This is a genomic window from Actinacidiphila acidipaludis (genome assembly GCF_019890725.1).
GTDB classification, from domain to species: domain Bacteria; phylum Actinomycetota; class Actinomycetes; order Streptomycetales; family Streptomycetaceae; genus Actinacidiphila; species Actinacidiphila acidipaludis.
On record NZ_JAINZZ010000033.1, the window covers coordinates 1 to 55,747 of the forward strand.

57 protein-coding genes (1 of these 57 cut by a window edge) are annotated in these 55,747 nt (G+C 72.0%); 29 read left to right on the forward strand and 28 right to left on the reverse strand.

What is annotated here, in order from left to right; all coding sequences use genetic code 11:
• Both K7862_RS23265 and K7862_RS23270 read left to right on the forward strand, forming a co-directional pair.
• Window positions 1-547, forward strand: a 547-nt coding sequence (locus tag K7862_RS23265; RefSeq protein ID WP_222965657.1) for a response regulator transcription factor, incomplete at its 5' end; no start/stop codon positions are given.
• 3 nt (window positions 548-550) lie between these two features.
• Window positions 551-2,113 (forward strand): sensor histidine kinase, encoded by a 1,563-nt coding sequence (locus tag K7862_RS23270; RefSeq protein ID WP_308012133.1) that lies wholly within the window; start codon window positions 551-553, stop codon window positions 2,111-2,113.
• 40 nt (window positions 2,114-2,153) lie between these two features.
• Here the strand turns inward: K7862_RS23270 and K7862_RS23275 are convergent, their stop codons facing one another.
• Window positions 2,154-2,936: an SDR family oxidoreductase gene (locus tag K7862_RS23275; protein ID WP_222965659.1), complete on the reverse strand. Its 783-nt coding sequence runs from the start codon at window positions 2,934-2,936 to the stop codon at window positions 2,154-2,156.
• A 223-nt stretch (window positions 2,937-3,159) separates the two neighbouring features.
• On the opposite strand from K7862_RS23275, the gene K7862_RS23280 reads away from it, so the two are divergent.
• Entirely contained in the window at window positions 3,160-3,810 is a 651-nt protein-coding gene (locus tag K7862_RS23280; RefSeq protein ID WP_222965661.1) for a hypothetical protein, read from the forward strand.
• Between the two features lie 26 nt (window positions 3,811-3,836).
• On the opposite strand, the gene K7862_RS23285 is transcribed toward K7862_RS23280, so the two are convergent.
• On the reverse strand, window positions 3,837-4,595 hold the full coding sequence (locus tag K7862_RS23285) for an SDR family NAD(P)-dependent oxidoreductase (protein WP_222965663.1): 759 nt from the start codon (window positions 4,593-4,595) through the stop codon (window positions 3,837-3,839).
• Window positions 4,596-4,736: 141 nt separating this feature from the next.
• Between K7862_RS23285 and K7862_RS23290 the strand changes: the two genes are divergently transcribed.
• From K7862_RS23290 to K7862_RS23315, 6 genes are all read left to right on the forward strand, one after another.
• Window positions 4,737-5,057: a hypothetical protein gene (locus K7862_RS23290; protein ID WP_222965665.1), complete on the forward strand. Its 321-nt coding sequence runs from the start codon at window positions 4,737-4,739 to the stop codon at window positions 5,055-5,057.
• Complete coding sequence (locus tag K7862_RS23295) at window positions 5,054-6,466, forward strand: hypothetical protein (RefSeq protein WP_222965667.1); 1,413 nt, start codon at window positions 5,054-5,056, stop codon at window positions 6,464-6,466. The genes K7862_RS23290 and K7862_RS23295 overlap by 4 nt, the downstream gene beginning before the upstream one ends.
• Window positions 6,467-6,473: 7 nt before the next feature.
• On the forward strand, window positions 6,474-7,415 hold the full coding sequence (locus tag K7862_RS23300) for a DUF6086 family protein (RefSeq protein ID WP_222965669.1): 942 nt from the start codon (window positions 6,474-6,476) through the stop codon (window positions 7,413-7,415).
• A gap of 127 nt (window positions 7,416-7,542) precedes the next feature.
• Window positions 7,543-8,103 (forward strand): hypothetical protein, encoded by a 561-nt coding sequence (locus K7862_RS23305; protein ID WP_222965671.1) that lies wholly within the window; start codon window positions 7,543-7,545, stop codon window positions 8,101-8,103.
• A 180-nt stretch (window positions 8,104-8,283) separates the two neighbouring features.
• Entirely contained in the window at window positions 8,284-9,117 is an 834-nt protein-coding gene (locus K7862_RS23310; RefSeq protein ID WP_262413664.1) for a helix-turn-helix domain-containing protein, read from the forward strand.
• A 7-nt stretch (window positions 9,118-9,124) separates the two neighbouring features.
• Window positions 9,125-9,394 (forward strand): DUF397 domain-containing protein, encoded by a 270-nt coding sequence (locus K7862_RS23315; protein ID WP_222965673.1) that lies wholly within the window; start codon window positions 9,125-9,127, stop codon window positions 9,392-9,394.
• Here the strand turns inward: K7862_RS23315 and K7862_RS23320 are convergent.
• Window positions 9,381-9,746, reverse strand: coding sequence for a hypothetical protein (locus K7862_RS23320; RefSeq protein ID WP_222965675.1), 366 nt, complete (start codon window positions 9,744-9,746; stop codon window positions 9,381-9,383). The genes K7862_RS23315 and K7862_RS23320 overlap by 14 nt on opposite strands.
• A 136-nt stretch (window positions 9,747-9,882) precedes the next feature.
• Window positions 9,883-10,743, reverse strand: coding sequence for a chitosanase (locus K7862_RS23325; protein WP_222965785.1), 861 nt, complete (start codon window positions 10,741-10,743; stop codon window positions 9,883-9,885).
• A gap of 172 nt (window positions 10,744-10,915) precedes the next feature.
• Between K7862_RS23325 and K7862_RS23330 the strand changes: the two genes are divergently transcribed.
• From K7862_RS23330 to K7862_RS23340, 3 genes are all read left to right on the forward strand, one after another.
• The gene (locus K7862_RS23330) at window positions 10,916-11,134 is read left to right on the forward strand and encodes a DUF2277 domain-containing protein (protein ID WP_222965678.1); all 219 of its coding nucleotides are present in this window, start codon (window positions 10,916-10,918) and stop codon (window positions 11,132-11,134) included.
• 202 nt (window positions 11,135-11,336) lie between these two features.
• Complete coding sequence (locus tag K7862_RS23335) at window positions 11,337-11,939, forward strand: HD domain-containing protein (RefSeq protein WP_222965680.1); 603 nt, start codon at window positions 11,337-11,339, stop codon at window positions 11,937-11,939.
• A gap of 170 nt (window positions 11,940-12,109) precedes the next feature.
• Window positions 12,110-12,550, forward strand: a complete 441-nt coding sequence (locus tag K7862_RS23340; RefSeq protein ID WP_262413665.1) for a PPOX class F420-dependent oxidoreductase — start codon at window positions 12,110-12,112, stop codon at window positions 12,548-12,550.
• Between the two features lie 63 nt (window positions 12,551-12,613).
• Here K7862_RS23340 and K7862_RS23345 read toward each other — a convergent pair whose 3' ends face one another.
• The 3 genes from K7862_RS23345 to K7862_RS23355 form a co-directional block, all read right to left on the reverse strand.
• Window positions 12,614-14,068 (reverse strand): LCP family protein, encoded by a 1,455-nt coding sequence (locus tag K7862_RS23345; protein ID WP_222965683.1) that lies wholly within the window; start codon window positions 14,066-14,068, stop codon window positions 12,614-12,616.
• Between the two features lie 226 nt (window positions 14,069-14,294).
• Entirely contained in the window at window positions 14,295-14,711 is a 417-nt protein-coding gene (locus tag K7862_RS23350; RefSeq protein WP_222965685.1) for an anti-sigma factor antagonist, read from the reverse strand.
• Between the two features lie 168 nt (window positions 14,712-14,879).
• Complete coding sequence (locus K7862_RS23355; RefSeq protein WP_222965687.1) at window positions 14,880-15,746, reverse strand: Sco1979 family transcriptional regulator; 867 nt, start codon at window positions 15,744-15,746, stop codon at window positions 14,880-14,882.
• A 202-nt stretch (window positions 15,747-15,948) separates the two neighbouring features.
• Between K7862_RS23355 and K7862_RS23360 the strand changes: the two genes are divergently transcribed.
• A complete protein-coding gene (locus K7862_RS23360) occupies window positions 15,949-16,401 on the forward strand; it encodes an ATP-binding protein (protein ID WP_308012134.1) in 453 nt (150 codons plus the stop codon).
• A gap of 33 nt (window positions 16,402-16,434) precedes the next feature.
• Here K7862_RS23360 and K7862_RS23365 read toward each other — a convergent pair whose 3' ends face one another.
• Entirely contained in the window at window positions 16,435-16,674 is a 240-nt protein-coding gene (locus K7862_RS23365; RefSeq protein WP_222965691.1) for a DUF397 domain-containing protein, read from the reverse strand.
• 233 nt (window positions 16,675-16,907) lie between these two features.
• On the opposite strand from K7862_RS23365, the gene metG reads away from it, so the two are divergent.
• Window positions 16,908-18,647, forward strand: a complete 1,740-nt coding sequence (metG, locus tag K7862_RS23370) for a methionine--tRNA ligase (protein ID WP_222965694.1) — start codon at window positions 16,908-16,910, stop codon at window positions 18,645-18,647.
• 78 nt (window positions 18,648-18,725) lie between these two features.
• Here metG and K7862_RS23375 read toward each other — a convergent pair whose 3' ends face one another.
• The 4 genes from K7862_RS23375 to aspS all read right to left on the reverse strand — a co-directional run bounded on the left by K7862_RS23375 (window position 18,726) and on the right by aspS (window position 22,860).
• The gene (locus K7862_RS23375; RefSeq protein ID WP_222965696.1) at window positions 18,726-19,502 is read right to left on the reverse strand and encodes a L,D-transpeptidase family protein; all 777 of its coding nucleotides are present in this window, start codon (window positions 19,500-19,502) and stop codon (window positions 18,726-18,728) included.
• 14 nt (window positions 19,503-19,516) lie between these two features.
• A complete protein-coding gene (locus tag K7862_RS23380) occupies window positions 19,517-20,338 on the reverse strand; it encodes a hypothetical protein (protein WP_222965698.1) in 822 nt (273 codons plus the stop codon).
• Window positions 20,331-20,972 (reverse strand): SigE family RNA polymerase sigma factor, encoded by a 642-nt coding sequence (locus K7862_RS23385; protein ID WP_222965700.1) that lies wholly within the window; start codon window positions 20,970-20,972, stop codon window positions 20,331-20,333. Before K7862_RS23385 ends, K7862_RS23380 begins: the two co-directional genes overlap by 8 nt.
• Before the next feature lie 124 nt (window positions 20,973-21,096).
• Complete coding sequence (aspS, locus tag K7862_RS23390; RefSeq protein ID WP_222965702.1) at window positions 21,097-22,860, reverse strand: aspartate--tRNA ligase; 1,764 nt, start codon at window positions 22,858-22,860, stop codon at window positions 21,097-21,099.
• Window positions 22,861-22,984: 124 nt separating this feature from the next.
• Here aspS and K7862_RS23395 point away from each other — a divergent pair, with 124 nt between their 5' ends.
• Complete coding sequence (locus K7862_RS23395) at window positions 22,985-25,090, forward strand: ATP-binding SpoIIE family protein phosphatase (protein ID WP_222965704.1); 2,106 nt, start codon at window positions 22,985-22,987, stop codon at window positions 25,088-25,090.
• Between the two features lie 285 nt (window positions 25,091-25,375).
• On the forward strand, window positions 25,376-26,266 hold the full coding sequence (locus tag K7862_RS23400) for a hypothetical protein (protein ID WP_222965706.1): 891 nt from the start codon (window positions 25,376-25,378) through the stop codon (window positions 26,264-26,266).
• A gap of 208 nt (window positions 26,267-26,474) precedes the next feature.
• Here K7862_RS23400 and K7862_RS23405 read toward each other — a convergent pair whose 3' ends face one another.
• Window positions 26,475-27,494: an ABC transporter permease gene (locus tag K7862_RS23405; RefSeq protein WP_222965708.1), complete on the reverse strand. Its 1,020-nt coding sequence runs from the start codon at window positions 27,492-27,494 to the stop codon at window positions 26,475-26,477.
• A 100-nt stretch (window positions 27,495-27,594) separates the two neighbouring features.
• Between K7862_RS23405 and K7862_RS38300 the strand changes: the two genes are divergently transcribed.
• Window positions 27,595-28,188: a TetR/AcrR family transcriptional regulator gene (locus tag K7862_RS38300; RefSeq protein ID WP_222965710.1), complete on the forward strand. Its 594-nt coding sequence runs from the start codon at window positions 27,595-27,597 to the stop codon at window positions 28,186-28,188.
• Window positions 28,189-28,200: 12 nt separating this feature from the next.
• Window positions 28,201-28,635, forward strand: coding sequence for a VOC family protein (locus tag K7862_RS23415; protein WP_308012135.1), 435 nt, complete (start codon window positions 28,201-28,203; stop codon window positions 28,633-28,635).
• Between the two features lie 68 nt (window positions 28,636-28,703).
• Here the strand turns inward: K7862_RS23415 and K7862_RS23420 are convergent, their stop codons facing one another.
• Together K7862_RS23420 and K7862_RS23425 are read right to left on the reverse strand one after the other, a co-directional pair.
• Window positions 28,704-29,666 carry a pirin family protein gene (locus K7862_RS23420; protein WP_222965712.1) on the reverse strand — a complete coding sequence of 321 codons (963 nt, stop codon included), beginning with the start codon at window positions 29,664-29,666 and terminating at the stop codon, window positions 28,704-28,706.
• 167 nt (window positions 29,667-29,833) lie between these two features.
• Window positions 29,834-30,325: an SseB family protein gene (locus K7862_RS23425; RefSeq protein ID WP_372461639.1), complete on the reverse strand. Its 492-nt coding sequence runs from the start codon at window positions 30,323-30,325 to the stop codon at window positions 29,834-29,836.
• Between the two features lie 213 nt (window positions 30,326-30,538).
• Here K7862_RS23425 and K7862_RS23430 point away from each other — a divergent pair, with 213 nt between their 5' ends.
• The 3 genes from K7862_RS23430 (at window position 30,539) to K7862_RS23440 (ending at window position 34,198) form a co-directional block, all read left to right on the forward strand.
• A complete protein-coding gene (locus K7862_RS23430) occupies window positions 30,539-32,365 on the forward strand; it encodes an acyl-CoA dehydrogenase (RefSeq protein ID WP_222965714.1) in 1,827 nt (608 codons plus the stop codon).
• A gap of 144 nt (window positions 32,366-32,509) precedes the next feature.
• Window positions 32,510-33,805 (forward strand): M18 family aminopeptidase, encoded by a 1,296-nt coding sequence (locus tag K7862_RS23435; protein WP_222965716.1) that lies wholly within the window; start codon window positions 32,510-32,512, stop codon window positions 33,803-33,805.
• A gap of 156 nt (window positions 33,806-33,961) precedes the next feature.
• A complete protein-coding gene (locus K7862_RS23440; RefSeq protein WP_222965718.1) occupies window positions 33,962-34,198 on the forward strand; it encodes a DUF6458 family protein in 237 nt (78 codons plus the stop codon).
• A 106-nt stretch (window positions 34,199-34,304) separates the two neighbouring features.
• Here K7862_RS23440 and K7862_RS23445 read toward each other — a convergent pair whose 3' ends face one another.
• Window positions 34,305-36,167: an NHL domain-containing thioredoxin family protein gene (locus tag K7862_RS23445; RefSeq protein ID WP_222965720.1), complete on the reverse strand. Its 1,863-nt coding sequence runs from the start codon at window positions 36,165-36,167 to the stop codon at window positions 34,305-34,307.
• Between K7862_RS23445 and K7862_RS23450 the strand changes: the two genes are divergently transcribed.
• Window positions 36,166-36,339, forward strand: a complete 174-nt coding sequence (locus K7862_RS23450) for a hypothetical protein (RefSeq protein WP_222965722.1) — start codon at window positions 36,166-36,168, stop codon at window positions 36,337-36,339. The two genes, K7862_RS23445 and K7862_RS23450, sit on opposite strands and share 2 nt — an antisense overlap.
• Before the next feature lie 74 nt (window positions 36,340-36,413).
• Here the strand turns inward: K7862_RS23450 and K7862_RS37770 are convergent, their stop codons facing one another.
• A complete protein-coding gene (locus K7862_RS37770) occupies window positions 36,414-38,294 on the reverse strand; it encodes a putative Ig domain-containing protein (RefSeq protein WP_308012136.1) in 1,881 nt (626 codons plus the stop codon).
• 575 nt (window positions 38,295-38,869) lie between these two features.
• Here K7862_RS37770 and K7862_RS23460 point away from each other — a divergent pair.
• Complete coding sequence (locus K7862_RS23460) at window positions 38,870-39,361, forward strand: LURP-one-related/scramblase family protein (RefSeq protein ID WP_222965724.1); 492 nt, start codon at window positions 38,870-38,872, stop codon at window positions 39,359-39,361.
• A gap of 133 nt (window positions 39,362-39,494) precedes the next feature.
• On the opposite strand, the gene K7862_RS23465 is transcribed toward K7862_RS23460, so the two are convergent.
• Window positions 39,495-40,292: a carbon-nitrogen family hydrolase gene (locus tag K7862_RS23465; protein ID WP_222965726.1), complete on the reverse strand. Its 798-nt coding sequence runs from the start codon at window positions 40,290-40,292 to the stop codon at window positions 39,495-39,497.
• A 132-nt stretch (window positions 40,293-40,424) separates the two neighbouring features.
• Between K7862_RS23465 and K7862_RS23470 the strand changes: the two genes are divergently transcribed.
• Complete coding sequence (locus K7862_RS23470; RefSeq protein ID WP_222965728.1) at window positions 40,425-41,249, forward strand: maleylpyruvate isomerase family mycothiol-dependent enzyme; 825 nt, start codon at window positions 40,425-40,427, stop codon at window positions 41,247-41,249.
• Window positions 41,250-41,434: 185 nt separating this feature from the next.
• Here the strand turns inward: K7862_RS23470 and K7862_RS23475 are convergent, their stop codons facing one another.
• The gene (locus K7862_RS23475; RefSeq protein WP_222965730.1) at window positions 41,435-42,763 is read right to left on the reverse strand and encodes an MFS transporter; all 1,329 of its coding nucleotides are present in this window, start codon (window positions 42,761-42,763) and stop codon (window positions 41,435-41,437) included.
• Window positions 42,760-43,431, reverse strand: a complete 672-nt coding sequence (locus K7862_RS23480; protein ID WP_222965732.1) for a GntR family transcriptional regulator — start codon at window positions 43,429-43,431, stop codon at window positions 42,760-42,762. Before K7862_RS23480 ends, K7862_RS23475 begins: the two co-directional genes overlap by 4 nt.
• 134 nt (window positions 43,432-43,565) lie before the next feature.
• Here K7862_RS23480 and K7862_RS23485 point away from each other — a divergent pair, with 134 nt between their 5' ends.
• Complete coding sequence (locus K7862_RS23485; RefSeq protein ID WP_222965734.1) at window positions 43,566-44,006, forward strand: DUF7144 family membrane protein; 441 nt, start codon at window positions 43,566-43,568, stop codon at window positions 44,004-44,006.
• A 25-nt stretch (window positions 44,007-44,031) separates the two neighbouring features.
• Window positions 44,032-45,459 (forward strand): DUF2252 domain-containing protein, encoded by a 1,428-nt coding sequence (locus K7862_RS23490; protein ID WP_222965736.1) that lies wholly within the window; start codon window positions 44,032-44,034, stop codon window positions 45,457-45,459.
• 93 nt (window positions 45,460-45,552) lie between these two features.
• On the opposite strand, the gene K7862_RS23495 is transcribed toward K7862_RS23490, so the two are convergent.
• From K7862_RS23495 to K7862_RS23505, 3 genes are all read right to left on the reverse strand, one after another.
• Window positions 45,553-46,119 (reverse strand): hypothetical protein, encoded by a 567-nt coding sequence (locus K7862_RS23495; protein ID WP_222965738.1) that lies wholly within the window; start codon window positions 46,117-46,119, stop codon window positions 45,553-45,555.
• A gap of 95 nt (window positions 46,120-46,214) precedes the next feature.
• The gene (locus K7862_RS23500; RefSeq protein ID WP_222965740.1) at window positions 46,215-46,520 is read right to left on the reverse strand and encodes an SHOCT domain-containing protein; all 306 of its coding nucleotides are present in this window, start codon (window positions 46,518-46,520) and stop codon (window positions 46,215-46,217) included.
• A 137-nt stretch (window positions 46,521-46,657) separates the two neighbouring features.
• Window positions 46,658-47,104 carry a DUF6325 family protein gene (locus K7862_RS23505; protein ID WP_308012137.1) on the reverse strand — a complete coding sequence of 149 codons (447 nt, stop codon included), beginning with the start codon at window positions 47,102-47,104 and terminating at the stop codon, window positions 46,658-46,660.
• Between the two features lie 291 nt (window positions 47,105-47,395).
• On the opposite strand from K7862_RS23505, the gene K7862_RS23510 reads away from it, so the two are divergent.
• On the forward strand, window positions 47,396-48,967 hold the full coding sequence (locus K7862_RS23510; RefSeq protein WP_222965742.1) for a hypothetical protein: 1,572 nt from the start codon (window positions 47,396-47,398) through the stop codon (window positions 48,965-48,967).
• A 10-nt stretch (window positions 48,968-48,977) separates the two neighbouring features.
• Here K7862_RS23510 and K7862_RS23515 read toward each other — a convergent pair whose 3' ends face one another.
• From K7862_RS23515 to pdhA, 4 genes are all read right to left on the reverse strand, one after another.
• Window positions 48,978-49,172: a hypothetical protein gene (locus K7862_RS23515; protein ID WP_222965744.1), complete on the reverse strand. Its 195-nt coding sequence runs from the start codon at window positions 49,170-49,172 to the stop codon at window positions 48,978-48,980.
• Window positions 49,173-49,330: 158 nt separating this feature from the next.
• Window positions 49,331-50,785 (reverse strand): dihydrolipoamide acetyltransferase family protein, encoded by a 1,455-nt coding sequence (locus K7862_RS23520; RefSeq protein ID WP_222965795.1) that lies wholly within the window; start codon window positions 50,783-50,785, stop codon window positions 49,331-49,333.
• A gap of 19 nt (window positions 50,786-50,804) precedes the next feature.
• Window positions 50,805-51,779, reverse strand: a complete 975-nt coding sequence (locus K7862_RS23525) for an alpha-ketoacid dehydrogenase subunit beta (protein WP_222965746.1) — start codon at window positions 51,777-51,779, stop codon at window positions 50,805-50,807.
• Between the two features lies 1 nt (window position 51,780).
• Complete coding sequence (gene pdhA / locus K7862_RS23530) at window positions 51,781-52,926, reverse strand: pyruvate dehydrogenase (acetyl-transferring) E1 component subunit alpha (protein ID WP_222965748.1); 1,146 nt, start codon at window positions 52,924-52,926, stop codon at window positions 51,781-51,783.
• Between the two features lie 335 nt (window positions 52,927-53,261).
• Between pdhA and K7862_RS23535 the strand changes: the two genes are divergently transcribed.
• Both K7862_RS23535 and K7862_RS23540 read left to right on the forward strand, forming a co-directional pair.
• Window positions 53,262-53,903, forward strand: coding sequence for a response regulator transcription factor (locus K7862_RS23535; RefSeq protein WP_222965750.1), 642 nt, complete (start codon window positions 53,262-53,264; stop codon window positions 53,901-53,903).
• A 306-nt stretch (window positions 53,904-54,209) separates the two neighbouring features.
• Complete coding sequence (locus K7862_RS23540; RefSeq protein WP_222965797.1) at window positions 54,210-55,169, forward strand: phosphotransferase; 960 nt, start codon at window positions 54,210-54,212, stop codon at window positions 55,167-55,169.
• 15 nt (window positions 55,170-55,184) lie between these two features.
• Here the strand turns inward: K7862_RS23540 and K7862_RS23545 are convergent, their stop codons facing one another.
• Window positions 55,185-55,747: the end of a protein kinase domain-containing protein gene (locus K7862_RS23545; protein WP_222965752.1), read on the reverse strand. Its footprint extends 979 nt past the window's final position; 563 of the gene's 1,542 nt are visible here — the last part of the coding sequence; its start codon lies off the right edge, out of view; its stop codon occupies window positions 55,185-55,187.

The following is a 55,747-nucleotide window of genomic DNA, read 5'->3' on the forward strand; positions in this document are numbered from 1 at the left end:
GGTCGTCCGGCGGCTGCGTGAGGAGTCCGGCCGGCCGATGCGGCCCGGCAGCGGCCCCGACGACCGGCTGCCGGTGCTCTTCCTGACCGCCAAGGACGGCGTCGAGGACAAGATCAGCGGACTGACCGCGGGCGGCGACGACTACGTCACCAAGCCGTTCAGCCTGGAGGAGCTGATCGCCCGGATCCGGGCGATCCTGCGGCGCACCGGCGGCCCCACCGGCGACGGCCGGCTGGTCGCGGGCGACCTCGAACTCGACCCGGTCGGCCACCAGGTCACCCGCGCCGGGCGCCCGGTCTCGCTGTCCCCCACCGAGTTCAAGCTGCTCGCCTACCTGATGGCCAACGCCGACCGCGTGGTCTCCAAGCTGCAGATCCTCGACCACGTGTGGGCCTACGACTTCGGCGGCGACCTGAGCATCGTCGAGTCCTACATCTCGTACGTGCGGCGCAAGGTGGACTCCGGGGCCGGCGGCGCGCCCAAGCTCATCCACACCGTCCGGGGCGTCGGCTACGTGCTGCGCCGGCCCGCGCCCGCGCAGGGCTGACCCGTGCGCCGCCTCCGCCCGCTGCCCGCGCTGCGCGCCCTGCGCGCGTTCCGCCCCTCCGCGCTGTCGCTGCGCTCCCGCCTGGTGCTGCTGTCGCTGACGCTGGTGCTGCTCGGCCTCGCGGTCAGCGACACGGTCGTGCTGGGTTCGGTGCGCCACCAGCTCGTCAGCCGGGCCGACCAGCAGCTCGAGCGGTTCGCCGGCCCGTTCGCCCAGCGGCTGGACACCGAGGGCACGCCGCCGCCCGCACGCCAGCAGAACCGTCCCGGCGGCGTCCGGAACTGGCTGCCCAGCCAGTACGTGGTCGCGTTCGCGGCGACCGACGGCACCATCTCCGAGCAGTTCCGGCAGCCGATCGCCGCCAACGACCCGCGCCCGCTGTGGCCGACCCTGGACGCCGCCGAGCTGCAGGCGCGCATGAACAAGCCCTTCGACGTGGCCAGCGACCACGGCGGCGGAAGCTGGCGGGTCCTGGTCGTCCCGGTCGACCGTGCCGTCCGGCAGGGCGCCGGCGGGCAGCAGCGCGCGGGACAGCCGCAGGCCGGCAAGCCGCTGGCCGGCATCGTGGTGGCCGCCTCCCTGGACGACGTCTCGACCACCACCGACCGGCTCAGCCGGGCGTTCCTGCTCATCGGCGCGGTCGTGGCGGCCCTGCTGGGCGTGGCCGGCTGGTTCGCGGTCCGCGCCGGCCTGCGCCCGCTGCGCCGGATCGAGGCGACCGCGGCGGAGATCGCCGCCGGCCGCCCGCTGTCGCACCGCATGCCCGAGGCGTCCCCGCGCACCGAGGCCGGCCGGCTGACGACGGCGCTCAACGGCATGCTCGCGCAGATCGAGTCGGCCTTCGCCGCCCGCGCGGAGTCCGAGGAGCAGATGCGCCGGTTCGTCGCCGACGCCAGCCACGAGCTGCGCACCCCGCTGGCCGGGATCCGCGGCTTCGCCGAGCTGTACCGGATGGGCGCCCTGGCCGAGGACGCGGACGTCAAGCGCACGATGACGCGGATCGAGAACGAGGCGGTGCGCCTGGGCGCCATCGTGGAGGACCTGCTGACCCTGGTCCGGATGGACGAGCAGCGGCCCGTGCGGGTGGCCCCGATGGACCTGCGCACCCTCGCCGTGGACGCCCTGCACGACACCACGGCTCTCGACCCGGGCCGCACGGTGACCCTCACCGGCCCGGGCGGCCCCGGCACCCCGCCGGGACCGGCGCCCGTGCTCGGCGACGAGGCCCGGCTGCGCCAGGTCGTCGCCAACCTCGTCGGCAACGCCGTCGCCCACACCCCGCCCGGCACCCCGGTGCGGATCGGCGTGGGCACGCTCGACGGGCACGGCGTCCTGGAGGTCGCCGACAGCGGCCCGGGGCTGGCGCCCGAGCAGGCCGCCCGCGTCTTCGAGCGCTTCTACCGCGTCGACGCCTCGCGCAGCCGCCACGCGGGCGGCGGTTCGGGCCTGGGTCTGTCGATCGTGGCCGCGCTGGTCACCGCCCACCACGGCCACGTGGAGCTCGACACGCTGCCCGGCAGGGGCGCGACGTTCCGCGTCCGGCTCCCGTCGGCCCGGCAGGGCTGACGGGAAACGGCCCCCGGCCCCCGCCCCCGGACGGCTGGGCTCAGGACGGCTGGGCCGTCGGCATGATGGTGATCTGCTGGAAGTTCACCCGCGGCGGCTGCGAGGCGAGGAAGCCGATCGTCTCGGCGATGTCCTCGGCCGTGAGCCACTCCATGGCGTCCTTGGACCCCTCCAGCCAGTCCTGCGCCCCCTTGTCGGTGACGTGGTCCTGCAGTTCGGTGCCGACGATGCCCGGCTCGATCGCCGAGACGCGGACGTTCTTCGGTCCCAGCTCCACGCGTAGGTGGCGCGAGAGGTGGGTGACGTAGGCCTTGGTGGCCGAGTAGACGGCGAAGTTCGGGAAGATGTTCTGGGCCGCGATCGACGACGTGTTGATCAGGTCGGCCACACCCCGCGCGCCCGCGGTCTTCACCAGTTGCGGCACGAACACCTCGATGGCGTTCATCAGCCCGGTGATGTTGAGGTCGATCTGGTGCTGCCACTGGTCGACGGCCAGTTCCTCGACCGGGGCCGGGAGCATCACACCGGCGTTGTTGAACAGCAGGTCGGCGCCGCCCCGCTCGGCCTCGACCCGGTCGGCGGCCGCCCGCAGCGACGTCTTGTCGGTCACGTCGCCGGCGATGGCGGTGGCGCTGCCGCCGGTCTTCTCGATGCGGTCGACGAGAGCGGTCAGCCGGTCGGCCCGCCGGGCCAGGACGACGACGTGCGCGCCGAGCGCGGCCAGCTTCTCGGCGGACGCCTCGCCGATGCCGCTGGAGGCACCGGTGATGACCGCGACGCGGCCCTGGAGCGGCTGGGGGGTGGGGGTGGACTGCGTGGACATCGCGTCTTACCTTCCGGACGAGGGCGGGCGAACGTGCCGCCGGGTGCCCCCGGGGCACCCTTCCAGCACACCAGGCCCGTGGCCCGTCCGCACGACGGGCGCCCGTCGGCCGGCATCCGGTCCACCCCCGGCGAGCCCTCGCCCGGCCGCCACCACCCGGCCGCGCACGGCGGACTCCCGCCGCGCACTGCCATTTCCCGGGCCGGACGGCGACCATCGAGGCATGACGTCTCCCGCTGAGCGGCTCACCCACGTGCGCTGGATCGCCGGCGGCACCGCCGCGGGCAAGAGCGCGCTGGCCCGGGTGCTGGCCGAGCGCCACGGCCTCGCCGTCTACGACGGCGACCGCGCCGAGCACGCCTGGCTCTCCCGCACCGACCCGCGGCGCCACCCGCACCTGACGGCCGCCCGCAACCGGCCGCCGGGCGCGAACTGGCGGGGCCGGACCGCCGAGGAGGTGTTCTCCACCATGGCGAGCCTGCACGGCGAGACCGTCGGCTTCCTCGTCGAGGACCTGCTCGCCCTCGCCGCCGACCGCGTCACCGTGGTCGACTACTTCGGCATCCTGCCGCGGCACCTCGCGCCGCTGCTGCTCGACCGGTCCCACGCGGTGTTCCTGCTGCCCACCCCGCAGTTCCGGCGCGCGGCCCTCACCGCCCGCTACGCCGACCCCGCCCGGGCGCGGGCCACCTGGGGCGATCAGGACCCGGCCGCCACGCTCGCCAAGCGCCTGGCCCGCGACGCCCTGTGGGACCAGGAGGTGCGCATGCAGGCCGGCCGCATCGGCCTGACGACCGTCGAGATCGACGGCGGTGAGCCGGTCACCGCCCTCGCCGACCGCGTCGAGTCGGCCTTCGGCCTCCCCCGGCGCTGACCGCCGCCCGTGCGCCGCACGCCGGGCTACGGGAAGAAGCGGCCCGAGCTCGGGTGGTCCTGGGCCGCGTCGACGCACACGTTCGCGCCGCTGATGCCGCTCGCGCGGGGCGAGAGCACGAAGCACGCCGTGTCGGCGACCTCCTGCAGGGTGACCAGCCGCCCGCGCGGGAAGTCCTCGCGGGTGAAGCGGGCGAAGTCCTCGGGCCGGTTGTCCCGCACCCAGGCCCAGCCGCCGCCCTCGAACTCCACCGACCCCGGGCTCAGCGCGTTGACCCGGATGTTCCTCGGCCCGAGCTCCTGGGCCAGCGTGGCGGCCAGATGGATCTCGGCGGCCTTCGCCACCGCGTAGGACGAGCGGGGTCCGGGCTTCCACCCGGTGATCGAGGCGATGACCAACGCGCTTCCGCCGCCGCGCCGTTCGAAGTGCGGCACGGCGGCGCGGATCGCGTGGGCCGCGTGGCCGGCGTTCAGCGCGAAGGTGTCCGCCCAGTCCTGCGGGGTCGACTCCAGCAGGCCGCCACCGAAGGACCCGCCCGCGTTCGCCACGAGCAGGTCGAGGCCGCCGAGGCGTTCGGCCGCCTCGTCGACGGCCCCGGCGAGCTGCTCCGGGTCCTGGACGTCCGCCCGGACCCCCGGCACCCCGCACTCCGCCAGCCGGTCCGCGTCCCGCCCGCACACCACGACCCGCGCACCCTCGGCGACCAGCCCCTCCGCGATCGCCAGCCCGATCCCGTGGCTGCCCCCGGTGACGAACGCGGTCCTCCCCGCCAGTCCAAGATCCATGCGGCCACCGTCCCACCGACCCGCAGCACCGTTCAAGATCCCGCGGGCGGCCGTTCCGACCGCGGACCGAACCACCCTGCCCGGGAGCCTCGTTGATATCCTCATGGCACGTCGACGCCAGAACCGGGGACCGGGGGGACCATGGGCGATCTGGAAGCGGACACCCGGCGCATCCGCGACTGCTCGCGTGCCCTGCAGCGGATCTACGACCAGTTCACCGGCCACGCCGACCCCGCCGAGGGCTACTCGTCCGACGAGCTCGGCGACTCCCGGATCACCGACGCCTTCCACGACTTCGGCAGCAACTGGAAGATCCACCGCGAGCACCTGGCCGAGGGGATCCGCACGCTCGGAACGATCGCCGAGGACGCCGCCGACACCTATGAGGGCATCGACGCCCGGCTCGCCGACGCCCTGCGCAGACAGGACGCCGCGGCGAAGACCGAGGAGCCGCCGAGGTGAGGCGCCCGCCGGTGCACGACTGGGCCGTCCTCGGCGAGGACGGCGACCCCGTCCCCGGTGATCCGGACGCGATCACCCTGCTGGGCCTGACCCTGAGCAAGACGGCCGACGACATCTGGCGCGAGGCCGGTGAGATCAAGGCCCTGGCGTCCGTGGAGTCCTGGAAGTCCAAGGCCGCCGACAACTTCCGGGACGCGGCCGGCGACGTGGAGGGCACCCTCCGCAAGGCGTACCACCGGTACCACATCGCCGCTCAGGCCATGGGCACACAGGTACGGGACGGCAGCGAGGCGGACTGGGCCAGTGCCGTCGAACTCTCCCAGCAGATGGCGGCGAAGGCGCTGAAGGACGCGCAGACCGCGGACGCCGACCACCGGGCCGCGGCCTCGAAGATCGGCATGCTGCCACCGCACACCCCCGACACCGACCCCACGCTGGTCGCGCTCAGGAAGCAGCAGAGCGACGCGGCCACGGCCCTGGGCGCGGCGAAGTCGGATCTGCACGCGGCCAAGGACGTCCACGACCGGGCCGCCAAGGCCGCGGCGGAGCGCATTCACCGGGCCATCACCCACGACGGACTGCACGACAGCCGGTGGGACAAGGTCCGCCACTCCGTCGGCGACGCCCTCTCCGACATCGGCCACTTCGCCGAGGACTTCGGCGAGACCGCGCTCTCCGACCTGGCGTCCCTCGGCAACGCGATGGCGCACGACGCCGGCGCCGTCCTGGAGGTGCTGGGCGGCATCGGCCTCGCGACCCTCGGCGCCGGCGGCGAGGTCGGCGGCCTCCTGCTGGACGCCACCGGGATCGGCGCGGTGCTGGGTGTGCCGGCGGGCGTGGTCTCCGCCGGGGCGATCGCCGGCGGGCTCGGCCTGGCGGGCCTGGGACTCAGCACGATCGCCCGGGACGCCGCGGGGCCCGACCGGGTCGACATGACGTCGGACGGGGGCGGGGGCGGCGGAGGCGGGGGCGACTGGTCGAGCACGGAGTCGTCGCCGGCCTCCGAGGAGGATCAGGCCGCCTACACCCAGCGCAAGACCGACCTGTCAGGCCTCAGCAGGAACAAGCAGATCGCCGAGGTCAAGAAGGGCACGGAGGTCGACGGGCAGAAGTACAAGCCCGAAGGCGCTCTGCTGCGCGGCGCCAAACACGGAATCGACTGGACCGAGGGTCCGTCGCGGGCCACCAAGAGCGGCACGCCCCAGGGGAGGTTCGGCAGTCCGGCGGACGTCGATTTCGCCACCCGCAAGGCGTCCCAGCTCGGCGCGGGCAAGGAGGGGTTCTTCGAACTTCCGCCGGACAACGACTGCGTCGAGTACCTGCCGGACGGCACAACGCGCAAGCCGAATGCGATCTTTGTCAAGGTTCGTCCCGATGGTACGGTCCACGCGTACCCCCTCACCCGCTAGGCAGGCCATGAGCTTCTGGGTCCAGACCGGTCGTCCCGCCCTCCAGGACGTGGATGTCGTCGCCGACAACCTGGCCGACGCGATCACCATGCTGTATCCGCTCGACACCGACCAGTTGATCCTTTCCTGGAACCTGGTGCCGATCGCCCTGTCCTACTGCGAGGACGTCCAGGTCATGGTCGACGACATCGTCGTCCTGCTGGAGCAACTCCGGGACCCCGCGACGGAGTCGGCCCGCGTCTACTGGGGGTCCTCGACGTTCCGCGCCGAATGGCGGCTGCGCCGGGAGGGCCCGAACCTGGTCGTGGAGTCCCGCTGGGAAAGCACCAGCGGGAGCTACGAGTTCCTGCTGAACGACCGTTCCCCGCTGACCGTCGACACCGTGGCCTTCACCCGCGAGTGGCTGAAGGTGCTCCGCAGGCTCGTCGAGGACGTCGCCGCCAAGTCCGTGGCGCTGGACAACGCGGACATGCTGCTGCGCGCGCGGGCACTGCTGACGGCGGCTGAGTCGCCCGGGGCGGAGGCGCCGGGGGCGCCCGGCACCCCGAGCGAGGCCGGGGGCGCGACCGTACGGTTCCAGCTCTCCGCAGCCAACGCCGGCAACGCCGCCGCCGCGAACCTGTGGCGCGCCGAGCCCGCCGTCGCGCGCCTGTTCACCGGCGAGGCCCGCCTCGTCGCCGACGCCCTCGGCGTCCCGTCCGGGATCGGCGAGCCCGAGGGCGACCGGTGCACGGTGGACCTCCCGGCGTTCAGCACCTTCTGCGCCACCGCCGTCGAGGGGTACGCGAACCAGCCGGGCATCCAGCGCGCGCTGACCGTCGGCTTCGTCGCCACCGCCCTCGCGCTCCTCGACCGCGCCGGCCACCCCCTGCCGCCCGCGCCCTCGGCCGAGCAGCAGGCCGCCTGGTCCGCCCTCCGCGACCAGCACGCCGCGGTCATGCCCCGCTGAGCGCCTCCCGGACCCGCCGCCGCGAAGAGGCCGGGCCGGGATCACTCCTTCGGCGGCTACGCCCGATATGCCCCGATCCTTACGGTGACAGAGGCACATCGGGCCAGCCCACGACCAGGAGGAATCCATGCCGACCAGGCGTACCGGCCTCACCCTCGCCGCGGTGGCCGCGCTGCTCGCCGGCGCCACGACCGCGGTCGCCGCACAGAGCGACGGCCACGGAAGCGGCGACTCCCGGACGGCGACCCCCGTCTCGGCCTCACCCTCGGGCATCCGCCATCTGGCCACCGCGGTCGACCTGCCGGCCGGCGCCTGGACCGACGTCCCGCTGGAGGTCACCCTCCGCCGGCCCGGCACCTACGCCCTGGACGCCGACGTCCGCGGCCGCCTCCAGGGCGACCCCCCGGTCAACACCTACATCACCGCCCGCCTGTGGGACGTCACGTCCGGCACGGCCGTCCCGGACAGCGAGCGACTCGTCTACCAGGTCGTCGACTCCAACGCCGGCGAGGCGCCCCAGGGCGGCAACCAGACCGCGCCGATCACCGAGCAGATCCGGATCACCAGGCCGACGACGATCCGGCTGCAGGCGCTGCACACCGACTCGGTCGGCACCGCCACCGACGCCCAGGTCGCCTCCGACACGTTCGGCCGCACCGCGCTCCGCTACCAGTGGGTGGGGTTCTGACAGTTCCGCCCCCACCGGCCCCAGGCGAAACAATCACGCGTGCATTTTCCTCTGGTATACCCGCACACCTCCCGTTCCCCGCTCTAGCCTGACGATCACGAGCGACCACGGACGGTCGTCAACCGCGCACCCCGCGTGCGCGGTTGGCGGCTTTCCCGAGCCACGACGAGGTGGTGCGGCATGACGGAAGAGGACCGGCCGGCCGGAGAGCCCGAGGACGACGACGACATGGAGTTGGACGACGACTCCGCGAACGGCCTGCTGCGCAGCTTCGGCCGCCAGGTTCAGGCCCTGCGCATACGCCGCGGCATGTCCAAGGCCGAACTCGGCGCCGAACTCAGCTACAGCCAGAGCCAGATCGGCTCGATCGAGATCGGCCGCCGCGTGATGCAGTCCGACGCGATCGACCGCGCGGACGCGGTGCTGGACGCGGGCGGCGTCCTCATCGCCATGAAGGAGCAGGTCGAACGGGCGGGGTTCCCCAAGTTCTTCCGCGACGCGCGGCGGTACGAGGCCAAGGCGGTCGAGCTGCACGTGTACGCGACGCAGGCAGTGCCCGGCCTGCTGCAGACCGCGGATTACATGCAGGGAGTGATCCGAATGGAACGCCCTCAGCCGCCAGCACACGTCATGGAGCAGCACATCACCTCACGGCTGGAGCGCCAGAAGCTGTTCGATCGCGACCCTGCCGTCAGCATGAGCTTCGTCGTGGAGGAGAACCTTCTGCGCCGAACCTTCGGGAACCTGGACATGATGCGGGAGCAGTGGGAGCGGCTCCTGGAGCTCGGCCGACGACATCACATCGAACTGCAGGTCATGCCGACCGCATGTGCTGAACACGCCGGTATGGACGGCCCCTTCACCTTGATGGAGACCGACCAAGGGCAGCGCATTGCCTATGTCGAAGTTCAGCGTGTCAGTCGGCTTCACACCGACCGGAAGCACGTCCGGGAGCTGGAGTTAAAGTATGGGATCATCCGCGCGCAGGCCCTTTCGCCCAGCGCGTCCCTGTAGGAGAGCCATGAGCGTTGACCTGGCCCAGCTGGACTGGTTCAAGAGCAGCTACAGCGGGTCCTCAGGCGGCGAATGCGTCGAAGTAGCCAGCTCCTGGCAGAAGTCGAGCTACAGCGGGGACAACGGGGGAGACTGCGTCGAGGTCGGGATGTGCCCCGGCACGGTCCACGTGCGGGACTCGAAGGACCCCGAGGGTCCGGCCCTCTCGTTCACGCCGGAGGCGTGGACCGCGTTCGTGGGGTGGGCGGGAGAGGCGACGACCGCTACAGGTCGGTGATCTCGTCGGCGTAGACGCTGCTGAGCGGCTGCGGCCCCACGTACTGCTGGCAGTTGCAGGTGCCGGCCTCGAAGCGGATCGGCTTGCGGTCGGCGTCCCAGGCCGCCGGCACCTCGACAACCTCATGGCACTTGCCCTGCTTGTCGTGCTTGGCGAGGTGGTGGGTGCAGCCGCAGACCGGCTCGGGTGGGCGCTTGGCCGCCTCCAGGGCACGGCGCTCCTCGCGCTCGGCCTCCAGGACCTGCATCTTGCGCTGGTGCCGGCTGCGGAAGGCCCCGCGGACCGTCTCGGTGATCGAGGAGAAACCGCCCACCGCGAAAAGGGCGATCAACCACCACATCCAGCCGCTCATCGGCCTGCTCCCCCGTGCGTCCCTGCCGTGACGGCACCAGGGTAGACCGAAGGCCCGCCGCCGCGCCCCCAGGCTGCGGCAGCGGGCCTCGCGGCGGGGCCGGCGCCCCCTGCCAGGCCCCGGCCCCTCGAGGGGCCTACGGGAGGGTCAGGATCTGGTACGAGTCGCCGTAGGTCTTCCACTTCAGCGGCGGGTCGAGGTTGAGGTTGCCGGCGTTGAGGAACACGCGCTGCTCGGTGTCGACACGGCTGGTGTCGTCGTGGGCGTCCTCGGTCTTCATCGCGGCCTTGCGGGCGTCGAGGAAGGCGTTGAGGTAGGTGGTCTCGTTGCCGCCCTGCGCCGGGGTCTTGGCCTTCTTCATGGCGGTCTTGCGGATGCCGCCGAAGCTCACCGGGTCGTCGCCGGGGCCGTGCATCACGATGGCGTCGTAGTAGATGAACTGGCCGAGGGTGCCGAGGCCGTCGGACTTGGCCTGGTTCACGGCGGGGTTGAAGTACACCGAGTCGCGTTCGTCGTTCTGCGCCTGCTGGAAGACGGTGTCCTTGGCGGCGGTCTTCCAGGCGCTGACGAAGGCGCTGCCCAGGCCGGAGTGGGAGTCCGTGCCGTTGACCCGCTGCAGGGCGGGCAGGTACTTCGCGAGGCCGTTGCCGGGCTCCATGTCCGTGTAGTGCTGGACGAGTTCGAGCATGTCGCCGGTGCCGGAGCAGAAGCCGATGATGCCGGCGGTGTAGCCGCGGCCGTCACCGATGTCCTCGATGTACTTGTACTGCGCCTTCCAGTCCAGCGAGGAGTTCTCCGCGGAGGAGACCAGCTCCATCGCGATCTCCTTCTTGTGCGGGTCGGCGAGGCCCGCGCCGGACGCCTGGGGGGCGGCGGCCCGGGTGGAGTGGGTGACGGTGGCGGCGTTGCCGTTGGCGGCGAGGGCCAGGGAGGCGCCGCCCGCGGCGAGGACGCCGGCCGCGGCGATCACGGCTATGCGCCGGTTGGGGCGGCGCATACGGTGGGCGTGGGGGGATGAGTGCACGTGCGTCTCCGTTTCCGGCCGTCGGTCACACGGCCACTGCGGGAAGCTCAGGCTCAACTGGGCGGTTAGGAAAGGTTCCTAACCAATGGGGAGCATTGAAGCATCAGAGCTCCCGCTCGCCAAGACCTCGCGCCACACTGGTCTCATGTGCCGAAGCATCAAGACTCTGCGACCGCCGATGACGCCCGAGGTCCACGACGAGGACATCAGGGCCGCGGCCTTGCAGTACGTGCGGAAGATCTCCGGGTTCCGGGCGCCGGCGGCGCACAACCAGGAGGTGTTCGACGCTGCGGTGGAGGCGGTGGCCGCCGCCACGGCCGAGCTCCTGGACGGCCTCCAGGTCCGCGGCCTCCCGGCCCGGTAGTTCCGGCTCCCACCCCGGCAGCGCGGTACGGCGGCGGGCGAAATGGCTCAGGGGCGCGCCCCGCAAATGGCCCACGCGGAGGGCCCGAACGCCGCATACGGTCGAGTTCGCGACGCATCGCGTGACCCCCACCGCCCCCGGGCACGGGTGTCGGCGGCGGCGCCGCCACCCTCCGACCGCCCTGCCCCGCAAAGGACCCCGCATGTCGCTCGACGCCCTCCCCATGCCCGACTCCGAGGCAGCGGCCGCCGCCCTGGACGTGGCCACCGCCTACCAGTCCCCCGCGCTGCTCAACCACACCCTGCGTGCGTACGTCTGGGCTGCCGCCCGGGGTGTCGCCGAGAACGTCCCCTTCGACCCGGAACTCCTGTACGTCGCCGCACTGTTCCACGACCTGGGGCTCGTCCCGGTCTTCGACAGCCACACCGTCGCGTTCGAGGAGGCGGGCGGTCATGTCGCCCGGGTCTTCGCCGCGGGGGCGGGGTGGGCGCCGGAGCGGCGCGAGCGGCTGGCGGAGGTGATCGTCCGGCACATGGGGCCGCCGGTCGAGGTGACCGTCGACCCCGAGGGGCATCTGCTGGCGCGGGCCACGGCGACGGAGATCGTCGGGCTGGGGGCGGAGGACTTCCCCCGCGGGTTCAGGGCCGAGGTGCTGGGCCGCTACCCCCGGCTGGGGCTCGCCGAGGAGTTCCTCGCCTGCTTCGAGGCGCAGGCCGCGCGGAAGCCGGGGAGTTCCGCCGGTGCTGCGGTCCGTTCGGCCCTGGCGGCCCGCATGTCCACGAACATCCTGGACCTCCCCTCCTGACCGGGCCCGCACTCCTTCGGGGCACGTCCGGCGGCGGCCCTGGGGCACCCCGCAGGCCGAGGCGGGACGAGGGCGGGACACACCCGGGGAGGCCAACCGGGCCGGAGGGCGGGACACACCCGGGGAGGCCAACCGGGCCGGAGGGCGGCCGGACGACCTAGCCTGAGGCCATGGACCTCATGAGCGAAGCGGAATGGCGAGCGTTCGCCATGGAAGGCACCCGCACCGGCAAACTCGCGGTGACCCGCAAGGACGGCCGCCCCCACGTCACGCCCATCTGGTTCGTGCTGGACGAGGACGACCCCGCCGGGACCCGGGTGATGTGGAACACCGGCCACGACTCGCTGAAGGGCCGCGCCCTGCGCAGGGACCCGCACTTCGCGCTGTGCGTGGACGACCAGCAGCCCCCGTACTCCTTCGTCCTCCTCGAATGCACCGCCGAGCTCGTCGAGGACCTGGAGCAGCTCCGGGTCTGGGCCACCAGGATCGGCGCGCGCTACATGGGCGCCGACCGCGGCGAGGAGTTCGGGGCGCGCAACGCCGTGCCGGGCGAGTACCTGGTCGTCGGCCGCATCGACCGCGTCACCGCGCAGCGCGCCATCGCCGGCTGACCGGCGGCCACGGCCGCGCCCGGGACGTGCCCGGGCGGCCCGGGACAACCCGACCCCGAACCGTCACCCGTAGGAGAGCTTCGAGCACGGGCTGGCGTCCGCGCTGCGGGCCTGCTGGGTGACGCTCTTCGGGAGGGCCTTCGGCGTCGCGTCGGCGACCTTCGCGTAGTCCTGGCCGACCACGAGGTTGATGCCGGTGATGTTCAGCGGCACGAGCTGCGCGCCGGGGAAGAGCTTGGCCAGCGACTGCGCCTCGGTGGCCTGCGCCGATCCGTACTCGACGCGGGTCGTCGCGTGGTCCTGGGAGTGCGCGGTGCTGACGCCGGTCACCGTGAAGTGGTCGGCCTTGATCTTGTCGGACGCCTTGGAGCCGAGGCCGTCGGTGGTCGTGCCGTTGAAGACGTTCACCGAGATCCCGGTGCCGTCGACGGTCGGCGCCGGAGCCGGCTTCGGCGCGACCTTGCCGGAGGCGTTGACGCCGTCCAGCGTGCGGTCGGCCCGCAGCTCCGCGAACAGGTCGTCGACGTCGGGGTGGACCAGGTCGATGCGCGAGCCGGCGTACTTCCACGGCGCGGTGATGAACTGGATGTTCTTCAGGTCCACGCTCTTCAGCGACATCCCGAAGGACATCAGCTTGGCGGCGCTGCCCAGGCCCGGGTCGACGGTGAGCGACTTGGTGGCCGCGTCGGCGAGCGGCAGCAGCGTCGTCGGGTTCATGCCCTCGCCCTTGATCTTGGCGATCAGCGCGGACAGGAACGCCTGCTGCCGCATCATGCGGCCCACGTCGGAGTTGTCGCCCACGCCGTGCCGGACCCGGACGTAGTCCAGGGCCTTCTGGCCGGAGAGCTTCTGCATCCCGGCCGGGAGCACGAGCTTGCCCTTGTGGCCGAGGTTGGGGTTCATGTCCCCCTGGTACAGGTTGTTCGGCACGCAGACCTCGACGCCGTTGACGGCGGAGGTCATCGCCGCGAACCCGGCGAAGTCGACCACCATGGTGTGGTCCACCCGCAGGCCCGAGAGCTTCTCGATGGTGTTCTGGGTGCAGGCGGGGTTGCCCTTGGCCGTGTTGCCCATGGAGAACGCGGAGTTGAACATCGCCTGGGGCTGGTCCGGCGACCACTTGCCGTCCGGCAGCAGGCACGGCGGTACGTCGACCAGCGAGTCGCGGGGTATGGATATGCCCACCGCGTGCTTGTGGTCGGGGTAGACGTGCAACAGGATCGTGGTGTCCGAGCGCCCGATGGCACCCGAGCCGGAGCCGCCGAGCTTGCCGTTCTCGCCGGACCGCGTGTCGGAGCCGATCAGCAGCACGTTCACCGGCTTGTTGCCGTTGGCGTCGGCCTGCGCCGCCGCCGGGCGGTTCTTGCTCAGCCCCGCGGAGTCGAAGGTGGAGATGTTGGCGTTCAGTTTGAGGTAGATCGCGCCGCCCGCACCCACCACGAGTACCACCAGGGCCACCGAGATCCCGATGATCCAGCGCTTGCGGCTCCGCTTGCGCTTCAGGCCACGAACGCCCATTCCCACACCTTCGGTCCGGTGGCTTGCGCACACTTGGCGAAGCCCCAACGTCTATCACTGGAAAGCCGGGTCAATGTATGACTCGGGTCACACTCTTCCGGGCACGGGCCCGCGGTCCGGCCAGCCACCGTACCTGCTGGAATTCCCCGCTCCGGAAAATGTGAGATGTGTGACGCGGACGGCCCTCTTTCCGGCATTTACGTTTTGGCGGCCGTTGGGCCGGAGTTCAGCTCTCGGGCGGTTCGTGCGCCAAAGCCTCGTCCAGGGTGCGGAAAGGGTGGAATACCCCGTCGAGTCCGGTCATCGCCAGCAGTTTCCGGGTCGCCGCTCGGTCGCAGGCCATCCGCACCCGGCCGCCGCGGTCCAGCACCCGGCGCCGGCCGCGCAGCAGCAGCGAGAGACCGAAGCAGTCGATGAACTCCGCGGCGCACAGGTCGAGGACGACCAGCAACGGCGCCGGGGACAGCGCGGCCGCGGCCAGATGCCGGTCGACGTGCTCGGCCGCGCCCAGGTCGATCTCCCCGAGCAGCTGCACGACGGTGATCCCGTGTACGCGGTACGAACGGGCGTACGGCGTGGGCGGCGGAAGACTCTCGTCCGGCCGGCGGGCGTCCTCGCCCGGCTGCTCCCCGTGGTGGTGCACCGCACGTCCCCCTCGTACCGTCGGCCCCTTGCGTGACCTGCAGTAACCGTAGGGGACGGGCAGTGCCACACGGGAGGCCGCCCGGAGGATCAGGGGGCGATATTCACCCCGTGGGGTGAATATCGCCTTCGGTCCCGTTCGGCACCGGTTCCGGGACAGATGCTCCCGTCACAGCTCCCGCTGGAACGCGTGCAGCCAGTCCTGGGACTCGGCGGGGCTGAGGGCCATCCGGTCCAGGGCGTCCATGGCCTTGGTGTACTCCACGACCTCGTCGTGCTTGTCGATGTACAGCGCCCCGGTCAGCTGCTCCAGGTACACCAGGTCCGGCAGGTCGGACTCCGGGAAGCTCAGCAGCGTGAACGCGCCGCCGCCCGCCGGATGGCCGCCGGTCGCGAACGGCAGGATGCGCACGTCGACGTTGGGCGCCTCCGCGGCCTCCAGGATGTGCCGCACCTGGTCGCGCATCAGACCCGGGCCGCCGAAGGGCCGGCGCAGCGCGCCCTCGTCCATCACCGCGACGAAGTGCGGCGCCCGCTCGGAGACGAGCAGCTTCTGCCGCTCCAGACGCAGTCCGACTCGCCTCTCCACCCAGGGCTCGGCTCCCTCGGGGTGACCGAGCCGGATCACCGACCTTATGTAGTCCTCGGTCTGCAGAAGACCGTGCACGAACTGCACCTCGAAGGTACGGATGAGGGCGGCCGACTCCTCCAGGCCCACGTACGTCTGGAACCACGTCGGCATCACCTCGCCGTACCCGTGCCACCAGCCGGCCGCGTTGGCCTCCCGGACGAGTCCGAGCAGCGCCTGCCGCTCGGGCTCCTCGGTGACCCCGTAGAGGGTCAGCAGATCGGCCACGTCCCGTTCCTTGAACGAGACCCTGCCCAGCTCCATGCGGCTGATCTTCGACTCGGAGGCACGGATCGAATAGCCCGCGTCCTCCCGCGAGATGCCGCGGGAGTCGCGCAGCCGCCGCAGCTGCGCGCCGAGCAGCATTCGCCGCACGATGGACCCGCCTCCCGGCTGCCCTGCGCTCATAGGTCACGCTCCGCCCTTGGTTCATCAGCAGTCTGCCACTAACGGACTGCGCGCAGTACCCATTCGGTCACTCTCCATCGTCACGTGCATCAATTCCTTGCAGATGCACGTGCAGACGCTCTTGCAACGCGGGGCACTGATCCCTGAGCATGGTGGACGTGCAGATACCTCGGGGGCTCGCATGAGGGCAGAGGCAACAGCTGTGCTGGAACCGTTATGGCAGGCAGTGCTCGCACCGGAGCGGCTCGCCGCGGCCAACGGCGCCACCTGTGAGCTGCCCGCCGCCCTGGAGTCGGTGCGCGACGCGCGCCGCTTCACCCGGGCGACCCTTCAGCGCTGGGATCTCGGCGCGCTGCGCGACTCCGTCGAACTCGTCGCCTCCGAGCTGGTGACCAACGCCCTGCGCTACGCCGTGCCCGTGGGCGCGCCGGGTGCGCCCGTGGGCCTGAGCCTGGTCCGCTGGACCTCGCGTGTGGTGTGCGCGGTGCGCGACCCCAGCGCGATCGCGCCCGTCACCAAGGACCCCGACTTCGTCGCCGAGACCGGCCGCGGACTGCACCTGGTCGAGTCGTTCAGCGAGAACTGGGGCTGGCACCCGCTCAGTGGAGCGGGGAAGGTGGTCTGGGCGCTGTTCCTCACGCCCGGCCCGCACTGAGACCGCCGGGCGCGGGCGATCCGGTAATACCGCTCAGCGCCCGGCGAGGTGGTCGAACTCTCCCGCTTTGACGCCGATGATCATCGACTCGATCTCGGCCTGCGTGTATATGAGCGCGGGGCCGTCCGGAAAGCGCGAATTGCGCACCGCTACTTCACCGCCGGGCAGTGCCGCGAACTCCACGCATGTTCCATTGGCATTACTGTGACGGCTCTTCTGCCAGACGACCCCCGTAAGGTCTTCCGCCGACATTCCATTGTGCGTCCGGCGCATAGCCACTCCCCATAAGTGCCTTGTCTGGTACCGGAGATGATAACTCGTAGAGTGAGCACGTGCATCTGCACGTGCATGTGCACGTGCAGTCACTCCCCGTGATCTGCAGGCCCGGCCTCAGCGCCCGGCCATGGGCGCCAAAACCCGGCGGGTGCGCTCGTGCGGTCGGATACGATATTGACGGTCCGTAGATGAATTCTTCACTCCGCGCAACGAATTGGGAGCAGCCTGCAATGGCTCGTCACCTCATCACTTCAGCCCTGCCCTATATCAACGGGATCAAGCACCTGGGCAACATGGTGGGGTCCATGCTCCCGGCGGACGTCTATGCCCGTTACCTGCGTCAGCGCGGCCATGACGTGCTCTACATCTGCGCCACCGACGAGCACGGAACGCCCGCGGAACTGGCCGCCAAGGAGGCCGGACTGCCGGTCGACGTGTTCTGCGCCCAGGCCCATGACGCCCAGAAAGCGATCTACGACGGTTTCGAGCTGTCCTTCGACCACTTCGGCCGGAGTTCCTCCGCGGAGAACCGGGACGTCACCCAGCACTTCGCCCGGCGCCTGCACGCCAACGGCTTCATCGAGGAGCGGGCGATCCGCCAGGTCTACTCGCTGGCCGACGAGCGCTTCCTGCCCGACCGCTACATCGTCGGCACCTGCCCGCACTGCGGCTACGACAAGGCGCGCGGGGACCAGTGCGAGAACTGCACCCGGGTGCTCGACCCGACCGACCTGATCGAACCGCGTTCGGCGATCAGCGGCAGCACCGCACTGGAAGTCAGGGAGACCAAGCACCTGTTCCTCCTGCAGTCGAAGCTGGCGGGCGAGGTCGAGGCGTGGATCGACGCCAACAGCGCGGACTGGCCGACCCTGGCCTCGTCGATCGCCCGCAAGTGGCTCACCGAGGGGCTCAAGGACCGCGCCATCACCCGCGACCTCGATTGGGGCGTCCCCGTCCCCGCCGACACCTGGCCCGAACTGGCCGCCGAGGGCAAGGTCTTCTACGTCTGGTTCGACGCTCCCATCGAGTACATCGGTTCCACCAAGGAGTGGGCGGACGCGGCGGGCGACGGCGAGACCCGCGACTGGAACTCCTGGTGGTACGAGGCGGACAGCGGTGAGAACGCGGTGCGTTACACCCAGTTCATGGCCAAGGACAACGTCCCCTTCCACACCGTGATGTTCCCCGCCACCCAGCTCGGCACCCGCGAGCCGTGGAAGCGCGTCGACTACGTCAAGGCGTTCAACTGGCTCAACTACTACGGCGGGAAGTTCTCCACCTCCCAGCGCCGCGGCATCTTCACCGACGCCGCCCTGGAACTGCTGCCCGCCGACTACTGGCGCTACTTCCTGATGGCCAACGCGCCCGAGTCCGACGACACGTCCTTCACCTGGGAGCTGTTCGCCTCCTCGGTGAACAAGGACCTCGCCGACACCCTCGGCAACTTCGTCAACCGCGTGCTGTCCTTCTCCCGCAAGCGCTTCGGCGACGAGGTGCCGGCCGGCGCCGCGGCCGGTGAGGCCGAGGCCAAGCTCGGCGAGCAGATCGCCGCGCTGCTGGCCGAGTACGAGTCCCACATGGACACCCTCCAGTTCCGCAAGGGCGCGCAGGCGCTGCGCGCCCTGTGGAGCGCGGGCAACTCCTACCTGGAGGAGAAGGCCCCCTGGATGGAGATCAAGACCGACCCCGAGGGCGCGGCGCTCACCCTGCGCACCGCGATGAACCTGATCCACCTGTACGCGATCATCTCCGAACCGTTCATCCCCGGCTCGGCGAAGGCCATGCGCGGCGCCTTCACGCTGCCGTCCGACGACGCCCCGTGGGTCGGCGCCGAGGAGGCCCGCGCGCTGGCGTCGGTGCCGGCCGGCACGCCGTTCACCGTCCCGCCGGTGCTCTTCGCGAAGATCACCGACGAGGACCTGGCCTCCTACGTCGAGCGCTTCGGCGGCGACCCGGACCAGGCCGCCTGAGCCGCACACGTCACCTGCCACCAGCGGCCCGGGGCCGCCGCCGAGCGCGGCGGCCCGGCCGGCCGACGGACCGCGGCGTCAGCGCGCCAGGGACGCGGCGTCGCCCATCACCACGACGGGGTGCCGCGCGGGGTCCAGGGTGCGCAGCAGCGTGCGCATGGCCGTGGCCGGCAGGCTCACACAGCCCTCGGTCGGGCCGCCGTGGTCCACGTGCAGCCAGATGCCGCCGCCCCGCGACTCACCCATCGGCCGGGTCCAGTCGCGCGGCGACGTGCCGGTCCTGCGGTTGTAGTTGATGGCGATCACGTAGTCGAAGGCGCCCTTGAGGGACTGGCCGTGCACGCCGGTGCCCTGCGGGGTGAAGCCGATCGGCGCGTGGTCGTAGGTCAGCCGGGTGCCCGGGTCGGGCAGCCGCCCGCCCGCGTCGGTGAGGCTGTAGACCCCGATCGGGCTGCGCAGGTCCCCGGTGTGGTGCTCGTCGGTCCAGCCGTGGTCGGCGTTGTGGGCGGCCCAGGCCGGCCCGGCGGCGACCCAGCCGGCCGCCGGGTCGCGGCGGAAGAGGGTGACCCGGTCCGTGGTGGCGTCGCGGCCGGCGCCGGTGACGAGCACGACCTGGTCGGCGTCGCCCGGGATCTGCGCCAGCGTCCGCGGTCCCACGCCGGGCAGCGCGGCGGGCTGCGGGACGGGGGCGTCCCGTCCCGCGCGGCCCGCCTGGGTCTTGACGGAGTCCAGCGGTGCCACGTCGTCGACGTGCGAGGGTCTGGCGCCGTCCGCGGACGGGGAACACGCGGCGAGCAGCAGGGCGGCAGCGGCGAGGGCCGCGCCGGTGACGGCACGGCGGGGTGCGGTGTGCACGGTTGACTTGCCTTTCAGGTGAAGTCTGCTGTCGTCAGGACGTCGCGGACCTGCGCCTCCTGCGCAGGCCGAGGGTGCGCCAGGCACGCGGTGGCGATGACGAGGACGGCCGAGCCGGAGGGGTCGGTGATCTGGGTGCCCAACTGCTCGGTCCCGCCCACCGACCGGCAGGCCGTGAACAGGTCCTCGTCGCCGATCTGCTGTCCGCGCAGCCGGGCCTTGGCGGCCATGGCCGGGCTGTCCTCGAAGCTGAGCTGCAGGAGCAGACCCCCCTGTGCGAGGGTCCGCTGCAGGGGCGTGCAGAAGCCGTCCAGGGCCTTGTCGCAGCCGCCCGCCGGCAGGGCGAGCGCCTGGGAGGAGATCCAGACGGAGGTCGAGCCGCCGGGCGCGAGCACCGACCAACTGCCCGGCACCCGCAGGAGCAGGCCGCCGAGCTTGGTGAAGTGCCGTTCCAGGACGCCCCCGTCGTCGCGGGCGGCGTCCTCGGTGCTCGTCGGCGTCGGGGGGGATGTGGCGCCGGACGGCGCGTCCGGCGAGGACGTCGACGCGGAGGACGGGCCGGCGGAGGACGGGCCGGCGGACGCCGGGAGCGCGAGCGCGGGGCTGCGGACGCCCGGCGCCGGGACACCGGCCGAGCCGCCGGTGCCGGGCACCAGCAGTCCCGCCAGGACGACGGCGAGCACCGCCGCCCCGGACAGGCCGGCCGCGCGGCGGCGCCGACGCCGCCGGATGCGGGTCCGGACGCACTCCAGGCGCTGGGCGGGCGCGGACAGTTGGGGCACGGCGCGCTCCAGCAGGGCGCGCAGTTCCCGCTCTTCGGTCTCGGACTCAGCCACGGCCCTCACCGCACTCCGCGCCGACGACGTCGGCGATCTGCGCGGCATGCGCGACATGCGCGACGGACGCCGGATGCGCGGCACCCGCCGGCCGCGGCACGCCGGGCGCGGGACCGCCCGCGGCCCCCACGAGATCCGTCCCACCCGGCAGCCGGCCCCGCAGCGTGCGCAGCGCCTTCGCCGCCTGGCTCTTGACCGTGCCCTCCGAACACCCCAGCACCGCCGCGGTCTCGGTGACGCTCAGGTCCTCGAAGTAGCGCAGCACCACGACCGAGCGCTGACGCACCGGCAGGGCTCGGATCGCCTGGCCGAGGGCCTGGCCCAGGTCGACCTCGGCGAACGGGTCGTCCGTCGCCGCCCGGTCCGGCAGGTCGCCGTGCGGGACTTCGCCCCGCCAGCGGCGGCGCCACCACGAGGCGTGCGTGTGCACGAGGGCCTTGCGCACGTACGCCTCCGGGTTCTCGTCCGCGATCCGGTGCCACGTGGGCCACACCCGCGCCAGGACGGTCTGCAGCAGATCCTCCGCGAGGTGGGCGTCGCCCGTGAGCAGCCAGGCGACCCGCAGCAGCCTGGGGCCGCGGGCAGCCACGAACTCCTCGAACCCGGGTGCGCTCACCGTGCGTCCTCTCCACACCCGTTGAACTGTCTGGACCCCCGTCCGCGTTGCCCTCTCTCCCGAACTACCCCGAAAATCTCTTCGCACGGCAACACGAAAGGGGGCACCTCCGCCGGAGGTGCCCCCTTTCAGCGTGCCGGGGTCAGGACTTCTGCTGCTTGCGGAGCTGGATGTGCAGCTCGCGCAGACGCGCCTCGGTGACCTCCGAGGGGGCGCCCATGAGCAGGTCCTGCGCGTTCTGGTTGAGCGGGAACGCGATGGTCTCGCGGATGTTGGGCTCGTCGGCCAGCAGCATGACCATGCGGTCCACGCCCGGGGCGATGCCACCGTGCGGCGGGGCGCCGAAGTGGAACGCGCGCAGCATGCCGCCGAACTCGGCCTCGACCGTGGCCCGGTCGTACCCGGCGATCTCGAACGCCTTGTACATCACGGCCGGTTCGTGGTTCCTGATCGCACCGGAGGACAGCTCGATGCCGTTGCAGACGATGTCGTACTGCCAGGCCAGGATGTCCAGCGGGTCCTGGTTCTCCAGCGCCTCCAGGCCGCCCTGCGGCATCGAGAACGGGTTGTGGGAGAACTCGATCTGCCCGGTGTCCTCGTTCCGCTCGAACATCGGGAAGTCCACGATCCAGCAGAACCGGAAGACGTCCTCGTCGAACTGGCCGGCCCGCTTGGCGGCCTCGACCCGGACCGGGCCCATGATCTTGGAGACCTCGTCGAACTCGCCCGCGCCGAAGAAGATCGCGGTGCCGGGCTTGGCGCCGACGGCGCCCAGCAGCGCGGCCACGTCCTGCTCGGTGAGGAACTTCGCGATCGGACCGGTCAGCGCGTTGCCGTCGCCGACCCGGACCCACGCCAGGCCCTGCGCGCCGAGCGAGACCGCGTACTCGCCGAGCGAGTCGAAGAACTTCCGCGGCTGGTCGGCGGTGTCGTGGACGGCCAGCGCGCGCACGTGCTTGCCGGCGAACGCCTTGAACTGCGAGTCGGCGAACACCGAGGAGACGTCGACCAGTTCCAGCGAGGTGCGCAGGTCCGGCTTGTCGTTGCCGTACTTGACCATCGACTCGCGGAACGGGATGCGCGGGAACGGCGAGGTGACCGTGCGGCCGCCGCCGAGCTCGGTGAACAGGTCGGTCATCACCTTCTCGATGACGCCGAAGACGTCCTCCTGCTCGACGAAGCTCATCTCGACGTCGAGCTGGTAGAACTCGCCGGGCGAGCGGTCGGCGCGGGAGTCCTCGTCGCGGAAGCAGGGCGCGATCTGGAAGTACCGGTCGAAGCCGGAGATCATCAGCAGCTGCTTGAACTGCTGCGGTGCCTGCGGCAGCGCGTAGAACTTGCCGGCGTGCACCCGGGAGGGCACCAGGAAGTCGCGGGCGCCCTCGGGGGAGGTCGCCGACAGGATCGGGGTGGCCATCTCGTTGAAGCCGAGCGCGGTCATCTCGCGGCGCAGGAACGAGATCACCTGGGTGCGCAGCATGATGTTGCGGTGCATGCGCTGGCGGCGCAGGTCCAGGAAGCGGTTGGTGAGCCGCATCTCCTCGTTGGCGTTGTCCTCCGGGAAGACCGGGAACGGGAGCTGGTCGGCGGCGCCGAGCACCTCCACCGTGGAGACCTCGACCTCGATCTCGCCGGTCGGCAGCTCCGGGTTGACGTTCTCCGCGGAACGGGCGACCACCCGGCCGTCCACCCGCAGCACGGACTCCTTGGACTGCCCGGAGAGCTGGTCGTACACGGGCGAGCCGGGGTGGACCACGAGCTGGGTCACCCCGTAGTGGTCCCGCAGATCGACGAAGAGGATGCCGCCCAGGTCACGGCGATTGTGCAGCCAGCCGGACAGGCGGACGTCGGTGTCGACGTCGGTGGCGCGCAGCTCTCCGCAGGTGTGGGACCGGTACCGGTGCATCGTTCGTCCAAGTCGTCAGGTCGTCGCGATAGAGGGGGAACCCGCACAGCCTACCGGCGGGGCACCCCGCTCCCGCATCCGCATAGGTTCGCTCATTTCTGCGCTATCCCCATAAACTGGGCGAATGCGCACCGAGGACGTCCTCGCCGCCGTGGGCCACGGCCTCTGGCAGTGGGACGAATCCACCGGCACGGTCACGGTCGACGGGCGCGCGGCCCGGCTCCTCGGGCTCTCCGGCGGGCCCGCCACGCACCGTTCGTCCGAGGTGCGCGCCTGCCTGCATCCCGCCGACTACGTCTCGCTGGCCGGCGCGGTCTCGCTGGCCACCGCCGAGGGCACGGTGGCCGAGACGCTGCTGCGCGTGGTCGGCGAGGACGGCACCGTGCACCGCACGGTCCGCACCCGGCTGCGCCCCCAGGGCCCGCTGCTCAGCGGCACCGTGCACGAGGTGCGCCACCGCGCCCACGGCGGTGCGCGGCCCGCCGGGGACTGGCGCCGGTCCCGCGAGGCGTTCCTGCTGGACGCCGGCCGGGCACTGGCCGAGGCCGACTCCACCGCCGAGGTGCTGCGGGTCGCCGCCACCCTGTCCATGCCCGGCTTCTCCCCCGACGGCCACGCCGTCTTCGGCGTGGACGGCGACCGGCTCGCGCTCATCGGCCACCACGGCCAGGAGGTGCTGGACACCGGCCTGCTCAACGTCGCGCTCACCGCCGACTACCCGGCCGCGGTGGTCGTGCGCACCGGCCAGGCGGTGTACGTGCGGTCGCCCGAGGCCTACGCCGAGCGCTTCCCCTACAGCTGGCCGCTGGTCAAGCCGTACGGCCGCACCTCCTGGGCCTACCTGCCGCTGGTGGTCGCCGGGTCCACGATCGGCGCCTGGATGGCGGCATTCCGCGAGCCCGTCGACTTCACCCCCGACGAGCGGTCGGTGCTCACCACCGTGGCCAGGATGCTGGCCCAGGCGCTGTCCCGCGCCCATGTGCAGGAGTCGGAGCGCGCCCTGTCCGACGGCCTGCAGCGCACCATGCTGCCGGCGCGCGAGCCGGAGATCGACGGCATGGCGGTGTGCGCCCGCTATGTGCCGACCGGCGGCGGCCTGCAGGTCGGCGGCGACTGGTACGACGTGATCGACCTGCCGTCCGGCCGGACCGCGATCGTCATCGGCGACGTCCAGGGCCACGACGTGCGGGCCGCGGGGATCATGGGCCAGCTGCGGATCGCGCTGCGCGCCTACGCCGCCGAGGGCCACCGCCCGGACGCGGTGCTCTCCCGGACCTCCCGCTTCCTGGCCGGTCTCGGCGACCAGGCGGCCTGGGACGAGGTCCGGTTCGCCACCTGCCTCTACCTGGAGGTCGACCCCGCGACCGGCACCCTGGACGTCGCGCGCGCGGGACATCCCGAGCCGGCGATCCGGCTGGCCGACGGCACCACCATCCTGCGCCGCACCGCCGGAGGGCTCCCCCTGGGCGTCGCGCCGGACACCGACTACCCCACGACCCGGCTGCTGCTGGAACCCGGCGAGGTCCTGCTGCTCTGCACCGACGGCCTGATCGAGACCGGCGGCCACGACCTGGAGACCGGCTGGCAGCGGCTGAGCGAGGTGCTGGAGGCCGGACCGGCGGACAAGCTGGAGCAGCTCGCCGACGCCCTGGTGGGGGCGGTGCACGGCCCGCAGTCCCACCACACCACCGGGCCGCTGGCCGACCGCCGCGAGGACGACATCGCGCTGGTCCTGCTGCGCCGTGACCCCGACGGGCCCACGTGCGCGGTCCCGGTGCGGCGCACCGTGCTGACCGTCCGGCAGAACGACCCGGCCCTGATCCGCTCGGCCCGCCACGACATCCGCGCGATGCTGCACGACTGGAGCTCCACCGACCAGCAGGAGTCGGCGGTGCTGCTGGTCTCCGAGATGATGACCAACGTGCTGGTGCACACCGACGAGGACGCCACACTGACCGCGCAAATCACCGGCATGCCCGGCACCCGCCACCTGCGGGTGGAGGTCGGCGACCGCTCCGACGACATGCCGCACCGCCGCTCGCCCGGCGAGATGGCCTCCTCCGGCCGCGGCCTGCTGCTCATGGAGCAACTCGCCGACTCCTGGGGCGTCGACCCCCGCGGCGAGGGCAAGTGCATCTGGTTCGAGCTCCAGGAGGCCCGCCCGCCGCTGGCGGACCCGGACGATCCGGCGGACCCGACGGAGCCTCCGGACCCGGCCGGCGAGGCCTGACCTCCCGCGTGCCCCCCGCTCGCGGCCGGCGCTCGTCCCCTCGGCCCGTTCCCCCCGGTCACATTCCCTCAGGCGGCACTCCCGATCACTCATCCAGAGCCCGCTCCGGGCGGCATCCCGGGTTCGGCCACCAGGTGTGCCACTCACGACCACCCGACGTAAAACACGCTCCGAACTGCGAGTTCCCACGGCCGGGCGGGAACCTCCTGCCCGACCACCCCGCCGCCGCCAGGCCCTCTCGCGCGGCCAGGCGCGTCCGGCGGGCGCGACTTCACAAGGAGTGAGATGTTCAAGCGCACGTCCCTCGTCCGGTCCCTGGGCGGGATCTCGATAGCCGCCGCCGTCACGCTGGCCTCCGCCGCGCTGGCCACCCCCGCCTCCGCCGCGAACCTGCCCGTGGGGTGCTCGCAGGCGGCCCTGGCGGCCGCCATCGACACCGCGAACTCGACCCCCGGCAGCGACATGCTGAACCTGGCCCCCAACTGCGTCTACACGCTGAGCGGCGAGCTGCCCGCGATCACCTCGACGATCGTCCTCAACGGCAACGGCGACACGCTCCAGCAGACCGGGACGTCCCGCGTGCTCACCGTCAACGGCGGCGACCTCACCGTGCGGGCGGCCACCCTCAGCGGCGGCGACGCCACGGGCGCCTCGTTCCAGCAGGGCGCAGGCGGCGCCATCGTCGTCGACGGCAGCGGCTCGCTGACGGTCCTGGCCTCGACGATCCGCGGCAACCTGGCCAACTTCGGCGGCGGCATCAGCGTGTTCCACGGCTCCACGGCGCTGGTCCAGGCGAGCACCGTCACGAACAACACGGCCGCGGTGAACGGCGGCGGCCTGGTCAACGACGGCACTCTGACGGTGTGGGCCTCCCAGGTCACCGGCAACAGCGCGGGCCGCGCGGGCGGCGGCATCGCCAACATCGGCACGCTGACCGTCCAGGCGAGCGCCATCAACCGCAACACCGCGACCGGGGACGGCGGCGGCCTGGCCAACGGCGTGCCCGGCGACAGCCACGGCACGGCCACCGTGACCGCGACCACCATCAGCGGCAACAGCGCGGCGAACGGCGGCGGGATCTCCAACACCGGCGTCTCCCTGGCGCTGCGCTCGTCGCGGGTGGTCGGCAACACCCCCGACAACTGCTCCCCCGCGGTCGCCGGCTGCACCGGCTGATCCGGCTGATCCGGAGGGCGTGACACGGACGGGCCGTCCGGCCGCGTGGACTTCCCGCGGCCGACGGCCCGTCGCGTGTTGTGCGGGCCCGCCGCCGTCCCTTGCCGCGGGGCCCGCAGGCCGTCGGGTCCTCCGCGTGACCCTGCGACCCGTCCTCCACCGGCGGTCGGCCGCACCCCGTGGGGGGCCGTGACCGGTGGACGGTCTTCTACCGGTGCGCGGCCTCGACGGGGTCCGGCACCAGAATCGGCATCGCACCCGTGGCGGAGGCCGCGTGCGCCGGCTGCCGGCGGCGGGCCAGGTGGCCGCCGAGCACCACGAGCCCGAGCCCGCACGCCGCCCAGACGGCCAGGGTCACCAGCGGCCCGCCGGCCGCGTGCCCGTGGAAGAACGCGGTGTCCCGCAGGGCGTCCGCCCCCGCGCCGGGCGGCAGCAGCGCGCCGGGCGCGGCCACGGCGCCGGGCAGCAGTTCGTGGGCGGAGCTCACCCCGGACCAGGCGTTGCCGAGCATCATCACCACCAGCGCGGACAGGCCCATGCCCTTGTGGCCCAGCACGGACCCCATGCCGCACACGGTCGCGGAGACCGCCAGGACCATCAGCGCGACCACCCCGCCGTCCGCGGCGAACCCGCCGTGGAGCACGCCCAGCCAGCTGTTCCCGACGGCCGCCGCGATGACCCCCACGGCGGCCGCGGTGGTCAGGATCGTCACCAGCCGGTGCCCCAAGGTCCGGATGGCGAGGCGGCCGAGGACTCCCAGCGCCAGGCCCACCACCACGATCGGCAGGACGGACGACGAGAAGGCGGCGCCGTGCGGGTCGGCGGACGGCAGGGCGACGACGTCGGTCACCGTGGCGTGGCCGCCGGGCGCCTGCGCCGCCACCTTCTGGAGCATGGTGGCGACCGTGGGGGAGGCGGCCGAGGCGGTGAGCACCTGGAGGCCGTGCGGACCGGCCACCACCGCCCCGTAGACCTCCCGGTGCTCGATCCCGGTCCTGGCCGCCCCGGCGTCGGCGTACCAGTGGAACGCGAAGGCGCCCGCGCCCGAGTGGGCGGCGAGACCCTGCTCCACCTGGCTGACCGCCTGGTCCTGGCCGGCCACCCCCAGCGGCAGGTCGTGCGGGGCGATCCGGGCGGCCGGCCACGCGAAGGCCCACAGCAGGAAGGCCGCGAGCACCGGCAGCCCGACGATCAGCAGGGCGGTGCGCGCTGTCGTCGGCCTCGCCATAGGATCTCCTAAAAGAATGAACATTCGTTTTTCTGTCCACCTCAGCGTGCTCCGACCGGAGGACGTTGTCAAGAAGGAACGTTCGCTTTAGTTTGAGCCCGTGCCCCGTGTCTCCCAGGAACACAGTGACGCCCGCCGCCGGCAGATCCTCGCGGCCGGGCGGCGCTGCTTCGCGGCCAACGGCTTCCACGCCACGTCCATGCAGGACCTGCTGCGCGAGATGAACCTGTCCGCCGGCGCCTTCTACCGCTACTTCTCCGGCAAGGACGAGCTGATCAACGCCATCGCCGAGGAGGCCGTGGACCAGGCCGCCGACGATCTGGCCGCGTTTTTCGCGCAGGAGCCGCTGCCGCCGCTGCCCGACCTGCTCGCCGGGGTCGCCGGCGCGGGCATCACGCCCATGGTCGACCGCGAGACCCAGGACGTGCTGATGCAGATCTGGGCGGAGTCCATGCGCGCCCCCGAGCTGCGCAAGCGCGTCCAGGCCGGCTTCGTGACCCTGCTGGGCCTGGTGGCCGACCTGATGCGCCGCTACCGGGAGCGCGGCGAACTGCCCCCGGACGCCGACCCGGACGCGTGCGCGCAGGCGGTGATCGGCCTGATCCAGGGCTATCTGCTGCAGCGCAGCGTCATGGGGCTGCACGACCCCGAGCCGTTCGTCACCGGAGTGCGCACCCTGCTGTCCCCGAGGTGAGAGGCTGCCGTCGTGGCACGAGAGACCGCCGGCGGGACGCCGGAACCCACCGGGCTCACCCGGCTGAGCGGCTTCGCGCTGGAGTGCCGTGACCCGGCGGCGCTGGCCGCGTTCTACAGCGCGCTCACCGGCTGGCCGGTCGTCCACGCCTCGCCCGACTGGTACTCCCTCGGCCCGGACGCGGACACCGACTTCCATCTGTCGTTCCAGCGCGCCCCCGGCCACCGGCCGCCGCTCTGGCCCGACCCGGCGTCGTCGATGCAGGCCCATCTGCACCTGCGCGCCGACGACCTCGACGCCGCGCAGGACCGGGCCCTGGCCCTGGGGGCCACCCTCTGCCCGGACCAGGAGGACCTGAGCGGTTCGCGCGTGCTCACCGACCCGGCCGGGCACCCGTTCTGCCTGTGCCCGGCGCCCCGGGGCCGGGCTCACCGTGAGCAGAGCTGACGGCAGCCCTCAACCGGCGCTGTGGAAGCGTCGGTTGAGGGCTGCCGGTGACGTGGCGCCGACGGCCGTCAGTGGCCGTAGGGCGAGTCCGCCGGGACGGTGCCGAGCCGGCCGGCCTTGAAGTCGTCGAAGGCCTGGGCCAGTTCGGCGTGGGAGTTCATCACGAACGGGCCGTACTGCATCATCGGCTCGCGGATGGGACGCCCGCCGAGCAGGACCACCTCGAAGTTCGGCGTGTTGGAGTCCTGCGACTCGTCCGCGCGGATGGTCAGCGACTCGCCCTTGCCGAACACCACGGCCTGGCCCATCCGGAACGGACGGTTCTGCGGGCCGGCGAAGCCGCGGCCGGCGAGACCGTAGGCCAGCGCGTTGAAGTCGGCCCGCCAGGGGAGGGTGACCTGCGCCCCGGGGTTGACCGAGACGTGGATCATCGTGATCGGGGTGTGGGTCGAGCCGGGGCCCTGGTGACCGCCGAGGTCGCCGGCGATCAGCCGGATCAGCGAGCCGCCGTCCGCCGAGGTGAGCAGCTTCAGCCCGCCGGCGCGGATGTCCTGGTACTTCGGCGGCATCATCTTGTCGGACTTCGGCAGGTTCACCCACAGCTGCAGACCGTGGAAGAGCCCGCCGCTCATCACGAGCGACTCCGGCGGGGTCTCGATGTGCAGCAGCCCGGACCCGGCAGTCATCCACTGGGTGTCGCCGTTGGTGATGGTGCCGCCGCCACCGTGGCTGTCCTGGTGGATGAAGGTGCCGTCCATGATGTAGGTGACGGTCTCGAAGCCGCGGTGCGGGTGCCAGGGCGTGCCCTTGGGCTCTCCGGGCGCGTACTCCACCTCGCCCATCTGGTCCATCATGATGAACGGGTCGAGGTGCCGGTAGTCGATGCCCGCGAAGGCACGACGGACGGGGAATCCCTCCCCTTCGAAACCGCTGGGCGCGGTGGACACGGCGAGCGCCGGGCGCGGAGCAGCCTCGGGGTCTGCGGTCACCCGCGGCAGGGCCAGCGGGTTCTCAACGGTCACGGCGGGCATGTGGGGTGCCTCCTTGCGGCGGTGTCAGGAATCAATTTAGTTGAACTCTGAACATCTCGCAAGGCGTAGTCATTCCCTCACCCGATCAGGGGACGGAGAGGGCTGCTGGAACGGCACGAAGACGACACGGAGACGGCAGGACACACCGACCGTCGGCCACGGTCGGGTCAGCCGTACATCCGGCGCATGGTGAAGTCGACCATCTGCTCGACGGCCTTGGCGTCGAAGACCATCCGGTGCTGCCCGTCGATGTCGAGCACGAAGCCGTAGCCGGTCGGCAGCAGGTCCAGCACCTCGGCGCCGGTGATCACGAAGTACTTGGACTCCTTACCGGCGTAGCGGCGCAGCTCCTTGAGCGAGGTGAACATCGGGATGACCGGCTGCTGGGTGTCGTGCAGCGCCAGGAAGCCCGGGTTCTCGCCGCGCGGGCAGTACACCTTGGACGTGGCGAAGACCGCCTGGAAGTCCTCGGCGGACGTCGACCCGGTGGTGAAGGCCCGCACCGCGTCGGCCAGCGACGGCGGGGACGGCTCGGGATAGGCGGGTGCCGGGTCCTGGTATCCGCCGCCCATGGGCCCGCCCATCGATCCGGCCATGGACGAGGGACCCGGGGCCGCTCCGCCGGGCCCGGGGTTCACGCTCTGCTCGTAGCCGTACACGGCCCCTAGCGTAACGAAGCCCGCCGGCCGGCCGGGCAGGGGCGGCGGTCTTCGTCACGGGATCGCCCGCCGGGCGAGGGTCCGGTCACATCCGGGCCGAAGGGGTTGCGTCTTATTACTCACGGGTAGCATCATTTCGGTACAGCCACTCGTCTTCACGTCACGATCACTTTCCGACAGTTGTGACAGCAGCAGCGATACGGAGCCGTCGTCATGGGCCACTACAAGTCGAACCTCCGCGACATCGAGTTCAACCTCTTCGAGGTGCTCGGCCGCGACCAGCTCTACGGCACGGGTCCGTTCGCGGAGATGGACGTGGAGACCGCGAAGGACATCCTCGGTGAGCTGGCCCGCCTGGCCGAGAACGAGCTCGCCGACTCGTTCGCCGACGCCGACCGGAACCCGCCGGTCTTCGACCCGGACACCAACACCGCGCCGGTGCCGGACACCTTCAAGAAGAGCTACCAGGCGTTCATGGACGCCGAGTACTGGCGGCTGGGCCTGCCCGAGGAGATCGGCGGCACCACCGCGCCGCGCTCCCTGATCTGGTCCTACGCCGAGCTCGTGCTGGGCGCCAACCCCGCGATATGGATGTACTCCTCCGGCCCGGCCTTCGCCGGGATCCTCTTCGACGAGGGCACCGAGGAGCAGAAGAAGATCGCCGCGCTGGCCGTCGACAAGCAGTGGGGCTCCACCATGGTGCTCACCGAGCCGGACGCCGGCTCGGACGTCGGCGCTGGCCGCACCAAGGCGGTGAAGCAGGAGGACGGCACCTGGCACATCGAGGGCGTCAAGCGCTTCATCACCTCGGGCGAGCACGACATGGCCGAGAACATCATCCACTACGTGCTGGCCCGCCCCGAGGGCGCGGGCCCCGGCACCAAGGGCCTGTCGCTGTTCATGGTCCCCAAGTACGAGTTCGACTTCGAGACCGGTGAACTGGGCGCCCGCAACGGCGTCTACGCCACCAACGTCGAGCACAAGATGGGCCTGAAGGCGTCCAACACCTGCGAGATGACGTTCGGCGACAAGCACCCCGCCAAGGGCTGGCTGATCGGCGAGAAGCACGACGGCATCCGGCAGATGTTCCGGATCATCGAGTTCGCCCGCATGATGGTCGGCACCAAGGCGATCGCCACCCTGTCCACCGGCTACCTCAACGCGCTGGAGTACGCCAAGGAGCGCGTGCAGGGCACGGACCTGTCGCAGTTCATGGACAAGACCGCGCCCAAGGTCACCATCACCCACCACCCCGACGTGCGCCGCTCGCTGATGACGCAGAAGGCGTACGCCGAGGGCATGCGGGCGCTGGTGCTCTACACCGCCTCCATCCAGGACGCGATCCAGGCCGCCGAGGCGGCCGGCGAGGACACCACCCGGCTCAACGGCCTCAACGACCTGCTGCTGCCGATCGTCAAGGGCTACGGCTCGGAGAAGTCCTACGAGCAGCTCGCCCAGTCGCTGCAGACCTTCGGCGGCTCCGGCTACCTGCAGGAGTACCCGATCGAGCAGTACATCCGGGACGCCAAGATCGACACCCTGTACGAGGGCACCACGGCGATCCAGGGCCAGGACTACTTCTTCCGGAAGATCGTCCGCGACCAGGGCCAGGCGCTGACCGCGCTGAGCGAGGAGATCAAGAAGTTCCTCGCCGAGGCCGCCGGCGGCGAGGACCTGGCCGCCGCCCGCGAGCAGCTCGCCAAGGGCGCCGCGGACCTGGAGGCGATCGTCGGCACCATGCTGGGCGACCTGGCCGCCACCGAGCAGGACGTCCGCTCGATCTACAAGGTGGGTCTCAACACCACCCGCCTGCTGCTCGCCTCGGGTGACGTGGTCGTGGCCTACCTGCTGATCCGGGGCGCGGCCGTGGCCGCGGAGAAGCTGCCCGGCGCCACCGGCAAGGACGCCGCGTTCTACGCGGGCAAGGTCGCGGCGGCGAAGTTCTTCGCCACCCAGATCCTGCCGGGCGTCGGCATCCAGCGCACACTGGCCGAGGCCGTCAGCCTCGACGTGATGGACCTGGACGAGGCCGCCTTCTAGAGCTTCTGGCGCCCCCTCCGGGCCGCGTGGCGGCCGGCACCGCCTCACCGCGCCATCGCCTGCCCGCCACCACGCACACCGGGCCGCCGCCCCCGCTCCGGGGACGGCGGCCCGTCGCCGTCGGCCGAAACTAAGCTGGCGGCCATGAACCCTCAGCCGCACCTGTTCGACCGCACCCACACCGACGACCTGGCAGCGTTCGTCCAGGCCGCCCCGTCGCCGTACCACGCGGTGGCCACCGCGGCCGCGCGGCTGGAGAAGGCCGGATTCCGCCGGCTGGACGAGGCCGACCGGTGGGACGGCACGTCCGGCGGCATGTTCGTGCTGCGCGGCGGCGCGATCATCGCCTGGTACGTGCCGGAGAGCGCGCGGCCCGAGACCCCGTACCGGGTGATCGGGGCCCACACCGACTCGCCGAACCTGCGGGTCAAGCCGCGCCCCGACATGGGCTCGGCGGGCTGGCGCCAGGTGGCCGTGGAGATCTACGGCGGCCCGCTGCTCAACAGCTGGCTCGACCGCGACCTGGGCCTGGCCGGCCGGCTGACGCTGCGCGACGGCTCGACCCGGCTGGTGAACGTGGACCGCCCGCTGCTGCGCGTCGCCCAGCTCGCCATCCACCTCGACCGCGGCGTCAACGACGGCCTCAAGCTCGACAAGCAGCGGCACCTGCAGCCGCTGTGGGGCCTGGGCGACAGCGAGGACGGCGACCTGCTGGAGTTCCTGGCCGCGGAGGCCGACCTGAACGCGGGCGACGTCGTCGGCTGGGACCTGATGACCCACGACGTGCAGCCGCCCGCCTACCTCGGCCGCGACCGTGAACTGCTGGCCTCCCCGCGGCTGGACAACCTGCTGTCGGTGCACGCCTGCCTGGCCGCCCTGACCGCGGTCGCGGCGGACGGCGACGCCCTGCCGTACATCCCGGTCCTCGCCGCCTTCGACCACGAGGAGAACGGCAGCGAGTCCGACACCGGCGCGCAGGGACCGCTGCTCGGCAACGTCCTGGAGCGCTCGGTGCACGCCCGCGGCGGCACCTTCGAGGACGCCCGGCGGGCCCTGTCCGCCACCGTCTGCGTCTCCTCCGACGTCGGCCACGCGGTGCATCCCAACTACGCGGAGCGCCACGACCCCACGCACCACCCGCGCGCCAACGGCGGCCCCATCCTCAAGACCAACGTCAACCAGCGCTACGCCACCGACGGCACCGGCCGCGGCGTCTTCGCCGCCGCGTGCGACCGGGCGGGGGTGCCGTTCCAGCACTTCGTGTCCAACAACGCGATGCCGTGCGGCACGACCATCGGCCCGATCACCTCGGCGCGGCTGGGCATCAGCACCGTCGACATCGGCGTGCCCATCCTGTCCATGCACTCCGTGCGCGAGATGTGCGGCGCGGACGACCCGCACCTGCTGGCGAGCGCGCTGTCCGCCTTCCTGCAGGGCTGAACCCGGGCCGCCCCCGACACCCCCGGCACCGCTCCCATGTGACACACCGGCAGTTCCCGGCCCGGCCCGGCGACGCCCCGCCCGGCATGCATCCCCCGGGCGGGGGCAGGCGAATCACCGGACCACTGAGGAACTCGACCTCTGGAGGCGGGCACTGTGGGTATCGGAGGCTGCATCATCCTGATCGCGGTGGGCGCGATCATCACCTTCGCCACCAACTGGCACATGAAGGGCGTGAACCTGGACCTCGTCGGCCTGATCATGATGGCCGTCGGCGTCATCGGACTCGCCGCGTACGTTAGCATCTTCAAGCGGCGGCGGATCCCTCCCACGCCGGACGGCGACGTGCCGCCGGTCGTGGAGGAGCGGTACTACCCGGACCAGCGCTACTGACCGGCCGGCGACGCCACGGCAGCGCCGGTACCGCCGGCCGGCCGGCGCCTTCCCGGGCGCCGGTCAGCCCTCCCCCCAGGTCCGCCCCGGCCCGAAGCCGGCCCGGTCAGTCCCCGGACTGCCGCGGCGCGTCCATGCCCGCCAGCACCAGGCCCAGCCGGGCGTCCCCGCCCTCCACCAGCCGTACCGGAACACCCCAGTCCTGCTGGTGCACATGGCAGGCCGGGTACTCGTTGTCCGGGTCGTCGTCGCACGACGCGGCCATCGCGGACACGTGCAGGACCCCTTCGGGCACCGCCGGGTCCAGCACCAGGTCACGGAAGAGGTCCGTGCCCTTGCCGGTGCCCTCCTTGAGCAGCTCCGGCGGCGTCGCGCTGACCAGCAGCCGCGTCGACGGGCCGTAGCGCTCGTCCAGCTTCTGGCCCGCGGGCGCGGTGAACACCACGTCCAGCCGGAACGCGCCCGGCGCGACGTCCGTCGCCGCCCGCTGCGTGCGGTGCGCGACCGCCTCGACCCGCACCGCCTCCTCCGGCAGGTGCATCCGCGTCAGCCGGTGCCCCGCGGACTCCACGACCACGATGTCGCCGTCGACCACGACCGCGTCCGACGGCTCGCGCAGGTCCGTCGCCAGCGTCGAGACCTCGCCGCTCGCGGGGTCGTAGCGGCGCAGCGCGTTGTTGTAGGTGTCGCTGACCGCGACCGAGCCGTCCGGCAGCGCGGTGACGCCCAGCGGGTGCTGCAGCAGCGCCTGCCCGGCCGGGCCGTCGCGGTGCCCGAAGTCGAACAGACCGGTGCCCACGGCCGTGCGGATCACATAGCCGTCGTCGGCGTCGGCCGACCGCTCGGCCCAGCGCAGCGCCGACGTCTCGGAGTCGGCGATCCACAGCCGCGTGCCGTCGGTGGCGAGCCCGGAGGGCTGCGCGAACCAGGCGTCGCCGGCGTGGCCGTCGACCAGGCCCTCGTTGGTGGTGCCCGCCGCGACCTCCACCCGCTCGCGCTCCGGGTCGTACGTCCACAGCTGGTGGACGCCGGCCATCGCGATCCACACCCGGTCCTCGAACCAGGCGACGTCCCACGGCGAGGACAGGGACACCTCGCGGGCCGCGCCCGAGGTCGGGGAGCCCTGCCACCACTGGCGGCCGGTCCCGGCGACCGTGGTGACCCGGCCGCTCTCCAGGTCCACCCGGCGCAGCGCGTGGTTGACGGTGTCGGCGACGACGACCGTGCCGTCCGGCAGCAGCGCCAGGCCCTGCGGCTCGCTGAACCGCGCGGTCTCCGCGTCCCCGTCGGTCAGTCCGCGCTCGCCGCTGCCGATGCGGCGGATCACCGTCTCGCCGTCCGCGGCCAGCTCCACCAGGGCGTGCCGGGTGGAGTCCGAGACCAGGTAGTGCCCCGAGCCGGGCAGCGCCAGCACCTTGCCGGGGAAGCGCAGGTCGGTGGCGACCGGCTCCGGCGGCACATAGGGGCCGTCGCCGCGGCGGAGCGTGCCCTTCGCGGCGTGCTCCTGCTCCAGGCGGGTGACGAGCTTCTCCAGGGCGTGGGCGTGGCCCTCGCCGGCGTGCTGCGCGACGACGTAGCCCTCGGGGTCGATGACCACCAGCGTCGGCCATGCGCGCACCGCGTACTGCCGCCAGGTGGCGAGCTCGGGGTCGTCCAGCACGGGGTGGTGCACCTCGTACCGCTCGACCGCGTCGGCCACCGACTGGTGCTCGGCCTCGTGCACGAACTTCGGGGAGTGCACACCGACGATCACGACGGTGTCGCTGTGCCGTTCCTCCAGCTCGCGCAGCTCGTCCAGGACGTGCAGGCAGTTCACACAGCAGAACGTCCAGAAGTCCAGGATGACGATGGATCCCCGCAGGTCGGCGAGGGTGATCTGCTTGCCGCCGGTGTTCAGCCAGCCGCCCTTGCCCACCAGCTCGGGGGCCCGGACCCGCGCCCGGCGGGTGGGAGTGGAAGGAGCGCTCATGCCCTCCAGAGTGCCACCGCCCGGCCCGCACCCGCGCCCCGGACCCCCTCCGAGCAGCGGGGACGTGGTGGAGCGCACCGGGCAGGCAGTCGACGACCACCCGGTGCGCTCGCTGGGGGGGTGGGACCGGCCGGTGCCGTCGCGGGCACCGGCCGGAACCCTGTGCTGGTGAAGCAGTGGTCGTTCTGTGGTCGGTCGGTCAGTCGATCGATCGACCGGTCAGGCGGTCAGGCGGTCAGGCGGTCGTCAGGAGACGTTGACCGCGGTGTCGTCGATGACGAACGAGGTCTGCAGGCTGGAGTCCTCGGCGCCGGTGAACTTCAGCGTGACGGTCTGGCCGATGTAGGAGGACAGGTTCACCGTCTTCTGCGCGTAGCCGGTGTTGTGGTTGAGGTTGGAGTAGGTGGCCAGGGTCGTGGAGCCGGCGGCCACGGTGAGCTTGTCGTACGCCGAGGTGGTCGTGGTCTCCGCGGTGTCGATGTGCAGGTAGAAGCTCAGGCTCGCCGACGTGCAGGTGGCCGGGATGGTCACCGACTGGGACAGGGTGTCGGTGTGGGTGGTGCCGTAGCCGTCCATCCACGCCTTCCAGGAGCCGCTGTGCGCGGGCTCACCGGTGCTGTTGTCGACGACGCCGGTGGAGGCCGTCCACGGCGCGGCGCTGCCGGTCTCGAACCCGGGGTTGCCCAGGAGCTGGCTCGCGGTGCAGCCGCCACCCCCGGACGTGCCGACCGTCCAGCTGAACGAGGTGCTGCCGGTGGCGTTGGTGGTGTCCTTGGCGGTGACCGTCACGCTGGAGGTGCCGGTGGCGGTCGGCGTGCCGGAGATCAGGCCGGTCGAGGAGTTGATCGACAGGCCCGCCGGCAGGCCGGTGGCCGAGTACGTCAGCGTCTGGCCCGAGGCCGAGTCGCTCGCGTGGATCTGCAGGCTCACCGCGGTGTTGACCACCGTCGACTGGTTGCCCGGGCTGGTCACCGTGACCGTGTTGCCCTGGGACCCGCCGCCCACGATCGGGTGGGAGATCGCGCAGGAGTTGGTGTCGTTGGACCAGCTCGCCTGCTCGGCGTAGGTGCCGTGGCTGCCGAAGTTGATGTTGGCGGCGCCGCCGGAGGTGCCGGGGCTGAGCCAGGCGCACTCGTCGGAGTTCTCCTGGCCGTTGTACGAGCTGCCCGTCTGGTTGGTCCAGCCGCCCGCCGGGTTCTGGTCCGACATCATCTCGTGCCACTCGTGGCCGAGGGTCATCGTCCAGCCGTCGAGGGTGCCGGGGGAGTTGACGAAGCCCACACCGCAGCCGGCGCCCGAGTCCATGTTGTACGGCTGGTTGCTGAACGCCACGTCGCCGACGCTGGAGCTGACCGCGCCGCCGGTGAGCGTGGTGTCGCCGTTCCAGTCGTGCCAGGCGCAGTACTGGCCCTGGTAGTTGTCCGGATTGGTGCCGTGCGGCGACAGGATCACGTAGTACGCGTCACGGTTGGCCGCCGCCGTGGTGTTCCCGAAGTGACTGGCCGCCTTGACCGCCTCCGCGCCCAGCTGGTGCCCGCTGGCCGCACTCGGCGACGCCGCCGAGTTGTCGTACCAGACGCCCGAGAGCACACCGCCGCTCTGGTACGGGACGAAGTTGGCGTTCGACGGGCAACTCGTGGCGCCCGCGCTCACGTTGGGACCGTCGCACCACTGCGTCAGGTCGGCCGACCACAGCTCGTTGTTGGTGCCGATGCCCTTGAACATCTCCTGGGCGGCGTGCGCGGCACTGTCGGTGTCGCCGGTGAACGTGGCGTCGCCGCTGGAGTCCGTGCCCTGCGTGCCCCACTGCGTGCCGTAGAAGACCAGGTAGACCTTGGAGTGGCCGCTCTGTACGCCGATGCCGTCGACGCCGCCGCCGTACGACAGGGTCTCCGGACCGGTCGCGGCAGCCGTGGCGTGGGACTTCGCCCACGACTTCATCTTGGCGTTCTGCTGCAGCGTCGGCAGCGCGCCGTGCCGGTAGGCGTGCTGGTAGGAGGGGCTGTACGGGTTCGCGGTCGCGTGCGACGCGGCCGGCTCCGGCGCGACGCCGGCCTGCGCCGGTGCCGCCATGGCCGTGAGGCCGGCTATCGCGAGCGCCACCGAGGCGGCTCCGGTGAGAGCCACGGTTCTCGCGTGACGTGTGGGGGTGGGACCCATGGTGGGGGTTGCCTCTCTCGTCAATCCCCGGCCGCATGGTGGGCGGTCCGGAGATCCCTTCGTGGACACGGTTCTGACAAACGGACAGGACGAGCCGTACACCGTCTTCCGCACCGGTTGGATCTCAACGGTGGTGCGGACCAAGGGAGCTGAGGGGACTTCAGAAAACGGCTTTTCCGAGCCGCTTGCGGAGGCAGCAAAGCAGAAGATTTCAAAGGCGGTCAAGCATTCCTCACAGAAATCTCCCAGGATGACTTTCGCGGCTCTTCCTGCGTATTTCTGCGATATGCACTCTTACCAGGCTTCTGTGACGGTTCGTCCAGCACCATCCGCCACAGCCGCCCGCTTATACCCGCGCAACACGATGTCTTTCCCAACTCATTGCCGTGCGTTCGCAGTTCGCGTAAAAGAAACGGCGAGGGAGCGGAACCGGTTAAGCGGAGTCCTGAATTGCGCCACAAGAATGACGCGGCGGATATTCTGCCACCCCGCGGAGTGGGGGCACGGATTGACCGGACGGCGGAACGGGTAGGAATGGCGGCATGAAATATCTGGTGCGGGAGAAGATGTTCTCGATCGGCGACGACTTCTGGATCGAGGACGAGTCGGGGAACCGGGCGTTCTATGTCGACGGCAAGGTGCTGCGGGTCCGCGAGACCCTGGAGCTGCAGGATCCGTCCGGCGCGGTGGTCGCCGTGGTGCACAAGAAGCTGCTGAGCCTGCGGGACGCGATGACCGTCGAGCGGGACGGCCACGTGCTGGTGACCGTGCGCAAGAAGCGGCTGGCGTTCCTGCACGAGGTCTATCGCGCGGAACTGGCGTCGGGTGAGGAGCTGGAGATCCGCGGCGACCTCATCGACAAGGAGTTCGACATCGAGTACGAGGGGGAGCGGCTCGCCCGTATCTCCCGGAAGTGGTTCAGCCTGCGCGACGCCTACGCCATCGACGTCGAACGCGAGGACGCGGACGCCTCGATGCTGATCGCCATCGCGGTGTGCGTGGACCGGCTGGTGGCCAAGGAGCACGAGGACTGACGCGCGAGCTCCCGGAGTGGGCGGCCGAGGAACGAGGCCGCCCGCGGAGGGAGCGAGGAGGAAGGCCGAGCAAAAAAGGGGTGCGGACTGACGCGCGAGCTCCCGGAGTGGGCGTCAGCTGCGGGAGCGCCGCTCAGGGGCGAGGGGTCGGGATGCCGAGGACGCGGTCGCGCAGGACGGGGAAGTCCGCCCGGGTGGCCGCCACCCGTGCGGGGTCCAGGTCCACGGTGAGCACCTGCTCGCCCGGCCCGGCCTCGGCCAGCACCTCACCCCACGGGTCGACGACCATGCTGTGCCCGGCCTGCTCGACCCCCGCGTGCGTGCCCGCCGTCCCGCACGCCACCACGTACGCCTGCGACTCCACCGCCCGGGCCTGCGCCAGCAGTCGCCAGTGCGCCCGCCGCCGCGCCGGCCAGCCCGCCGGCACCACCAGCACCTCGGCCCCGGCGTCCACCAGCAGCCGGAACTGCTCGGGGAAGCGCAGGTCGTAGCAGGTCGCCAGCCCCAGCACGGTCTGCGGCAGCCGTGCGGCGACGATCTCCCGCCCGCCGGCCATCAGCGCGGCCTCGCCCTCGTCGAAGCCGAAGCGGTGGATCTTGCGGTAGGCGGCGCGCAGTTCACCGTCCGGCGAGTAGAGCAGCGAGGTGTTGTAGAGCGGTCCCTCGGGGTCCCGCTCGACGATCGAGCCGGCGTGCAGCCACGCCCCCGCCGCACGCGCCGCGGCCGCCATCGCGACGGCCGTCGGACCGCCGTCGACGGGCTCGGCCTCCGCCGCGAAGTCGTCCGCCGCGAAGGCTCCGACCGGCCACAATTCGGGCAGGACGACAAGATCGGCACCGCGCTGCGCGGCGACGAGCGCGGCCACGCGCTCCCGCCGGTCGGCGACCTGCTCGGCCGGGTCGACGTCGATCTGGAGAAGCGTTGCGCGCACCGGGTCACCGCCCATACGTTGGTGGTCTAGTCGGGCCTACCATCGTCACTCGAAAGCACTGCGTGGGCGCCCGCGCGCAGCGTAACTTAGGCGCCAACCACCACGACCGCGCACCGACCGTCGAGGGGTCCCGTGACCGTCCACAGCAAGCTCCAGCCGTACATCGACGCCTGGACCCACTCCATAGAGTCCGTCAACGACCTGGTCTCACCCCTGGCCGAGGGCGAATGGAACCGGCCCACCGAGTGCCCGTACTGGTCGGTGCGGGACGTCGTCTCCCACATCATCGGCTTCGAGTGCGAGCTGCTCGGCGACCCGCGCCCCATCCACACCCTGCCCAGCGACCTGCGCCACATCGACAGCGAGATGGCCCGGTACACCGAGGTGCCGGTCGACACCCGGCGGCACCACACCGCCCCCGAGATGACCTCGGAGCTGGAGTACACGATCATCCGCCGCTCGCGGCAGCTGCGGAACGAGTCCCGGCAGCCCGACGCCCAGGTGCGCGCCATCGGCGGCGGCGAGATCACGCTCGAAGAGCAGCTGTGGGGCCGGGTGTTCGACGTCTGGGTGCACGAGCAGGACCTGCGCCGGGCGCTGAACACGCCGGGCAACCTCGCGTCGCCGGGCGCGGTGCTGGCGCGCGACTACGTGCTGCGCGCGCTGCCGAAGCTGGTCGCCAAGGACGCGGGCGCCAAGCCCGGTTCCGCGGTGGTCTTCGACGTGCACGGCCCGCTGGAGTTCATGCGCACGGTCCGCGTGAACTCCGAGGGGCGCGGCTCCATCGACTCGGCGGTGTCGCTGGGCCCGGCGGTCACGTTCGTCGTGGACTGGGAGACGTTCCTGCGGCTGCTGTGCGGCCGGGTCAAGCCCGCCGCGGTCACCGACTCGCTGAAGATCGAGGGCGACGCCGACCTCGCGGACGCGATCCTCGCGAACATCGCCGTCACGCGCTGACGCCGGCCCGGCGCGTTCCGGCCGGCCCCGTCAGGCCCGGGCGAACGACGCCCGGGCCTTCCGACGTCCGGGCCGGTGGGCGCCCGGGCCTCTCGACGGCTTGACCAGCGCCCGAGCCTTCCGACGTCCGCGCCGGTGGGCGCCGGGGGCCTGGCGGTCGACGTCCCGCCGGCACCCCTCAGGGGTCAGTCCGCGACCGGCGCCGGCGCCGTACGGTGCACGCTCTCCACCCGGCTGACGGCGATCCGCTCGCGCTCCAGGCGCTCGGCGGCGCGCCGCAGCCGCAGGATCTGCACGGTGCCCACGGCCTGCAGGACGAACACGCTGCTCCACGCGACGCGGTAGTCGTCCCCGGTCGCGTCCAGCAGCACGCCGATGGCCAGCAGGGTGATCATCGACGCGGTGAAGCCGCCGATGTTGACGATGCCGGAGGCCGTACCGAAACGTTCCGGCGGATTGGCCGGCCGGGCGAAGTCGAAGCCGATCATCGAGCCGGGGCCGCACGCGCCGAGCACCACGCACAGCACCACCAGCAGCCACAGCGGGTCCTGCCCGCCGGGCCAGGACAGCACGACCGCCCAGGCCGCCGCGGTCGCGGCGATCACCGTGAGGGTCAGCGGCATCCGCATCCCGTGGTGACGGGCGATGAGCTGCCCGAACAGCATCCCGAAGACCATGTTGGCGACGACCACCAGGGTCAGCAGCCCGCCCGCCGCGCCGCGCGAGAGCCCCTGGTCCTCCACCAGATAGGGCAGCCCCCACAGCAGCAGGAAGACCATGCCGGAGAACTGCGTGGTGAAGTGCGTCCACATGCCCAGCCGGGTGCCGGGCTCACGCCAGGAGTCGGCGATCTGCCGGCGGACGTAGGCGGCGCCGGCGTGTTGGGCGGGCGGCGGCGCGTACCCCTCGGGGTGGTCCCGCAGGAACAGCGCGACCAGCACCAGCACCAGGGCGCCGCCCAGCGCGGTACCGAGGAACGTCGGCGTCCACCCGGCGGAGTGCAGCAGCCGGGACAGCGCCACCGTCGACACCAGGTTGCCGGCCACGCCGAACAGCGCCGCGCCCTGCGCGACCAGCGGACCGCGGCGTGCGGGGAACCAGCGCGAGCCCAGCCGCAGCACGCTCACGAACGTCATCGCGTCACCGCAGCCGAGGATCGCCCGCGCGGTCAGCGCCATCCCGTAGGAGTGCGACAGCGCGAACGCGAGCTGACCGGTGGTGAACAGCACCGCGCCCAGCATCAGCACCCGGCGGGTGCCGAGCCGGTCCACCATCAGGCCGACGGGTATCTGCATCCCCGCGTACACCAGCACCTGGAGGATGGAGAAGGTCGACAGCGCGGAGGCCCCGATGTGGAAGCGGGCGGCCGCGTCGATGCCGGCGACGCCGAGGCTGGTGCGGTGGACGACGGCGACCAGGTAGACGAGGGTGCCGACGCCCCAGACCAGGACGGCGCGCCGGCCGCCGGGGGGATCGCCGGGAAGTGTCCTCGCGGCCGGGGACCCGGCGCTCACGACTCGCCCCGGGCAAGGGTGTTGACCCAGGACACGTGCTGTCCGACCACTTCGACGGCGGTCTCGACCGCACCGTCGCGCAGCACCCGCAGGATCTCGGTGTGCTCGGCGATGTTCTTGGCCACCCGGCTCGGCTCGGCGTGCATCGTGGCCACCCCCATCCTGAGCTGACGGTCCCTCAACTGGTCGTAGAGCTGGGCGAGGATGCGGTTGCCGGCGGCGCGCACGATCTCGGCGTGGAAGCAGCGGTCGGCGACGGCGAACGCGGCGAGGTCGCCGGTCTCGGCGTGCACGCGCTGTTCGGCCAGCGACTCCTCCAGCCGCTCGATCAGCCCGGCCGGGACCGATCCGCCGAGCTTGCGCACCGCGTGCTGCTCGACCAGCAGCCGGGTCTCCACCACGTCGGCGATCTCCTGCGCCGACACGGGCAGCACCAGGGCGCCCTTCTTCGGGTACAGCTTGAGCAGGCCCTCGGCCTCCAGCCGCAGCAGCGCCTCGCGCACCGGGGTCCGGGACACCCCCACGGCCTCGGCCAGGTCCCCTTCGGTGAGCAGCGTTCCGCCCTCGTAACTGCGGTCCAGCACACCGGTCTTGACGTACTGGTAGACCCGCTCGGCGGCGGGCGGCGACTTGACCGCCGGAGCGGCGGCGACGGCTGTGGCATCCATGATGCGCACATCATAGATACAACAGATGCCTGCACGATACATCCGTCCGCGATCCGGACAGGCCCCACTCCGGTGAGCGCGCCGAGTGGTGGGGGGCGTGTCAGTCTGGAGGAGCAGGAGGAGAGGAGCCCGGCATGACTACTGCGGACATCCGTCGGGACGATCTTTACCGGAGCGGAGGCGCGGGGGGCTGGCGCCGGGGCTGGACCGTGTTCGCCGGGGTCATGATGATCTTCGGCGGGGCGATGGCGGTCCTGGAGGGCATCACCGCGATCGCCAGGGACGACATCCTCGTCACCTCGCGCCACTACGTCTACACGTTCAACCTCACCAGCTGGGGCTGGATCCACCTGACCCTCGGCGTCCTCGTGGCGCTCGCGGGCGCCGCCCTGTTCACCGGGGCGCTGTGGGCACGCGCCGTCGCCGTCGCCCTGGCGGGCCTGCTGATGGTCGCCAACTTCCTGTGGATCCCGTACTACCCGTTCTGGGCCCTCACGGTGATCGCCATCAACGCCTTCGTCATCTGGGCGCTCTGCACCGGCGGCCCCGGCCACGACAGGGAGCCGGCCGGCTGACCGCCGGCCGCGCAGCAGCCGAACCATGGCCCCCCGTACCCGCAGCACGAAACCCGCAGGCCGGCCCGTCGCCGCGACCCCCGAGGAGCGCGCCGCGCTCGGCCGCCAGGCCCGCGCCACCGCACCCCGCTCCAGCCACGCCGAGTTCACCCCCGCCCCCGACCGGCCGGACCTGGTCGACGTCGTGGAGGCGCAGTCGGCCGCCCGCGTCCCCGAGCTCGTCCCCATCCGCTACGGCCGCATGACCGAGTCGCCGTTCCGCTTCTACCGCGGCGCGGCCGGCGTCATGGCCATGGATCTGGACCGCACCCCGCGGTCGGGCCTGCGCGCACAACTGTGCGGCGACGCCCACCTGCTGAACTTCCGGCTCCTCGCCTCGCCCGAGCGTCATCTGATGTTCGACATCAACGACTTCGACGAGACCCTGCCCGGCCCCTGGGAGTGGGACGTCAAACGGCTCTCGGCGAGCCTGGTCATCGCCTCCCGGGCCAACGGCTGGGACGCCAGGGAGCGCGGCCGCATCGTGCGCGCCGCGGTGCGTTCCTACCGCGAGCACATGCGCTCCTTCGCCGGCATGGGCAACCTGGACGTCTGGTACGCCCGGTTCGACGAGGACTGGGTCCGGGAGCGGATCATCCCGAAGGTCGGCGCCCGCGGCCGCAAACGCTGGGAGCGGGCCACGGCCAAGGCCCGCAGCCGCGACAACCTGCAGGCGTTCGAGAAGCTCACCGAGGTCGTCGACGGCGAGCGCCGGCTGGCCTCCGACCCGCCGCTGATCGTGCCCGTGCGCGATCTGCTGCCGAAGGCCGAACGCACCGCGCTGGAGCAGCAGCTGGAGCGGCTTCTGCGCCGCTACGGCCGCACCCTGCAGTCCGACCGGCGGTTCCTGCTGCAGCAGTACCGGGTGGCGGGGATGGCCCGCAAGGTCGTCGGCGTGGGCAGCGTCGGCACGCGCTGCTGGATCGTGCTGCTGCTCGGCAAGGACGGCGAGGACCCGCTGATCCTGCAGGCCAAGGAGGCCGGCCCGTCCGTCCTCGAACCGTACTGCGGCGCCGGCACGCACCGCACGGAGGGCGAGCGGGTGGTGAGCGGGCAGCGGCTGATGCAGGCGACCAGCGACATCTTCCTCGGCTGGGAGCGCGTCGACGGCATGGACGGCCGCCGCCGGGACTTCTACGTGCGGCAGCTGCGCGACTGGAAGGGCATCGCCCAGCCCGAGATCATGGTGCCCGAAGGCCTGCGGGCGTTCGGCGAGCTGTGCGGGGCCACGCTGGCCCGCGCGCACGCCCGGTCCGGCGACCGGATCGCCATCGCCGCCTACCTCGGCGGCGGAGAGGTCTTCGACCGCGCGCTGGCCGAGTTCGCCGAGCTGTACGCGGACCAGAACGAGAAGGACCACCGGGCGCTGGTCGACGCCGTCCGCTCCGGCCGCCTCCAGGCCCAGTCCGCCTGAGGCGGCGGAAGGCCGCCGGGGCCGCCCTCAGCCACCTCAGCCAACCCCGGACCGCCTCAGCCCGCCTCAGCCCGCCCCGGGACCGCAGCAGCCTCAGACCTCTTCGCGGATCACCGGTACTCCGCCGCCGAACCGCTCCACCGCGGCCGCGACCTCGTCGGCGCTCGCCGAGTAGAAGCGGGTGAACACCACCAGCGGGGTGCCGTACCGCCGGGTCAGCCGCTCCCGGCGCCTGTCCGGCCGCCGGCTCAGCAGGCCCGAGGGCGCCGGCGGCAGCTCCGGCACCTGCGACCTGGGCACGAAGGCCAGCGCGTCCGGGTACTTCTTCAGCCGCCGCACCGACGCCAACTCCGACCAGGCGACGGTGCGTTCACCGTGCAGAGTGACCCCGGAGTCGTCGAGGCGGATGACGCAGCCCTTGGCCCGGAGCGTCAGGAACGTCCCGATCGACACGAGGATGAGCAGCGCGTACAGCACGCCGAAGAACACCACGCTGCCCACCATGAACAGGGAGTCCTGCGGCCGCAGCATCCACAGCATCGACGGCACGACGATCAGCAGGACGCGTCCCATCGTGCGGCGCAGCGGCGCCACCCTCACCTCGAGCGGACCCGACACGGGCACGCCCTTGTCGCTCCCCACCACGCTGTCCCCCGCCACGCCGTCTCCTCCCCCACGGACCGGCGCCCGCCGGTGCAGCGGGAAATCTACTCGCGGAGAACCGGCCGGGACAGCCCGTTACGGCGGCCGGAGGGTCAGTCGCCGAGAACGCGCCGCTTCTGCTCCTCGAACTCGGCGTCCGTCAGCACGCCCCCCGCCCTGAGGTCACCGAGCTGCTTGAGCTGCTCGACCTTGCGCGTCATGTCGTCCTCCTGCGTCGCGTCGGCCGCGGGGGCCGGCGCGATCGGCGCCGCGGGGGCGACGTACTGCTGCTCGGGCGGCGGATAGCCCTCCTGAGCGGCCCAGCGGCCCGCCTGCCGCCGGGAGACACGATTGGACACGGCGGTCGCGGTCCCGGCCACCACGGCCGTCCGCGCGACTCCCCTGAGTAGACCCGGCATGGCTGAACCTCTCCTTCTCGGCCTTCGCGGCCGTCTCGGCGCCCTCCGCCGACCCGGCTTCCTGCACCCCGTGCGGCGCGTGACACATCACGGGCGACGCGGGACGGCGTGAAAAGCCGCCACGCGCCCCGCTACGCCTACGCTCCGCCCGCCGATGCCGGCTCCAGCGCCTCCATCAGGTCCTGGAGGGGGATGCGCCCGCTCGCGACCATCTGCGCCCCGCCACGCCGCAGCGCCGCGGCGAACGGCGCGGCCCAGGCGTTCTCGTAGATCAGCACGCCCGCGGAGTTCCCCGGCTCGATCACGGACGCGGCCTCCGCCAGATCGTCCTCGCCCAGCAGCCCGGACGCGGCGCCCTGGAAGACCGCCAGCTCCGGGACGTCCTCGCCCGTCGCGTCGCTGAGCGCCAGCGCGGTGAGGGTGCCGTCCAGGTCCTTGGTGACGAACAGCAGGTCGAGGATGCGGATGATGCCGCGGTCGACGAGGTCGACCAGCAGCGGCAGGCCCTCGCCGGTCATCTTGCTGCCCGGGAACTCGACGATGACGTAGTCGATGGGACCCATCTCTTCGAACTCGGTGCTCACAGCCCAACCTCCATCGATCGGCACCCTCACCACCGCGGGCGGGCCGGTAAGCGGGGGCGCCGGCGGAGGTTGCTGCGTCCGCAAGGTCCAGACCCCAGGGCAGGACCCGCGCGCCGACGGCAGCTCTGCCCATTCATTCCAGCACCGGCCCCAGACCCCCGCAAATCAGCCGATTCCTCCCGTTCCCGTGGCGACGGAAACCCGGTGCAGGACCGTGGTCGCCCACTGTTAGGATCAGCCGTTTTTCACCTCGTGTATCACGCACGTTCGCACGAAGTCCGGGGAGAACTCATGCGGCGCAGACAGCGCATCACAGCACTGCTGGGGGCGGCGGCACTGGCCGTTCCCGTGGCGGTCACCCTGGCCGCCACACCCGCGCAGGCCGCCGGCGGGGGGCTGAAGGTCTACACCCTCACCAGGGCGGGGGCGCAGCTCAACGGCCCGATCTCGGTCGTGAACCTCTCGACGGCCGGTGAGCAGTACAGCACCAGCGGCAAGACGCTCACCCTGCCGGCCGGGCGTTACGCCGTCATCGCCGACGTCTGGAACCAGAAGGACCAGACGGACACCATCGGCGGCCAGATCGTCACGGTGTCCGCGTCCAAGACGGTCACCACGACCATCGACGCCCGCAAGGGCCGCCCGGTCAGCGTCAAGCTCAGCTCGAGCCCGGGCACGGGATACGACCAGGAGATCCAGACCTCGGTCTGCGCCTACGTGCCCGACATCTGCGTCGGCGCCGTGGGCGCCTACAACAGCCCGGGACACATCTACGCCATCCCCAACGCCTCCAAGCAGCTCCACATGGGGTACATGTCCGTGTGGAACAAGGGCTTCGGCCAGGACGTGTACGCGGCCCGCGGCTACTACACCGGCAACGGCATGCCCACGTCCTTCGGCGGGACCTTCAGCCGGGCCAACACGACGACGGTGACCGCGGAGGTGCGCCGCGGCAGCAACTGGGGCACCAGCCAGGACCTCACGATTCAGCCGCAGGGTCCGGAGCCGCTGAACATGCTCTTCCAGGAGGTCGCGAGCGGAGGGCCCTTCACGGCCCGGCTCCACCTGACCGCGGGCAACTGGTCCCTGGGCGCGGACGACAGCGCCTCCGGCGGCGGCAACCTCGGTTCGCTCACCCAGAACCTGTCCGCCGCTCCCGGCCGGTCCTACTCGCCCATCTTCTTCCGCTCCACGTTCGGTCCGGCACACACCATGCCGTACGTGCAGAACGGCCGTGCCAACTTCTGGACCGGTGAGATGTTCCAGGACCCCACGAGCAGCGGCACGGACGCCACGGTCAGGGCCACCACCACGCTGAGCTTCGGCAGCAGGACGATCGCCCGGAGCACCCAGTCCGACTACGGCACGGACAACTCCAGCTTCACCGGCCGCATGACGTCCACCGGCTGGTACACCCTGTACGTCGACGCGAGCCGCACCTACCCGACGGCCGCACGCCCCGCGTACATGCTCTCCACCGCGTCGACCCTGCGGTTCCACTTCTACGCGAACCCGAAGGTCACCTCGCTGGTGCCCGGGTTCCTGACGCAGTTCGTGCCGAGCGGCCTGAACATGCACAGCGCGGCGGCGCCCAGGAGCACCACGAACGTGGCGCTGTGGCTGTCCCGGCCGGCCAACCCGAACGCCTCCACGCCGGCGGACTCCGTCTCGTCGGTCAAGGTGTGGGCGTCCTACGACGGCGGGAAGACCTGGCACGCGGCACCGGTGACGCACAGCGGCGGCACGTGGGCCGCGCGCGTCACCAACCCGGCGTCGGGCGCGGTCTCGCTGCGCTCGACCGTCACCGACCCGCACGGCAACACCGCGGAGACCACGGTCTACCGGGCCTACGCGATCGGCTGAGCGCGCCACGTCACGGGTGCATGGTGCCCACCAGGTTCGCGGTCGAGGTGAGCGTGGACTGAATGGTGGGCGCCAGGCTCGTGGAGGCCAGGCAGAAGCCCAGCAGCACACAGACCACGGCGTGGCTGGGCTTGAGGGCACGGTTGCGCATCAGCATCGCTGCCAGCAGGAGCAGCAGCAGGACGACGGAGACTGAGACGGCCATACGGCCGATGGCAGCACAAATCGCCGCACAACCGGCGTTGCCACGCACGGTGGAGGGGCCGGACGTTTGTACGCCCGGCCCCTCCGTCGTTCCGTGCCGCCCCTCCCGCGCCGGAACCCGTCCGGCGCGGGAGGGGCGTCAGCCCCGGATCGGGGGCGTCACGCCCAGGTCAGCAGGCGCTTCGGCTGCTCCAGGACCGCCGCGATGTCCGCGAGCACCTTCGAGCCCAGCTCGCCGTCCACCAGCCGGTGGTCGAAGGACAGCGCGAGCGTGGTGACCTGCCGCGGCTTCACCTTGCCCTTGTGCACCCACGGCTGGAGCTTGACCGCGCCGAAGGCGAGGATCGCGGACTCCCCGGGGTTGAGGATGGGCGTACCGGTGTCGACGCCGAAGACGCCGACGTTGGTGATGGTGACGGTGCCGCCCTGCATCGCGGCCGGCGAGGTCTTGCCCTCCCGAGCCGTGGTGACCAGGTCGCCGAGCGCGGCGGCCAGTTCGGGCAGCGTCCTGTCCTGCGCGTCCTTGATGTTGGGGACGATCAGGCCGCGGGGGGTGGCCGCGGCGATCCCCAGGTTCACGTAGGACTTCTGCACGATCTCCTGGGCGGCGTCGTCCCAGGCCGAGTTGACCTGGGGGTTGCGGCGGATCGCCACCAGCAGGGCCTTGGCGACCAGCAGCAGCGGGCTGACCTTGAGCCCGGCGAACGCCGGGTCGGCCTTCAGCTCCTGCACCAGCTTCATCGACCGCGTGATGTCGAACGTCACGAACTCCGTGACGTGCGGCGCGGTGAAGGCGCTGGCGACCATCGCCTGGGCGGTGGCCTTGCGGACGCCCTTGATCGGGGTGCGGACCTCGCGGCCGGCCGGCGACCACGCCGTACCCGCCTCGGGGGCCGCGGACACCACCGGCTCGGCGGCGGCCGGGGCCGGCGCCTGCGGCTCGGCGGCGGCCCGCACGTCCTCGCGGGTCACCACGCCGTTCGGCCCGGTGGGCACCACGGTCGTCAGGTCGATGCCGAGGTCCTTGGCCAGCTTGCGGACCGGCGGCTTGGCCAGCGGCCGGTCGCCGCCCGCCGGGGCGCCGTGCCCGTTGAGCCCGGTGGGCGCCGCGGGTGCGGGGACGGCCGCGGGTACGGCCGGGGCCGGGGCCTGAGCGGCCGGGGCCTGCGCGGCGGGTGCGGCCTGCTTGCGCGGGCGGCGGGTGGTCGAGGACGGCGCGACGCCGTACCCGACCAGCACGGCCTCCCGCTTGGGCGCCTCACCAGCCGGCGGCTCGCCGCCGGCGGGAGCGGCGGGGGCGGCCGGGGCCGCCGCCGGCTCGGGCGTCTCGGCGGCCGTCGCCTGCGGGGCGTCGTCACCGCCCGCGTCCACCACGATGATCGGCGTGCCCACGTCCACCGTGGTGCCCTCGTCGAAACGGATCTCGGTGACCACCCCGTCGTAGGGGATGGGCAGTTCGACGGCTGCCTTGGCGGTCTCCACCTCGCAGATGACCTGGCCGTCGTGGACGGTGTCGCCCACGGCCACGTACCACTTGAGGATCTCGGCCTCGGTCAGGCCCTCGCCGACATCCGGCATCTTGAACTCGCGGAAGCGCTGCGCCTGTGCGGTCATGACGGTCACAACCCTCTCCTCAGAACGCCAGCGCGCGGTCGACGGCGTCCAGCACCCGGTCCAGGCCGGGCAGGTACTCCTCCTCCAGGCGGGCCGGCGGATAGGGCGCGTGGAACCCGCCCACGCGCAGCACCGGCGCCTCCAGGTGGTAGAAGGACCGCTCGGTGATCCGGGCGGCGATCTCGGCGCCGGCCCCGTAGAACACCGGCGCCTCGTGGACCACCACGAGCCGGCCGGTCCGCTCCGCCGACGCCTGGATGGTGTCGAAGTCGATCGGCGACATCGAGCGCAGGTCCAGGACCTCCAGGCTGCGGCCCTCGTTCGCGGCGGCCGCGGCAGCCTCCAGGCACACCTTGACCATCGGGCCGTAGGCGGCCAGCGTCAGGTCGGTGCCGGGCTTGGCCACGACCGCCTTGTGCAGGTCCCCGGGCACCGCCGAGACGTCGACCTCGCCCTTGTCCCAGTACCGGCGCTTGGGCTCGAAGACGATCACCGGGTCGTCGCACTCGATGGCCTGCTGCAGCATCCAGTACGCGTCGTTGGCGTTCGACGGCGAGACGATCTTCAGACCGGCGACGTGCGCGAACAGCGCCTCCGGCGACTCGCTGTGGTGCTCCACCGCGCCGATACCGCCGCCGTAGGGGATGCGGACGACGACGGGCAGCTTGACCTTGCCGAGCGACCGGGCGTGCATCTTCGCCAGCTGCGTGACGATCTGGTCGTAGGCGGGGAAGACGAAGCCGTCGAACTGGATCTCCACCACCGGGCGGTAGCCGCGCAGGGCCAGGCCGATCGCGGTGCCGACGATGCCGGACTCCGCGAGCGGGGTGTCGATCACCCGGTCCTCGCCGAAGTCCTTGTGCAGACCGTCGGTGATGCGGAAGACGCCGCCGAGCCGGCCCACGTCCTCACCCATGATGACGACCTTCGGGTCGTTCTCCAGGGCCTTGCGGAGCGACTCGTTGAGCGCCTTGGCCAATGGCATCTGGGTCATGTCAGTGCCCCTTCCCGGGAGCGGCCGCATCCTCGAAGGAGGCCTGGTAGGCGGCGAACTGAGCGCGCTCCTCGTCGACGAGCGCGTGCCCGTCGGCGTAGACGTTCTCGAAGATCGCCATGGGCTCGGGGTTCGGCATGTTCCGCACCCCGTCGCGCACCCGCTTCGCCAAAGCGTCGCTCTCGGCCTCGACCTCGGCGTAGAACGCCTCGTCGGCCAGGCCCTCCTTCTCCAGGTAGGTCCGCAGCCGCTGGATGGGGTCCTTCGACGCCCACTCCTCGCGCTCCTCGTCGGCGCGGTAGCGCGTCGGATCGTCCGTGGTGGTGTGCGCGCCCATCCGGTAGGTGAACGCCTCGACCAGCATCGGGCCCTGACCGCTGCGGGCGTGCTCCAGCGCCGCCCGGGTCACCGCCAGCACCGCCAGCACGTCGTTGCCGTCGACCCGCACACCCGGGAAGCCGAAGCCCGCGGCGCGCTGGTAGATCGGCACCCGCGACTGCTTCTCGGTCGGCTCGGAGATCGCCCACTGGTTGTTCTGGCAGAAGAACACCACCGGCGCGTTGTAGACGGCGGCGAAGGTGAACGCCTCGGCCACGTCGCCCTGGCTGGAGGCGCCGTCGCCGAAGTACGCGATCACCGCGGAGTCCGCGCCGTCCTTGGCCACACCCATCGCGTACCCGGTCGCGTGCAGCGTCTGCGAGCCGATCACGATCGTGTACAGGTGGAAGTGGTTCTCGTTCGGGTCCCAGCCGCCGTTGTTCACGCCGCGGAACATGCCGAGCAGGTTCAGCGGGTCCACGTCCCGCGTCCACGCCACACCGTGCTCACGGTAGGTGGGGAAGACGTAGTCCTCCGGGCGGGTGGCTCGTCCCGAGCCGATCTGCGCCGCCTCCTGGCCCAGCAGCGAGGCCCACAGGCCCAGCTCGCCCTGCCGCTGGAGGGTGATCGCCTCGCCGTCGAAGCGGCGGGTCAGCACCATGTCCCGGTACAGGCCGCGCAGCTCTTCGGCTGTCAGGTCGATGGAGTACTCCGGGTGCTCGACGCGCTCGCCCTCGGGGGTCAGCAGCTGTACGAGCCCGGGCTCGCCCCCACGGCGCTTCGCGCCGCCGCGGGTCGTCCTCCGCGCGGCAGTGCTTTTCACGCTCACGTTCGCTCCTCCGTCTGTCCGGCCCCCGGGATCCGCCGGCGGCCAGCTGGGGTCTCCCCACCGATGGGGTGGGGAAGGCTCTCACCTGGTCCGACATGACGCACGGGGTGTGTGCGGCACGGCAGGGCCAGGCGCGACAGTGCCCCGGCTTATGGCCCGCAAGACAAGACGTTACCCATAAGGTCCGCCCTTGTGCGAAGCCGTCCGACCTGCGGTTTTGCTTTGATTTCCTAGTAGATTCGCGTTCCCGCAGGCCACCGGGACAATCGCACCGTATCCCGGATACCGGAACTGCGTAAGAGGCAGCGGGATCACAATGGTGCGAGGCTTGGCATGTGAGTGAAGAAGGAAATATCCGCGTATTCCTCCTCGACGACCACGAGGTGGTGCGGCGGAGCGTGCACGACCTGCTGTCGGCGGCCGACGGCATGGACATCGTCGGCGAGGCGGCGAACGCCGCGGAGGCCCCCGACCGCATCCCCGCCACTCACCCCGACGTCGCCGTGCTCGACGTGCGGCTGCCCGAGGGCGCCAACGTCGAGATCTGCCGTGAGGTCCGCTCCCACGCCCCCGGCGTGGCCTGCCTGATGCTCACCTCCTACGCCGACGACGAGGCGCTCTTCGACGCGGTGATGGCCGGCGCGGCCGGCTTCGTGCCGAAGGTGATCCGCGGCCAGGACCTGATCCAGGCGGTCCGCGAGGTGGCCGCGGGCCACACGCTGCTGGACCCGGCCGACACCGCGAAGGTCATGGAACGGCTCCGCGGCGGCGGCACCCGGTCGGAGTCGGTGCAGGTCGAGGACGTGGGCGTGAAGGAACTGACGAGCGACGAGCGGCAGATCCTGGACCTGATCGGCGAGGGCCTGACCAACCGGCAGATAGGCGAACGCCTCGGCCAGAAGGAGCGCCGCGTCCGCAAGGGCGTGACGTCCATCCTGGCGAAGCTGGCGACCGAGCGGCATCACGCGCTGGGGTGACGCCGAGGTGAGGGTCCGCGAGGATCCCTGGGGATTCCCGCGGGATTCGCGGGGGATTTCCAGGGCGATGCCCGAGCGACTCCAGGGGGGTGGCGTGAGGTGGCGCCGGGGGTGCGAACCGGCGCACGAGGGGTGGCGCGGGGTGGCGTCAGGGGTGCGGAGTGCGCTGTGCGCCCCGGTGGCGCGCCACCCCACCCAAAAGGGGTCCTTTCGTGATCTACGCTGAGCCCCGTGACGGGCAGCACGGCGACGAAGCCTGCGGCGCTCAGCGCTCTGCTGCGCCGCTACACGGACTCAGGCGACCTGATGACCTGCGAGCCCGTCCCCCGCGGCCTGCTGAACCGCGGCTGGCGGCTGACCACCACCAACGGCCGGTTCTTCGTCAAGCAGTACGTCTCCACCGACACCGCGAACCCGGTCGTCATCGGCCGCCAGCACCGCGCCACCCGGCTCCTGGCCCGCCTGGGCCTGCCCGCCGCGGCCCCGCTGCCCGACGACCGCGGCGCGACGGTCAGCGTCGTCGGCGGCACCGGCTACGCGCTGTTCCCCTGGGTCGAGGGCCGGCACCGCGAGGGCACCGAGCTCACCGAGGCCCAGTCGCGGCGGCTCGGCACCCTGCTGGGCCGGGTGCACACCGCCCTGGCCAGCGTCCAGCCGCCCGCCCCGCCCCGCCTGCACCCCAGCGCCGACCCCGGCCGCACACACGCCGACATCGCACGATTACTGGGCCTGGTGCGGACCCACCGCGCCGCCGACGCCGCCGACGCGGCCTTCGACTCCCTCGCCGAGCAGCGCCTGCTGGAACGCAGGATCCTGCTGCGGCACCACGCCCACCGGCGCCCACCGGCCGCGCACGGCCCGGTCAGCGGCTGGGTGCACGGCGACTTCCATCCGCTGAACCTGCTCTACCGCGGCGACGAACCCGCCGCCATCGTCGACTGGGACCGGCTCGGGGTGAAGCCCCGCGCCGAGGAGGCCGTCAGGGCCGCGGCGATCTTCTTCCTCCACCCCGTGGACGGCCGCCTCGACCTGCGCAAGGTGCGCGCCTACGCGCGGGCCTACCGGCGGGCCGCCGACGCCACCTCCGAGGAGGTCGCGGCCGCCGTGCACCGCGTGTGGTGGGAGCGGCTCAACGACTTCTGGATGCTCCACTGGCACTACGGGCGCGCCGACCGCCGCGCCGACCACCAGTTCCCGGCCGCCTCCGCACTGGCCGTGTGGTGGACCGAGGAGTACGCGGCGGTGCGCGAGGCGTTCGCGGGGTGAGGAACGGCCCTAGGGCTAGTTCGCGCCGCCCGACTGCGCCGTGTCCGACGGCGTCGGCTCGGTGGTCGGCGGCGTCGTCGGCGGGGTCGTCGGCGGCGTCGTCTTCGGGGTCGTGGGCGGCGGAGTGGTCTTCGTCGGCGTCGCCGGCGTCGTCGGCGGAGTGGTGGTGGGCGCGGTCGTCGGAGCCTTCGTCGGCTTGGTGGCCGTGTCCGTCGGCCCGGTGTCCGTCGGCCCGGTGCTGACCTGGCCGCTGTCCGTCGGCTCCTGGCTCGGGGTGTTCTGCTGCTGGCCGGTGTCCTGCGTCACCGACGGCGGGGTCGTGTCGGCCGGGGTGTTGCCCGCGCCCCCGCTGTGCGTGGCCAGGTAGAGGCCGATGACGGCGGCCACCACCGCGGCGATCACGAACAGCACCGGCTTGGCCCAGCGGTTCCCGCCGCCGTTCCCGCCGGGGCCCTCGCCGTAGCCGTGCACGTCGTCGCCGCTGGTGCCGCCGATCCCGGCGAGCAGCGGCGGGCCGAGCTCCGCGGTCATCCCCGGGTGCTCGCCGGGGCCGGCCGACTGGACCATGGTCGGCGCGG

Bases quoted from the DNA above. Each gene is read 5' to 3' on its own strand.
- K7862_RS23275 (WP_222965659.1), bottom strand. From the start codon at position 2,936: ATGTCCACGCAGTCCACCCCCACCCCCCAGCCGCTCCAGGGCCGCGTC.
- K7862_RS23280 (WP_222965661.1), top strand. From the start codon at position 3,160: ATGACGTCTCCCGCTGAGCGGCTCACCCACGTGCGCTGGATCGCCGGC.
- K7862_RS23285 (WP_222965663.1), bottom strand. From the start codon at position 4,595: ATGGATCTTGGACTGGCGGGGAGGACCGCGTTCGTCACCGGGGGCAGC.
- K7862_RS23290 (WP_222965665.1), top strand. From the start codon at position 4,737: ATGGGCGATCTGGAAGCGGACACCCGGCGCATCCGCGACTGCTCGCGT.
- K7862_RS23300 (WP_222965669.1), top strand. From the start codon at position 6,474: ATGAGCTTCTGGGTCCAGACCGGTCGTCCCGCCCTCCAGGACGTGGAT.
- K7862_RS23305 (WP_222965671.1), top strand. From the start codon at position 7,543: ATGCCGACCAGGCGTACCGGCCTCACCCTCGCCGCGGTGGCCGCGCTG.
- K7862_RS23310 (WP_262413664.1), top strand. From the start codon at position 8,284: ATGACGGAAGAGGACCGGCCGGCCGGAGAGCCCGAGGACGACGACGAC.
- K7862_RS23315 (WP_222965673.1), top strand. From the start codon at position 9,125: ATGAGCGTTGACCTGGCCCAGCTGGACTGGTTCAAGAGCAGCTACAGC.
- K7862_RS23320 (WP_222965675.1), bottom strand. From the start codon at position 9,746: ATGAGCGGCTGGATGTGGTGGTTGATCGCCCTTTTCGCGGTGGGCGGT.
- K7862_RS23325 (WP_222965785.1), bottom strand. From the start codon at position 10,743: ATGCGCCGCCCCAACCGGCGCATAGCCGTGATCGCCGCGGCCGGCGTC.
- K7862_RS23330 (WP_222965678.1), top strand. From the start codon at position 10,916: ATGTGCCGAAGCATCAAGACTCTGCGACCGCCGATGACGCCCGAGGTC.
- K7862_RS23335 (WP_222965680.1), top strand. From the start codon at position 11,337: ATGTCGCTCGACGCCCTCCCCATGCCCGACTCCGAGGCAGCGGCCGCC.
- K7862_RS23340 (WP_262413665.1), top strand. From the start codon at position 12,110: ATGGACCTCATGAGCGAAGCGGAATGGCGAGCGTTCGCCATGGAAGGC.
- K7862_RS23345 (WP_222965683.1), bottom strand. From the start codon at position 14,068: ATGGGCGTTCGTGGCCTGAAGCGCAAGCGGAGCCGCAAGCGCTGGATC.
- K7862_RS23355 (WP_222965687.1), bottom strand. From the start codon at position 15,746: ATGAGCGCAGGGCAGCCGGGAGGCGGGTCCATCGTGCGGCGAATGCTG.
- K7862_RS23365 (WP_222965691.1), bottom strand. From the start codon at position 16,674: ATGCGCCGGACGCACAATGGAATGTCGGCGGAAGACCTTACGGGGGTC.
- metG (WP_222965694.1), top strand. From the start codon at position 16,908: ATGGCTCGTCACCTCATCACTTCAGCCCTGCCCTATATCAACGGGATC.
- aspS (WP_222965702.1), bottom strand. From the start codon at position 22,860: ATGCACCGGTACCGGTCCCACACCTGCGGAGAGCTGCGCGCCACCGAC.
- K7862_RS23395 (WP_222965704.1), top strand. From the start codon at position 22,985: ATGCGCACCGAGGACGTCCTCGCCGCCGTGGGCCACGGCCTCTGGCAG.
- K7862_RS23400 (WP_222965706.1), top strand. From the start codon at position 25,376: ATGTTCAAGCGCACGTCCCTCGTCCGGTCCCTGGGCGGGATCTCGATA.
- K7862_RS23405 (WP_222965708.1), bottom strand. From the start codon at position 27,494: ATGGCGAGGCCGACGACAGCGCGCACCGCCCTGCTGATCGTCGGGCTG.
- K7862_RS23420 (WP_222965712.1), bottom strand. From the start codon at position 29,666: ATGCCCGCCGTGACCGTTGAGAACCCGCTGGCCCTGCCGCGGGTGACC.
- K7862_RS23430 (WP_222965714.1), top strand. From the start codon at position 30,539: ATGGGCCACTACAAGTCGAACCTCCGCGACATCGAGTTCAACCTCTTC.
- K7862_RS23435 (WP_222965716.1), top strand. From the start codon at position 32,510: ATGAACCCTCAGCCGCACCTGTTCGACCGCACCCACACCGACGACCTG.
- K7862_RS23450 (WP_222965722.1), top strand. From the start codon at position 36,166: ATGCCCTCCAGAGTGCCACCGCCCGGCCCGCACCCGCGCCCCGGACCC.
- K7862_RS23445 (WP_222965720.1), bottom strand. From the start codon at position 36,167: ATGAGCGCTCCTTCCACTCCCACCCGCCGGGCGCGGGTCCGGGCCCCC.
- K7862_RS23460 (WP_222965724.1), top strand. From the start codon at position 38,870: ATGAAATATCTGGTGCGGGAGAAGATGTTCTCGATCGGCGACGACTTC.
- K7862_RS23480 (WP_222965732.1), bottom strand. From the start codon at position 43,431: ATGGATGCCACAGCCGTCGCCGCCGCTCCGGCGGTCAAGTCGCCGCCC.
- K7862_RS23485 (WP_222965734.1), top strand. From the start codon at position 43,566: ATGACTACTGCGGACATCCGTCGGGACGATCTTTACCGGAGCGGAGGC.
- K7862_RS23490 (WP_222965736.1), top strand. From the start codon at position 44,032: ATGGCCCCCCGTACCCGCAGCACGAAACCCGCAGGCCGGCCCGTCGCC.
- K7862_RS23500 (WP_222965740.1), bottom strand. From the start codon at position 46,520: ATGCCGGGTCTACTCAGGGGAGTCGCGCGGACGGCCGTGGTGGCCGGG.
- K7862_RS23510 (WP_222965742.1), top strand. From the start codon at position 47,396: ATGCGGCGCAGACAGCGCATCACAGCACTGCTGGGGGCGGCGGCACTG.
- K7862_RS23515 (WP_222965744.1), bottom strand. From the start codon at position 49,172: ATGGCCGTCTCAGTCTCCGTCGTCCTGCTGCTGCTCCTGCTGGCAGCG.
- K7862_RS23520 (WP_222965795.1), bottom strand. From the start codon at position 50,785: ATGACCGCACAGGCGCAGCGCTTCCGCGAGTTCAAGATGCCGGATGTC.
- K7862_RS23525 (WP_222965746.1), bottom strand. From the start codon at position 51,779: ATGACCCAGATGCCATTGGCCAAGGCGCTCAACGAGTCGCTCCGCAAG.
- K7862_RS23540 (WP_222965797.1), top strand. From the start codon at position 54,210: ATGACCTGCGAGCCCGTCCCCCGCGGCCTGCTGAACCGCGGCTGGCGG.